This is a genomic window from Nonomuraea longicatena (genome assembly GCF_039525605.1).
In the GTDB taxonomy this organism is placed as follows: Bacteria; Actinomycetota; Actinomycetes; order Streptosporangiales; family Streptosporangiaceae; genus Nonomuraea; species Nonomuraea longicatena.
In genome coordinates this window covers 139,644-195,898 of sequence record NZ_BAAAHQ010000017.1, presented here as the reverse complement: position 1 = coordinate 195,898, position 56,255 = coordinate 139,644, and the positions used below count along the sequence as shown (strand labels likewise).

52 protein-coding genes and 1 riboswitch (2 of these 53 cut by a window edge) are annotated in these 56,255 nt (G+C 72.6%); of the genes, 28 read left to right on the top strand and 24 right to left on the bottom strand.

Annotated features, from left to right (window positions below; genetic code table 11):
- Positions 1 to 1,506: the 3' portion of an MFS transporter gene (locus tag ABD120_RS18660; RefSeq protein ID WP_343951188.1), read on the top strand. It extends 120 nt beyond the left edge of the window; only the last 1,506 of its 1,626 coding nucleotides appear in the window; the start codon falls outside the window, past its left edge; the stop codon is at positions 1,504 to 1,506.
- Positions 1,507 to 1,510: 4 nt separating this feature from the next.
- Here ABD120_RS18660 and trpD read toward each other — a convergent pair whose 3' ends face one another.
- A complete protein-coding gene (trpD, locus tag ABD120_RS18655) occupies positions 1,511 to 2,548 on the bottom strand; it encodes an anthranilate phosphoribosyltransferase (protein WP_343951187.1) in 1,038 nt (345 codons plus the stop codon).
- A 9-nt stretch (positions 2,549 to 2,557) separates the two neighbouring features.
- A complete protein-coding gene (locus ABD120_RS18650) occupies positions 2,558 to 2,956 on the bottom strand; it encodes a response regulator transcription factor (protein ID WP_343951232.1) in 399 nt (132 codons plus the stop codon).
- A gap of 208 nt (positions 2,957 to 3,164) precedes the next feature.
- Here ABD120_RS18650 and ctaE point away from each other — a divergent pair, with 208 nt between their 5' ends.
- From ctaE to qcrB, 4 genes are read left to right on the top strand one after another with little or no spacing between them, the layout of a single operon-like run.
- A complete protein-coding gene (ctaE, locus tag ABD120_RS18645; protein WP_343951186.1) occupies positions 3,165 to 3,812 on the top strand; it encodes an aa3-type cytochrome oxidase subunit III in 648 nt (215 codons plus the stop codon).
- A gap of 14 nt (positions 3,813 to 3,826) precedes the next feature.
- On the top strand, positions 3,827 to 4,636 hold the full coding sequence (gene qcrC, locus ABD120_RS18640) for a cytochrome bc1 complex diheme cytochrome c subunit (RefSeq protein WP_486348449.1): 810 nt from the start codon (positions 3,827 to 3,829) through the stop codon (positions 4,634 to 4,636).
- Positions 4,633 to 5,751 carry a cytochrome bc1 complex Rieske iron-sulfur subunit gene (gene qcrA, locus ABD120_RS18635; RefSeq protein WP_343951184.1) on the top strand — a complete coding sequence of 373 codons (1,119 nt, stop codon included), beginning with the start codon at positions 4,633 to 4,635 and terminating at the stop codon, positions 5,749 to 5,751. The genes qcrC and qcrA overlap by 4 nt, the downstream gene beginning before the upstream one ends.
- Positions 5,748 to 7,379 (top strand): cytochrome bc1 complex cytochrome b subunit, encoded by a 1,632-nt coding sequence (qcrB, locus tag ABD120_RS18630; protein WP_343951183.1) that lies wholly within the window; start codon positions 5,748 to 5,750, stop codon positions 7,377 to 7,379. Before qcrA ends, qcrB begins: the two co-directional genes overlap by 4 nt.
- 379 nt (positions 7,380 to 7,758) lie before the next feature.
- Here the strand turns inward: qcrB and ABD120_RS18625 are convergent, their stop codons facing one another.
- Both ABD120_RS18625 and ABD120_RS18620 read right to left on the bottom strand, forming a co-directional pair.
- The gene (locus ABD120_RS18625; RefSeq protein ID WP_343951182.1) at positions 7,759 to 8,046 is read right to left on the bottom strand and encodes an Lrp/AsnC family transcriptional regulator; all 288 of its coding nucleotides are present in this window, start codon (positions 8,044 to 8,046) and stop codon (positions 7,759 to 7,761) included.
- 18 nt (positions 8,047 to 8,064) lie between these two features.
- Positions 8,065 to 9,789 (bottom strand): DEDD exonuclease domain-containing protein, encoded by a 1,725-nt coding sequence (locus tag ABD120_RS18620; RefSeq protein WP_343951181.1) that lies wholly within the window; start codon positions 9,787 to 9,789, stop codon positions 8,065 to 8,067.
- Positions 9,790 to 9,870: 81 nt separating this feature from the next.
- Between ABD120_RS18620 and ABD120_RS18615 the strand changes: the two genes are divergently transcribed.
- The 3 genes from ABD120_RS18615 (at position 9,871) to ABD120_RS18605 (ending at position 14,408) form a co-directional block, all read left to right on the top strand.
- The gene (locus tag ABD120_RS18615) at positions 9,871 to 11,367 is read left to right on the top strand and encodes a serine/threonine-protein kinase (RefSeq protein WP_343951180.1); all 1,497 of its coding nucleotides are present in this window, start codon (positions 9,871 to 9,873) and stop codon (positions 11,365 to 11,367) included.
- Positions 11,357 to 12,850 (top strand): serine/threonine-protein kinase, encoded by a 1,494-nt coding sequence (locus tag ABD120_RS18610; protein WP_343951179.1) that lies wholly within the window; start codon positions 11,357 to 11,359, stop codon positions 12,848 to 12,850. The genes ABD120_RS18615 and ABD120_RS18610 overlap by 11 nt, the downstream gene beginning before the upstream one ends.
- A gap of 79 nt (positions 12,851 to 12,929) precedes the next feature.
- Positions 12,930 to 14,408 (top strand): hypothetical protein, encoded by a 1,479-nt coding sequence (locus ABD120_RS18605; RefSeq protein WP_343951178.1) that lies wholly within the window; start codon positions 12,930 to 12,932, stop codon positions 14,406 to 14,408.
- 120 nt (positions 14,409 to 14,528) lie between these two features.
- Here the strand turns inward: ABD120_RS18605 and ABD120_RS18600 are convergent, their stop codons facing one another.
- From ABD120_RS18600 to ABD120_RS18590, 3 genes are read right to left on the bottom strand one after another with little or no spacing between them, the layout of a single operon-like run.
- Positions 14,529 to 16,187, bottom strand: a complete 1,659-nt coding sequence (locus tag ABD120_RS18600) for a PH domain-containing protein (RefSeq protein WP_343951177.1) — start codon at positions 16,185 to 16,187, stop codon at positions 14,529 to 14,531.
- Positions 16,184 to 16,678 (bottom strand): PH domain-containing protein, encoded by a 495-nt coding sequence (locus ABD120_RS18595; protein WP_343951176.1) that lies wholly within the window; start codon positions 16,676 to 16,678, stop codon positions 16,184 to 16,186. Before ABD120_RS18595 ends, ABD120_RS18600 begins: the two co-directional genes overlap by 4 nt.
- Before the next feature lies 1 nt (position 16,679).
- Entirely contained in the window at positions 16,680 to 16,904 is a 225-nt protein-coding gene (locus tag ABD120_RS18590; protein ID WP_343951175.1) for a hypothetical protein, read from the bottom strand.
- Positions 16,905 to 17,014: 110 nt separating this feature from the next.
- On the opposite strand from ABD120_RS18590, the gene ABD120_RS18585 reads away from it, so the two are divergent.
- The 4 genes from ABD120_RS18585 (at position 17,015) to ABD120_RS18570 (ending at position 21,421) form a co-directional block, all read left to right on the top strand.
- A complete protein-coding gene (locus tag ABD120_RS18585; protein WP_343951174.1) occupies positions 17,015 to 18,232 on the top strand; it encodes a sensor histidine kinase in 1,218 nt (405 codons plus the stop codon).
- On the top strand, positions 18,229 to 18,888 hold the full coding sequence (locus ABD120_RS18580; RefSeq protein ID WP_343951173.1) for a response regulator: 660 nt from the start codon (positions 18,229 to 18,231) through the stop codon (positions 18,886 to 18,888). The genes ABD120_RS18585 and ABD120_RS18580 overlap by 4 nt, the downstream gene beginning before the upstream one ends.
- Positions 18,889 to 19,092: 204 nt before the next feature.
- Positions 19,093 to 20,355 carry an NYN domain-containing protein gene (locus ABD120_RS18575; RefSeq protein WP_343951172.1) on the top strand — a complete coding sequence of 421 codons (1,263 nt, stop codon included), beginning with the start codon at positions 19,093 to 19,095 and terminating at the stop codon, positions 20,353 to 20,355.
- Between the two features lie 91 nt (positions 20,356 to 20,446).
- Positions 20,447 to 21,421, top strand: coding sequence for a C40 family peptidase (locus ABD120_RS18570; RefSeq protein ID WP_343951171.1), 975 nt, complete (start codon positions 20,447 to 20,449; stop codon positions 21,419 to 21,421).
- Here the strand turns inward: ABD120_RS18570 and ABD120_RS18565 are convergent.
- Complete coding sequence (locus tag ABD120_RS18565) at positions 21,385 to 22,281, bottom strand: LysR family transcriptional regulator (protein ID WP_343951170.1); 897 nt, start codon at positions 22,279 to 22,281, stop codon at positions 21,385 to 21,387. The genes ABD120_RS18570 and ABD120_RS18565 overlap by 37 nt on opposite strands.
- 71 nt (positions 22,282 to 22,352) lie before the next feature.
- Between ABD120_RS18565 and ABD120_RS18560 the strand changes: the two genes are divergently transcribed.
- The 5 genes from ABD120_RS18560 to ABD120_RS18540 all read left to right on the top strand — a co-directional run bounded on the left by ABD120_RS18560 (position 22,353) and on the right by ABD120_RS18540 (position 27,299).
- Complete coding sequence (locus tag ABD120_RS18560) at positions 22,353 to 22,979, top strand: class I SAM-dependent methyltransferase (protein WP_343951169.1); 627 nt, start codon at positions 22,353 to 22,355, stop codon at positions 22,977 to 22,979.
- Between the two features lie 252 nt (positions 22,980 to 23,231).
- A riboswitch (cyclic di-AMP (ydaO/yuaA leader) is annotated at positions 23,232 to 23,391 on the top strand.
- Positions 23,392 to 23,443: 52 nt separating this feature from the next.
- Entirely contained in the window at positions 23,444 to 23,974 is a 531-nt protein-coding gene (locus ABD120_RS18555) for a C40 family peptidase (RefSeq protein ID WP_343951168.1), read from the top strand.
- Between the two features lie 285 nt (positions 23,975 to 24,259).
- On the top strand, positions 24,260 to 24,949 hold the full coding sequence (locus ABD120_RS18550) for an eCIS core domain-containing protein (protein WP_343951167.1): 690 nt from the start codon (positions 24,260 to 24,262) through the stop codon (positions 24,947 to 24,949).
- Complete coding sequence (locus tag ABD120_RS18545; protein ID WP_343951166.1) at positions 24,946 to 26,202, top strand: M48 family metallopeptidase; 1,257 nt, start codon at positions 24,946 to 24,948, stop codon at positions 26,200 to 26,202. Before ABD120_RS18550 ends, ABD120_RS18545 begins: the two co-directional genes overlap by 4 nt.
- Entirely contained in the window at positions 26,199 to 27,299 is a 1,101-nt protein-coding gene (locus ABD120_RS18540) for a glycosyltransferase family 4 protein (protein ID WP_343951165.1), read from the top strand. Before ABD120_RS18545 ends, ABD120_RS18540 begins: the two co-directional genes overlap by 4 nt.
- Before the next feature lie 242 nt (positions 27,300 to 27,541).
- Here ABD120_RS18540 and ABD120_RS39810 read toward each other — a convergent pair whose 3' ends face one another.
- From ABD120_RS39810 to ABD120_RS18505, 7 genes are all read right to left on the bottom strand, one after another.
- Positions 27,542 to 28,048: an ATP-binding cassette domain-containing protein gene (locus ABD120_RS39810; RefSeq protein ID WP_425563998.1), complete on the bottom strand. Its 507-nt coding sequence runs from the start codon at positions 28,046 to 28,048 to the stop codon at positions 27,542 to 27,544.
- An 89-nt stretch (positions 28,049 to 28,137) separates the two neighbouring features.
- Positions 28,138 to 29,253 (bottom strand): NPCBM/NEW2 domain-containing protein, encoded by a 1,116-nt coding sequence (locus ABD120_RS18530; protein WP_343951163.1) that lies wholly within the window; start codon positions 29,251 to 29,253, stop codon positions 28,138 to 28,140.
- Complete coding sequence (locus ABD120_RS18525; protein ID WP_343951162.1) at positions 29,241 to 29,750, bottom strand: type 1 periplasmic-binding domain-containing protein; 510 nt, start codon at positions 29,748 to 29,750, stop codon at positions 29,241 to 29,243. The genes ABD120_RS18530 and ABD120_RS18525 overlap by 13 nt, the downstream gene beginning before the upstream one ends.
- 63 nt (positions 29,751 to 29,813) lie before the next feature.
- A complete protein-coding gene (locus ABD120_RS18520) occupies positions 29,814 to 30,626 on the bottom strand; it encodes a carbohydrate ABC transporter permease (protein WP_343951161.1) in 813 nt (270 codons plus the stop codon).
- Positions 30,623 to 31,228 carry a carbohydrate ABC transporter permease gene (locus ABD120_RS18515; RefSeq protein ID WP_343951231.1) on the bottom strand — a complete coding sequence of 202 codons (606 nt, stop codon included), beginning with the start codon at positions 31,226 to 31,228 and terminating at the stop codon, positions 30,623 to 30,625. Before ABD120_RS18515 ends, ABD120_RS18520 begins: the two co-directional genes overlap by 4 nt.
- A gap of 269 nt (positions 31,229 to 31,497) precedes the next feature.
- Entirely contained in the window at positions 31,498 to 32,460 is a 963-nt protein-coding gene (locus tag ABD120_RS18510) for an ABC transporter substrate-binding protein (RefSeq protein WP_343951230.1), read from the bottom strand.
- Positions 32,461 to 32,935: 475 nt separating this feature from the next.
- Positions 32,936 to 34,729 carry an AMP-dependent synthetase/ligase gene (locus tag ABD120_RS18505; RefSeq protein WP_343951160.1) on the bottom strand — a complete coding sequence of 598 codons (1,794 nt, stop codon included), beginning with the start codon at positions 34,727 to 34,729 and terminating at the stop codon, positions 32,936 to 32,938.
- Positions 34,730 to 34,906: 177 nt separating this feature from the next.
- On the opposite strand from ABD120_RS18505, the gene ABD120_RS18500 reads away from it, so the two are divergent.
- The 6 genes from ABD120_RS18500 to ABD120_RS18475 are packed head-to-tail and all read left to right on the top strand — an operon-like array spanning position 34,907 to position 39,802.
- Positions 34,907 to 35,344, top strand: coding sequence for an SRPBCC family protein (locus ABD120_RS18500; protein ID WP_343951159.1), 438 nt, complete (start codon positions 34,907 to 34,909; stop codon positions 35,342 to 35,344).
- Complete coding sequence (locus tag ABD120_RS18495) at positions 35,344 to 36,504, top strand: ArsA family ATPase (RefSeq protein WP_343951158.1); 1,161 nt, start codon at positions 35,344 to 35,346, stop codon at positions 36,502 to 36,504. Before ABD120_RS18500 ends, ABD120_RS18495 begins: the two co-directional genes overlap by 1 nt.
- Entirely contained in the window at positions 36,497 to 36,964 is a 468-nt protein-coding gene (locus ABD120_RS18490) for a hypothetical protein (protein ID WP_343951157.1), read from the top strand. Before ABD120_RS18495 ends, ABD120_RS18490 begins: the two co-directional genes overlap by 8 nt.
- 2 nt (positions 36,965 to 36,966) lie before the next feature.
- On the top strand, positions 36,967 to 37,899 hold the full coding sequence (locus ABD120_RS18485; RefSeq protein ID WP_343951229.1) for an ROK family glucokinase: 933 nt from the start codon (positions 36,967 to 36,969) through the stop codon (positions 37,897 to 37,899).
- Between the two features lie 18 nt (positions 37,900 to 37,917).
- Positions 37,918 to 38,625 carry an endonuclease/exonuclease/phosphatase family protein gene (locus ABD120_RS18480; protein WP_343951156.1) on the top strand — a complete coding sequence of 236 codons (708 nt, stop codon included), beginning with the start codon at positions 37,918 to 37,920 and terminating at the stop codon, positions 38,623 to 38,625.
- Between the two features lie 58 nt (positions 38,626 to 38,683).
- Positions 38,684 to 39,802, top strand: a complete 1,119-nt coding sequence (locus tag ABD120_RS18475; protein WP_343951155.1) for a ligand-binding sensor domain-containing protein — start codon at positions 38,684 to 38,686, stop codon at positions 39,800 to 39,802.
- A 7-nt stretch (positions 39,803 to 39,809) separates the two neighbouring features.
- On the opposite strand, the gene ABD120_RS18470 is transcribed toward ABD120_RS18475, so the two are convergent.
- Both ABD120_RS18470 and ABD120_RS18465 read right to left on the bottom strand, forming a co-directional pair.
- Positions 39,810 to 40,277 carry a hypothetical protein gene (locus tag ABD120_RS18470; RefSeq protein WP_343951154.1) on the bottom strand — a complete coding sequence of 156 codons (468 nt, stop codon included), beginning with the start codon at positions 40,275 to 40,277 and terminating at the stop codon, positions 39,810 to 39,812.
- 25 nt (positions 40,278 to 40,302) lie between these two features.
- Positions 40,303 to 41,061: an alpha/beta hydrolase gene (locus tag ABD120_RS18465; protein ID WP_343951153.1), complete on the bottom strand. Its 759-nt coding sequence runs from the start codon at positions 41,059 to 41,061 to the stop codon at positions 40,303 to 40,305.
- 204 nt (positions 41,062 to 41,265) lie between these two features.
- On the opposite strand from ABD120_RS18465, the gene ABD120_RS18460 reads away from it, so the two are divergent.
- Both ABD120_RS18460 and ABD120_RS18455 read left to right on the top strand, forming a co-directional pair.
- Entirely contained in the window at positions 41,266 to 41,970 is a 705-nt protein-coding gene (locus ABD120_RS18460; protein ID WP_343951152.1) for a lysophospholipid acyltransferase family protein, read from the top strand.
- A gap of 118 nt (positions 41,971 to 42,088) precedes the next feature.
- The gene (locus tag ABD120_RS18455; protein WP_343951151.1) at positions 42,089 to 42,514 is read left to right on the top strand and encodes a DoxX family protein; all 426 of its coding nucleotides are present in this window, start codon (positions 42,089 to 42,091) and stop codon (positions 42,512 to 42,514) included.
- A 65-nt stretch (positions 42,515 to 42,579) separates the two neighbouring features.
- On the opposite strand, the gene mmuM is transcribed toward ABD120_RS18455, so the two are convergent.
- The 4 genes from mmuM to ABD120_RS18435 all read right to left on the bottom strand — a co-directional run bounded on the left by mmuM (position 42,580) and on the right by ABD120_RS18435 (position 48,982).
- Positions 42,580 to 43,443 carry a homocysteine S-methyltransferase gene (gene mmuM, locus ABD120_RS18450; RefSeq protein ID WP_343951150.1) on the bottom strand — a complete coding sequence of 288 codons (864 nt, stop codon included), beginning with the start codon at positions 43,441 to 43,443 and terminating at the stop codon, positions 42,580 to 42,582.
- Positions 43,444 to 43,461: 18 nt separating this feature from the next.
- The gene (locus tag ABD120_RS18445) at positions 43,462 to 45,672 is read right to left on the bottom strand and encodes an arylsulfatase (RefSeq protein WP_343951149.1); all 2,211 of its coding nucleotides are present in this window, start codon (positions 45,670 to 45,672) and stop codon (positions 43,462 to 43,464) included.
- Positions 45,673 to 45,866: 194 nt separating this feature from the next.
- Positions 45,867 to 48,197: a VIT domain-containing protein gene (locus ABD120_RS18440; RefSeq protein WP_343951148.1), complete on the bottom strand. Its 2,331-nt coding sequence runs from the start codon at positions 48,195 to 48,197 to the stop codon at positions 45,867 to 45,869.
- Positions 48,194 to 48,982: a helix-turn-helix domain-containing protein gene (locus tag ABD120_RS18435; protein WP_343951147.1), complete on the bottom strand. Its 789-nt coding sequence runs from the start codon at positions 48,980 to 48,982 to the stop codon at positions 48,194 to 48,196. The genes ABD120_RS18440 and ABD120_RS18435 overlap by 4 nt, the downstream gene beginning before the upstream one ends.
- Positions 48,983 to 49,095: 113 nt before the next feature.
- Here ABD120_RS18435 and ABD120_RS18430 point away from each other — a divergent pair, with 113 nt between their 5' ends.
- Positions 49,096 to 49,563: a Dps family protein gene (locus tag ABD120_RS18430; RefSeq protein WP_343951146.1), complete on the top strand. Its 468-nt coding sequence runs from the start codon at positions 49,096 to 49,098 to the stop codon at positions 49,561 to 49,563.
- Between the two features lie 195 nt (positions 49,564 to 49,758).
- The gene (locus ABD120_RS18425) at positions 49,759 to 50,805 is read left to right on the top strand and encodes an alkaline phosphatase PhoX (protein WP_343951145.1); all 1,047 of its coding nucleotides are present in this window, start codon (positions 49,759 to 49,761) and stop codon (positions 50,803 to 50,805) included.
- Here the strand turns inward: ABD120_RS18425 and ABD120_RS18420 are convergent.
- Both ABD120_RS18420 and ABD120_RS18415 read right to left on the bottom strand, forming a co-directional pair.
- A complete protein-coding gene (locus ABD120_RS18420) occupies positions 50,786 to 52,555 on the bottom strand; it encodes a serine/threonine-protein kinase (protein ID WP_343951144.1) in 1,770 nt (589 codons plus the stop codon). The two genes, ABD120_RS18425 and ABD120_RS18420, sit on opposite strands and share 20 nt — an antisense overlap.
- Before the next feature lie 32 nt (positions 52,556 to 52,587).
- Positions 52,588 to 53,181 (bottom strand): TetR/AcrR family transcriptional regulator, encoded by a 594-nt coding sequence (locus ABD120_RS18415; RefSeq protein WP_343951143.1) that lies wholly within the window; start codon positions 53,179 to 53,181, stop codon positions 52,588 to 52,590.
- Positions 53,182 to 53,270: 89 nt separating this feature from the next.
- On the opposite strand from ABD120_RS18415, the gene ABD120_RS18410 reads away from it, so the two are divergent.
- A complete protein-coding gene (locus ABD120_RS18410; RefSeq protein ID WP_343951142.1) occupies positions 53,271 to 55,457 on the top strand; it encodes an MMPL family transporter in 2,187 nt (728 codons plus the stop codon).
- Here ABD120_RS18410 and ABD120_RS18405 read toward each other — a convergent pair.
- Positions 55,357 to 56,255, bottom strand: partial view of a bifunctional helix-turn-helix transcriptional regulator/GNAT family N-acetyltransferase gene (locus ABD120_RS18405; protein WP_425563996.1) — the 3' portion only. Its footprint extends 82 nt past the window's final position; 899 of the gene's 981 nt are visible here — the last part of the coding sequence; its start codon lies off the right edge, out of view; its stop codon occupies positions 55,357 to 55,359. The two genes, ABD120_RS18410 and ABD120_RS18405, sit on opposite strands and share 101 nt — an antisense overlap.

Sequence of the window (56,255 nt, the reverse complement as noted above, 5' to 3'; positions counted from 1 at the left end):
CTGGGGGCCACTGGCACCGAGCAGCTGTGGATCACCGACATCTACGGCTTCGTCCTGGCCGGTTTCCTGGTGACGATGGGCACCTTGGGCGACCGCGTCGGCAGAAGAAGGCTGCTGCTCATCGGTGCGGCGGCGTTCGGCGCCGCCTCGGTCGTGGCCGCATACTCCACGAGCCCCGGCATGCTCATCGCCGCCAGAGCTCTGCTGGGGCTGGCGGGCGCGACGCTGGCGCCGTCCACGCTGGCGCTGATCAGCGGCATGTTCGCCGACGCCAGGCAGCGTGCGCTGGCGTTCGCGATCTGGCTGGCCGCCTTCATGGGCGGCGCCACGCTCGGGCCGATCGCGGGCGGGGCGATGCTGGAGCACTTCTGGTGGGGCTCGGCGTTCCTGCTGGGCGTGCCCGCCATGCTCCTGCTGCTGGTGCTCGGGCCGATGCTGCTGCCCGAGCAGAAGGCGGTCAGGGCCGCGCGGCTCGACCCGCTCAGCGTCGTACTGTCGCTGGCGGCGATCCTGCCGGTCGTGTACGGGCTGAAGGAGATCGCCAAGAGCGGCTGGCAGCCGGTGCCGCCGGCCGCGCTGGTGCTCGGCGCGGCGGTCGCGGTCGTGTTCGCCAGGCGGCAGCGGCGGCTCGCCGATCCGCTGCTCGATCTGCGGCTGTTCGCCCGCAGGAGTTTCAGCACGGCGGTCGGCGGGATGATGGCCGCCACCCTGCTCATGGGCGCCATGATGCTCTTCATCACCCAGCACCTCCAACTCGTCGAGGGACTCACCCCGCTGACCGCCGGGCTCTGGATGCTGCCCGCCGTGGCCGCCAACGGTGCCGGGTTCCTGGTGTCGCCGCTGCTGGCCAGGCGGATCCGGCCCGCGTACCTGATCGGCGGCGGGCTGCTGCTGTCGATCGCCGGGCTGCTGCTGCTGACCCGGGTGGACACCGTCTCGGGGCCGGTCACGCTGGTGGCCGGGTTCGCGCTCATGAACCTCGGCGCCGGGCCGCTCGTCACGCTCAGCACCGACCTGGTCGTGGGGGCCGCGCCGCCGGAGAAGGCCGGTTCCGCGGCGGCCATGAGCCAGACCGGCGGCGAGCTCGGGTTCGCGCTCGGCATCGCGGTGCTCGGGACCATCGGCACCGCGGTGTACCGGTCGGAACTGGTGCTGCCCGAAGGGCTGCCCGAGACCGCCGCGAACGCCGCCAGAGACGCGCTGGTGGGCGCGAGCGTGGCGGCGGGTCAGTTGGACGGTCCCCAGGCCCAGGCCCTCCTGGACGCCTCCAGGGCGGCGTTCACGACCGGTCTCCACACGGTCGCCCTCATCGCGGCGGCCACACTGACCGTCGTGGCGATCCTGATCGCCCGCCTGCTGAGAGACGTCCCGCCGAGTGGCTGCCAGGCCGGCTCCGAGCAGGTGACCGGGCGGCCGCAGGGTGCCGATGTGGCCGCGGAGCCGACCGGCCCGGCGGGCACGCCCGAGGCGGAGGCCGTGCTCACGGACCTGGGGCCGCGAGGGTAGTTCGCTACACGCGGGAGCTGGTGTCGATCCAGGCGGTCAGCGTGGCGGCGGCGTCACCGGAGTCGACGGCGTGGACGGCGCGGCCGTAGGCGGCGGTCATGGCCGAGTCGAGCGAGTCGCCGGCACCGTCGAGCGCCACCAGCGCGGCGGCCGCGTTGAGGAGCACCGCGTCGCGCACCGGCCCGGTCTTGCCGCCCAGCAGGTCGTGGACGGCCTGCGCGTTGAAGGCCACGTCACCGCCGCGCAGCGCCCCCACCTCGGCCCGCGCGATGCCCAGCACCGCCGGGTCGAACACCGTCCGGGTGGCCTCGCCGTCGCGCACCACCCACACGGTCGAGGTGGTGGCGATGGTCAGCTCGTCGAGCCCGTCGTCGCCTCGGAAGACCAGCGCCGAGACCCCGCGCTCGGCGAACACCCCGGCGAGCACCGGCAGCATGTCCGCGTCGTAGACGCCGATCGCCTGGGCGGAGGGGCGGGCCGGGTTGGTGAGCGGCCCGAGGAAGTTGAAGACCGTCGGCACGCCGAGTTCCTTGCGCGGCGGCCCGGCGAAGCGCAGCGCCGGATGGTAGACCGGCGCGAAGCAGAAGGCGATGCCCGCCTCGCGGGCGACCCTCGCGGTCTGCTCGGGCGTCAGGTCCAGCCGGATGCCGAGGTGCTCCAGGACGTCGGCGGCGCCGCACGAGGAGGAGGCGGCCCGGTTGCCGTGCTTGACCACGCGGGCGCCCGCGGCGGCCGCGACGATGGCGGCCATCGTGGAGACGTTGACCGTGTGGGCGCGGTCGCCGCCGGTGCCGACGACGTCCACCACGGGTCCGTCGACGCGCAGGGGCGTGGCCAGCTCCAGCATCGTGCGGGCCAGGCCGGCGACCTCGGCCACGGTCTCACCCTTGGCGCGCAGCGCGACGGCGAAGCCGGCGATCTGCGCGGGCGTCGCCGTACCCGACATGATCTCCCGCATGGCCCAGGCCGTCTCGTCCGAGGTGAGATGCTGCCCGGACAGGAGGGCGGACAGCAGAGCGGGCCACGAGGTGCGGGAGTCCATGGTGGGTACCTACTTCGCGTTGAGTCGGGTCGAGGAACGCCTGCGCATCAGATCGGCCACGGCGTCGGCCAGCACGATCGGCTCCAGCGGCTGGGCGACCACGGCGTCGGCCCTGGACCACGCGGCCAGCCACCGGTCGTCGCGCCTGGCGATCAGCAGGCAGATGGGCGGGCAGTCGTAGACCTCGTCCTTGGCCTGGCGGGCCACGCCCATGCCGCCGGCGGGCTGGGTCTCGCCGTCGAGGACGGCGACGTCGATCTCGCCGGAGCCGAGCCACTGGTGGACCTTGGGCTCGGTGGCGCACTCGACGATCTCCACGAACGGCACGTCGGCTGCGGGCCTGCGCCCGATCGCCTGGCGCACCTTCTCCCGGGTGCCCGCGTCGTCGCTGTAGACGAGGACGCGCATCGTGCTCTCGCTGCTCCCAGTGGTGCTCACTGCTGCGCTCGCTATCGGTCGGAGAGGTAGGGTCACCAGGGATCGTACCGGGGGTCCGGGACGGAATCCCAGGCCACCACCTCCAGCGGATGTTTTACCCCGATTATCCCAGGTTGGTCGCGCATATGTTCCTCCTAACGGGGGGTCGTGCGCCGGACCGACCACAGGAGCCGCAATAATGCTGCCCGTGGCGACAGCATCCGCAATAACTTCGACGACGACAGCCCATCCGGCGCGTAGACCCAATCTGGTCAGCGTCGGCACCATCGTGTGGCTGTCCTCTGAGCTCATGTTCTTCGCGGCGCTGTTCGCGATGTACTTCACCATCCGGTCGGTGAGCATCGGTGACGGCTTCGAATGGGGCCCCTCCCTCCAGCCTGCGGGCACCGAGGGCGCCGCTCACCTGAACATCCCGTTCGCGACGGTCAACACGATCATCCTGGTGCTGTCGTCCGTGACATGCCAGCTTGGCGTGTGGGCCGCTGAGAAGGGCCAGGTCGGCAAGCTCCGCTTCTGGTACATCGTCAGCTTCCTGATGGGCGCGGTCTTCATCGGCGGTCAGCTGTACGAGTACGCCGAACTGGCCGCCGACGGCGCGACGCTCTCGTCCAACGCCTACACCTCGGTGTTCTACCTGACGACAGGCTTCCACGGCCTGCACGTGACCGGTGGCCTGATCGCGTTCCTGTTCATGCTGGGACGTACGTACGCCGCGAAGCGCTTCACGCATGAGCAGGCCACCAGCGCGATCGTCGTGTCCTACTACTGGCACTTCGTCGACGTCGTCTGGATCGGTCTTTTCGCGACCATCTACATCATTCGTTAAGGAACGGGATCTCAGTGACTAGGACCACCGCTTGGCGGCGGCATCCCCTCGCGAGATATGCCGTCCTGGTTTTGGCCTTGGCCCTGGCCGGTGTGGCCTACGCCACCCTGGTCCAGGCGAGCAAGCCTGCCGACGCCGCGCTCGCGGCGGGCAAGGTCGACGACGTCGCAGAGGGCAAGAGCCTGTTCCAGGCACACTGCGCCAGCTGCCACGGACTCAGCGCCGAGGGCACCTCGACGGGTCCGACGCTCGTCGGTGTCGGCGCCGCCGCGGTCGACTTCCAGGTGAGCAGCGGCCGCATGCCTGCGGCCAACCCCGGCGCCCAGGCGCCGCGCAAGCCCCCGGCTCCGTGGGTCAACGACGACACGGTGCGCCAGCTCTCCGCTTACGTGCAGACGCTCGGTGGCGGCCCGACCATCCCCACCAAGGAGCAGCTCGACACCACGGGCGCCAACGCGGCCAAGGGCGGCGAGCTCTTCCGCGCCAACTGCATCCAGTGCCACAACTGGAGCGGCGCGGGCGGAGCGCTGACCAGGGGCAAGTACGCCCCGAGTCTCAACGCCTCCTCTCCCAAGCAGATCTACGAGGCGATGGTGACCGGCCCGCAGGCGATGCCGGTGTTCAACGACTCGACGATCACGCCGCAGGAGAAGCGCGACATGATCGCCTACATCACCGAGATCCGCTCGCAGAAGGACCCCGGCGGGTTCGGCCTCGGCCGCATCGGCCCGGTCACCGAGGGCCTCGTTGCGTGGGCCGTGGGCATCAGCCTGCTGGCGCTGGCCGCCATCTGGATCACAGCGAAGAAGCGACGGAAGTCATGACAGACAACGAGCACGACATCGAGCAGGCCGATGAACGCGTGCCAAAGCGCGTCATCGGCACTCCCGCGCCGGGCACCTCGATGCTCGGCACGGTGGAGGCATCTCCCAAGGAGGGCGGTGACGGCTCAGACGTCCCCGGCGTGACGCTGCCCGACGAGGCCAAGGCCCGCAAGGCCGAGAAGCTCGTCGCGCTCTGCTTCACGATCACCTTCGTGTCGGCCATCGCCTTCATCATCTTCTACGTCGTGTTCCAGGTGGGTTCGCCGGAGGCCACCGGCCAGTCCCACCTGGCGCTGGGCGCCACGCTGACGCTGGCGGTCCTCGGCCTCGCGGTCGGCATCGTGGTCTGGGTGCGGCACCTCATGCCGAAGTACAACCTGGTCCAGGAGCGCCACTCGCCGGCCGCCGACGAGGAGACCCGTGAGGAGATCACGGCGACGTTCCTGCAGGGCGCCAACGAGAGCGGCTTCGTCAAGCGGCCGCTGCTGCGCCGTACGCTGCTGCTGGCCTCCGCGCCGCTCGGCCTGCTGCCGCTGGTCCTGCTGCGCGACCTCGACAACACCCCGATGCCCGCGGCCGACTTCAACAAGCTCCTGCGCCACACCGTGTGGGCAGAGACGCTGAAGAAGCCGATGCGCCTGGTCGTCGAGGGCACCGGGCAGCCGATCCGGGCCGCCGACTTCAACTCGCCCGGCGGCATCCTGTCGGTGGTCCCCGAGGGCTACGAGACCGACCTCAACGCGCTGGCCAAGGCCACGCTGATCCTGATCAAGTTCAGGCCCGAGGAGCTCAAGTCCAAGACCAACCTGAACTGGACGCACGACGGGATCGTGGCGTACTCCAAGATCTGCACGCACGTCGGCTGCCCCGCGGCCCTGTACGAGCAGACCACGCACCACATCCTGTGCCCGTGCCACCAGTCGACCTTCGACGCCGCCAACGGCGCCGAGGTCATCTTCGGCCCGGCGGCCCGTCCGCTGCCGCAGCTGCCGATCGGCGTCGACGCCGAGGGCTACCTCATCGCCAAGGGTGACTTCGACGTCCCGGTCGGACCCAGCTACTGGGAACGCGGCGACGCCGAGGCCGAGGTCAGGGAGAAGGGAGGCCAGGCATGAGCGACCTGAAGACCGTGCCGAAGGCCATCGCCGGCCCGGCGGGCTACCTCGACGAGCGCGTCGGCGGAGGCCAGGCGCTGCGCCGCAACCTCCGCAAGATCTTCCCCGACCACTGGTCGTTCCTGCTGGGCGAGATCGCGCTGTACTCGTTCATCATCCTGCTGCTCACCGGTACGTTCCTGACGTTCTGGTACAAGCCGGGCATGGAGCACGTCGTCTACAACGGCCCGTACGAGCCGCTCAAGGGCGTGATCATCTCCCAGGCCTACGCCTCGTCGCTGGAGATCAGCTTCGAGGTCCGCGGTGGTCTGCTCATGCGGCAGATGCACCACTGGGCCGCGCTGCTGTTCGTCGCGGGCATGATGGTCCACATGCTGCGCGTCTTCTTCACCGGCGCGTACCGCAAGCCGCGCGAGCTCAACTGGCTCATCGGCGTGCTGCTGCTGATGCTGGCGCTGGCCGAGGGCCTGACCGGCTACTCGCTGCCCGACGACCTGCTGTCCGGCGCCGGTCTGCGGATCACCCAGGGCGTGATGGTCTCGCTGCCGCTGGTCGGCACATACATCCAGTTCTTCCTGTTCGGCGGGGAGTATCCGGGCTATGACGTCATGGGCCGGTTCTACTCGCTGCACATCCTGATCATCCCCGGCATCCTGCTGGCGCTCATCGGTGCCCACCTGGTGCTCATGTGGGTGCAGAAGCACACCCAGATGCCCGGCAAGGGCCGTACCAACAAGAACGTGGTCGGTTCGCCCTTCTACCCGGCGTTCATGCTCAAGGGCGGCGCGTACTTCCTGTTCACCCTCGCGGTGATCGCGGGTCTGGGCACCTTCGCCCAGATCAACCCCATCTGGATCTTCGGACCATATAATCCGGCCGATATCTCGGCGGGTTCGCAACCCGACTTCTACATGGGCTTCCTGGAAGGCTCGCTGCGGCTGATGCCGCCATGGGAGATCAACCTCTTCGGCACGGCCCATGCGGGGACACTGCCGATGAGCGTGATCATCCCGGCGCTGTTGCCCATGGGCATCATCTTCACCGGGTTGGGGCTCTATCCGTTCCTCGAACGGTGGATCACCGGCGACAACCGCGACCACCACGTCACGGACCGCCCGCGCAACAACCCGCACCGCACCGCGATCGGCATGTCCGCCATCACGTTCTACGGTGTGCTCTGGCTGCTGGGTGCCAACGACGAACTCGCGGCCAACTTCCAGATCAGCCTGAACGCGACCACGATCGTCGGTCGCGTCCTGGTCCTGGTCGGCCCGGTGATCGCCTACATCATCACCTACCGCATCTGCCTCGGTCTGCAGCGCTCCGACGCCGCGATCATCGGGCACGGTGTGGAGTCCGGTGTGATCAAGAGGCTGCCGCACGGTGAGTTCATCGAGGTCCACACGGCGCCGCTGGAGGACATCGAGGCCCACATGCGGGCGAAGGAGCCGGTCCCCACCCTTCCGGTCGACGAGGACACCTCCGGCATCCCGCCGAAGGGCGTACGCGGCCCGCTCGGCAAGCTGCGCGGCAAGATGTCCCAGTCGTACGGCGGGGAGAAGATCCCGCTCGACGAGGGTCACGGTCACGACGACCACGCCCTCCCGCCGGGTGACGACAAGCACTAGGCGAGAAGTCGAAGGCCCGGACGAGTCTGTCCGGGCCTTCTTCTTTTCAGGACGGCTTCTCGGTACGGCCCGCCCGTCCACCCGCCACCCGCCGTCGTGGGCCGGCGGCCTCCAGGAACACGCCTCTCATCCCTGCGGCGAACCCGCCGACACGCCGTCCGGTCGAGGGGCCCAAGGGGGTGGCGTGTCGGCGGGGAGGAACGCGGGCAGGGGCGTGCCCCTGGAGGCCGTCGGCCGGAGCGCGGCGGGTGGCGTTCGGCGGGGGCCGGGCCGTGACGAGGTGGTGGGGCCAGCGGGAGTGATGCGGCCGGGCCGTGATGAGGTTGCCGGGGTGGAGAAGGCGGGCGAGAGGGCGGCCCTCAACGGCGGGAGGGGGCGCTCAGTCGGTTTCGGGCAGGCCGATGGAGAAGGTGCTCTCCAGGTCGTGTCGCGAGTAGGCGCGGAAGGCGATGTGGGTCTCGGTGTGGAGCACGCCGGGCACCTTGTTGAGGCGGCCGGGGATGACCTCCGCGACCTGCTCGTAGGCCGCCACCCGGACCATGGCCAGCAGGTCGTATTCGCCGGTGATGGAGTAGACCTCGCTGACCCCGTCGATCGCGGCGATCGTCTGCGCGACCTCCGGGATGCGGTCCACCTCGGCGTTGATGTGAACGATTGCCGTGACCATGTCCGCCACTCTAGCGGGTCATCGCATCGGCCTGCCCTCTCGGGACGGGCGCGGGTCGAGCCGCTGGTAGGCGCGTTCGATGCGGGCCCGGTGGCGGGCGGCGCCCTGGGCCGGCAGGCTCCACTCGCCGTCGACCTCGACCAGGCGCACGCCGGGCGATTCGAGCCATCGCAGGATGCACTCGGTCTCCTCGGCGGTCGCGGCGTGGGTGGGGCCGGGGCCGGGCAGTACGGTCTCGGCGGTGGAGACGAGCGAGTCGACGAACGGAACCGGGTGGGCGCCGCGCGGCATGACCCCGGCCGCGCTGAGCCGGCCGTACCTGATGACGTGGATGTCCCAGCCGCCGTCGAAGGCGGGGCTGGCCGCGACCATCTGGGGGATGCGGGTGAGCGCCGCGAGCCGCTGCATGCGGGCGGCGGCGCGCACGTAGGAGGCCAGCCGGTCGCGGTCGACGCTCGCCTCCTCGTAGCGCTGCTCGACCGCCAGGCGTTCCATGCGGGCGGACACGGCCGCGTAGACGAGGCCGACGTCGTGCTCGATGGCCCGGCGGGCGGCCTCGGCGTGCACGGCGTACTCGGCGGGCGTCTCGTGGCCCGCGCACGGGGCCCCGCAGCGGCCCATCTCGTGCAGGACGCAGGCGGTGGTGCGGGTGGACGGGGTGAGCCGCTGGGTGCACTGGCGCAGCGGGAGCGCCTCGTGCAGGGCGGCGCGGGCGTCGTCGGCGGCGCGGCTGCTGCCGAACGGGCCGAGGTAGGCGGCGCCGTCGTCCCTGACCTCGCGCACGATCGACAGGCGGGGGAACGCCTCGTCGGTGAGCTTGAGCCAGACGACCTTCTCCGGGAAGCGGGAGCGCCGGTTGTAGCGCGGCTTGGCGCCGCCGATCAGGCGTAGCTCGCGCACCTCCGCCTCCAGGGCGGTCGCGCAGACGATGTGCCCGACCCGCTCGGCGATGCCGATCATCTCGCGCACGCGCGGCCGGGTCTCGCTCGCGGTGAAGTAGGAGCGGACGCGGTTGCGCAGGTTGGTGGACTTGCCGATGTAGAGGACCTCGCCGCGCGCATCCTCGAACAGGTAGACGCCGGGCGCGTGGGGCACGGACTCGGCCAGGTGGCGTTTGCGCCGCTGCTCGGGCGTCGGCGCGCGGACGAAGGACTTGAGCTCCTCCAGCGTGTGCACCTGGTAGGAGCCCGCACGGCCGATGAGGCCGTGCAGGACGTCGACGGTGGCCCGCGCGTCCTGCAGCGCGCGGTGACACGGCTCGACGGGGCTGCGGAAGAACCGGGCGAGCGTGGCGAGCTTGGCGTTGGGGACCTCGTCGCGGGTCAGCACGCGGCGGGCGAGGTCGACGGTGTCGACGACGGGGTTGGCCGGGGGCGGGTAGCCGAGTTCGGCGCAGGCGGCCTTGACGAAGCGGGTGTCGAAACCGGCGTTGTGGGCGACGAGCACCGTGCCCCTGATGAACTCCAGGAAGCTCGGAAGCACGGCGGGCAGGCGCGGCGCGGCCGTCACCATGGCGTCGGTGATGCCGGTCAGCACCGAGATGAAGGGCGGGATCGGCCCGCCGGGGTCGACCAGCGTCGAGAACTCGCCGAGGATCTCGCCCGCCCGCACCTTGACCGCGCCGATCTCCGTGATCGCGTGCTCGGCGGGGGAGCCGCCCGTGGTCTCGAGGTCGAAGACGACGAACGTCACCTCCCGCAGGGGGGTGCCGAGCTCGTCGAGAGTGCCTTGAACCGCGTCCACGATCAAAGACCATAGAAGGACCGACTGACAGTTATCCCGGCGCCTGCCGGGACAACTGGATCTTTCGTTAGTCTCCTGTTTATGTCAGGGGGACGACTCGCCCACAGATATGCCCTGCTCCGCCCGCTCGGCAGCGGCGGCATGGGCCGTGTCTGGCTGGCCAGGGACGAACTGCTCGACCGCGAGGTCGCCGTCAAGGAGCTCACACTCGCCGACCATCTCGGCCCGGCCGAGCGTGCCGAGGCCGTGACCCGCGCGGTGCGCGAGGCGCAGGCCACGGCGCAGCTCCGCCATCCCGGCATCGTCGCGCTGCACGACGTCGTCGTCGAGTACGGCCGGCCGTGGCTGGTCATGGAGCTGCTGCGCGGCCGGACGCTGGCCCAGGTCGCCGCCGAGGACGGTCCCATGGACCAGCGGCGGGCCTCGGCGATCGGCGCCGACGTCCTGGCCGCGCTCATGGTCGCCCACGCTCAGGGGTTGCAGCACCGCGACGTCAAGCCGGGCAACGTCTTCCTCACCGACAGCGGCCGGGTGGTGCTGACCGACTTCGGCATCGCCAGGCAGGAGGGCCAGGCCACGCTCACCCAGCGGGGCCTGACGATCGGTTCGCCCGGCTTCATCGCCCCCGAGCGGCTCGAAGGCTCGCCCGGCGGGCCCGCCAGCGACCTGTGGTCGCTCGGCGCGACCGTCTACCACGCCGTGCTGGGCAGGGCGCTGTACTCCGGCTCGGCGGCCGAGCGCATCAAGGCCACGCTGACCACGGCGCCGCCGCCGATCCAGGGGCCACTCGGCGCGGTGCTCCCCGCGATGCTCGCCCGCGACCCGGCGGGCCGTCCGCACCCGGCGGCGGTGCTGGACGCGCTCCAGCGGGTCGCCGCCGGGCAGCCCGCAGGTCTGCGACCCGCGGGCGACGACACAGCGCCGGTGCGCGGACGGCGGCGCGGCCGGGCCCTCGGGCTGGCGGCCGGATCCACCGCCGTGCTCGTGGCGGCGGGGGCGAGCGCGTTCCTCCTGCTCGGCGGCGAGGACGCGGCGCCGAGCTCCTTCGGCACCCCCATCGATGTCTGCACCCTGCTGACCTCCGAGAACGTGAGCTCGCTCCTCAACACCGGCAAGACACCCAAAGCGCTCCGCTCGACCGACGAGATCGGTCCCACCTGCTCGTGGACCCTCCAGGGCACGGGCATCGACGTCCAGGTGCAGAAGGACTCCGACACCGCGAACCCGTGGGCGATGACCCCCACCACCGCCCGCAACCTCCTGCTCGGCCAGCACCGGCAGTGGAACGAGCTGGAGCAGGTCGGCTGGACCTGGCCGGAGATCGGCGCCAAGACCGAACTCACGGCCCGGCGCGGCCCGATCAGGAAGACCTCGGGGCTCGGCGAGGAGGGCTTCGCCTTCGAGCTCGGCGGGAAGGACGGCCGGATCCACAGCGCCGTCGTGCTGTTCCGGGTGGCCAACCTCGTGGTGCAGGTCGAGTACTCCACGCTGGCCAACCGGCCCACCGACGCCCAGATCAGGGACACGGCGGCCAAGGCGGCCGGGCTCGTCGCCGAGGGGCTGCGCCGTGCCGGATGACCCCCTGCTCGCCGGCCGCTACCGGCTGGTGGCCCGCCTCGGTGAAGGCGGCGCCGGCACGGTCTGGCGGGCCGTCGACCAGACCCTCATGCGAGATGTCGCGATCAAGCAGGTACGGGTGCCGGACGGCCTGGACCCGGCGGGACGGGCGGACTTCGCCGAACGCGCGATGCACGAGGCCAGGGCGGCAGGAAGGCTGCGCGATCCGGCCATCGTCCTGGTGCACGACGTGGTGCTCGACCGGGGCGTGCCGTGGATCGTCATGGATCTGTCCACCGGCCGCTCGCTCGACAAGGTGGTCAGGGAGCACGGCCCGCTGCCGCCCGACCTCGTGGCCAGGATCGGCCTGCGCGTGCTGTCGGCGCTGGAGGTCGCCCACGCGCACGCCATCCTGCACCGGGACGTGAAGCCCGCCAACATCCTCCTCGACGCCGACGGCACCGCCTTCCTCACCGACTTCGGCATCGCAGCACCCATGAGAGCGGCACCCATGAGAGCGGCACCCATGGGAGCAGCGCCTATGGGAGCAGGGCCTACGGGATCAGACTCGGACGACCGGCTCGCCGGCGCCGGCTCGCCCGGGTACATGGCGCCGGAGCGGCTCAACGGGCTGCCCGCCGGGCCCGCCTCCGACCTGTGGTCGCTGGGCGCGAGCCTGTACACGATCGTGCAGGGGCGGCCGCCGTACGAGCGGCCCTCGACGGCGGCGGTGGTCGCCGCCGTACTGCTGCACGAGCCGCCCTTCCCCGACCGGGCCGGCCGCGAACTCGGCACGCTGCTCATGGCCTTGCTCGCCAAGGATCCCGCCGCCCGGCCCGGGGCCGAGCGGATCCGCGCCGTTCTCGGCGCCGCCGCCGACCCCACCGGCCGCCCCCGCCGCCGCCGTCTGCTGCCGCCCGCCGTCGCGCTCGCGGCCGTGCTGGCGCTGGGAGGGGGCATCTGGTACGGCACCGGCCTGCTGACCCGCCCGCCGGACGGCCGCTACGCCGCCGCGCCCGACCCGTGCACGCTGGTCCCGCCCGACCGGGTCAGGCAGATCGTCGGCGCCGCCGCGCCACCGGAGCGCACCCGGCAGGGGGAGTGCCGCTGGCAGCACAGGACCGGCTCGCGAGTGCCGCGTTCGCTGCTCGTGCGCACCTGGACCGAGGCGCCGCGCGGCTCCCTCGACGGCGCCGGGGTCGCCCGCACCCTCGTCGCCGACGAGCGGACGGGCCGCAGCGGGGCCGCGGGCACCTCCTTCAGGACCACGACCAGCGGAGTCCGCGACGTGACCGGGATCGGCGAGAGCGCCTTCGCCTACGACGTTCTGGCGAAGTACATCAACGCGGATACGGGCAAGGGGACGAGCCTGGTCATGTTCCACGACAGCAACCTGGTCGGCGAGGTCGAGCTGAGAGTGGAGGACGTGCGCCGGGTCGGCGCCGCCGACCGGAAGGCCGTCGAAGAGGCGGCGCGGACGGTGTCCGCGTCGCTGCGGCGGTGAACCGGGACCGAAAGCGTCCCGCAAGTCTGGTTCACTAGCCTCTTCTGCGCACGCAACCGGCAAGGTCAGGAGTCTCCCCGTGAACCCCGGTAACCGGCACGAGCCGCCGAGCCCCCACCCCGGACCGCCGTACGGGCCGATCGGCCACCAGGGGCCGGGCGGGTCGTACGAGCCGCCGACGGTGCCGAGGAAGCAGGCGCGGCGGCCGGGACGGCTGGTGCCTGCGGTGGTCGCCGTCACGGTCGTGCTGGCCGGGGGCGTCACCGGCGGGTACGTGCTGCTGTCGCGCGAGGAGCCCGCGCCCGCCCCGGCGCCGCCCGCCAAGGCCGAGGCCCAGGCCCTCGACGTGTGCACGATGATCCCCAAGGAGGAGACCGAGCGCCTGGTGCCCGACGCCGTGGTCACCTCGGCGTCGCGGGAGCTGACCGGCGGCGGTGCCCGTACGTTCACCTGCGGCTGGAAGAACGACCGCATCTCCCACAACGAGTACTGGCGCAGCCGCGAGATCGAGGTGAACGTCCAGCAGCACCCGGGGAAGGGCGCCAAGACCGGGCGGGCGGTCGCGCAGCAGATGTACGAGAGCGGCCAGATGAGCGCACGCTACGCCGAGAGCGCCAAACCGAGCGTGAAAAAGGGCGAGAAGTCGTACCATTCGCCGGTCAAGCAGCTCCCGGGGGTCGGCGACGGCGCCTACGCCCAGTACACCTTCCGGCGCGACGACGTGCTCTGGTACTCCTTCGGCGAGGCCAAGGCCCGGATCGGCGACATGACCGTCGAGATCAGGTTCCAGGCCGGCCAGCAGCCCAAGGAGGCGACGATGCTGACCAACAAGGGCATGGCCTCGATCACGGAGGAGAACGCCATCCGCGAGGTGAGCGGGCTGGCCACGCACGTGGCCAAGGGCGTGACGGCCTGGCAGGCGGGCAACCCCCACCTGCTCGCCGGGCTGCGGCCGTCCACCACGCTCTCGCCGAGCAAACCGGCGGAGGCGAGCCCGACGCCGCTGGCCGCGTTCCCGCCGCTCTGCCAGGGCGTGCAGCCGCTCGCGCTGCGGCTGGTGCCGGGCGGCGAGCCGAGGGCGCGCGGCCTGCGTGTCGGCGGTGACGAGCAGACCGAGTGCCGGTGGATGAGCAAGGAGATTCCGGCCCCCGGCGGCGGCACCAAGGTGCGCAGCGCGTTCGTCGTCGTGCACCGCTTCACCAACCGGGCGGGCGCGGGCGACACCGGGGCGGCCAAAGGCTTCTACTCCGGGCAGCGCGGCGCCCCCGAACTGGAGGTGAACGGCATGTCCCTCGGCGAGAAACGCGACCTCGGCGGGCTGGGCGAGGCCGCCTACCGGCAGTACCGGACGGTACGCTCCGGGCTCCTGCGCACCGGCACCGGCATCGTGACCTTCCGCAAGGGCGCGGTGGTCGTGGAGGCCGAGTTCGTCGGCGCGGACATCCCCAAGGGGGAGGCGCTCACCACCCCCAAGGCCGTGCTCCTGCGCGAGGACGAGGCGCACGCCGGGGCGCTCGCCCTCGCGAAGGCGTTCCTGGACGGGCTCGGCGCAGGTTAGGCCGCAAAACCCTTGCAACCCGGTTGCAAGCGGGAAGCCTACGGTTGGGGAGTGGGGAGCCCCGTTCGGCCCCGCTTGCCCAGTACAGGGGCATGGGCAAGCAGCCGGGGCTCCCCGAGGTCAGCCGGAGGCGTCCGCCCTGCGCGTGACGAACGGCTCCAGCAGACCCGGCACGGCCTGCGCCGCCAGGGTGAGGCCCGCGTCCTGCCCGATGTCGTGCACGCGGAGGTGTCCCCTGCCGGCCGCCGTCGTCGCCGTCAGCGTCAGCAGTCCCGCCCTGCGCTGGAAGTACGACCCGCGTACGGTCCACCCCACGACTCCCGCCCGCTCCAGGGCGAGCGTGCTGCGCACCGCCGACCCCGACCGCGCCACCAGGTGCCCGGCGGTCAGCGTGTGGCCGAGGCCCCGGTAGGCGTCCAGCGCGAGGAGCAGCGCCACGGGCAGCAGCGCGGCGGGCGCCGCCCAGGCCCACGCGGGCATCCAGGCGTACATGAGGTCGAGCGCCGCGACGGCGGCCGCGACGAGCGCCACCCAGCTCAGCGCCCATCGGATCCGCCGCCCTCTGGCGGCGCGCGGGTGCGGTGTCAGCCTCGGCCCCGCAGGCGCGGCGCCGTCCGCGAGCGGCCGGGCGAAGGCATCGTCCGCGCCCGGCCGAGGGGAGGCTCCGCCCGCGTCCGGCCGGGCCACGGTGACGCCCGCCTCCGGCCGGGCGAAGGCGACGGCGGAGGCGACGCGCCAGGCGTGCTCGCGCGGCATCGGCGGTGACAGCGCCGCCACGTCCTCGTTCTCCTCGTCGTCCGTCTTGCCCAGGCCGGTCGCGACCGCCTTCACCCGGGCCCCGCCGCCGAGCCGCAGCAGCAGCGGCTCGGCCACCTCGACGCCGCGCAGCCGCCGCTCTTCAAGCGTCAGCGAACGCGTGGTCAGCAGCCCCCGGCGCAGGCGCAGTCGTCCCGGCTCGCGTTCGAGGCGGTAGCCGCCCCAGGCGGCCGCGAAGTGGATCACCGCTCCCAGCAGCCCCACCAGTACGTTGACCAGGAGCACGGCGGGCACGGCCGTCCACGGGTGCTCGATCGCCCAGTCCCAGGCGGGGCCGAGCCGTTCCTCGACCGTCTCGTCGAGGCCGAACAGGCCGAGCGCCTTGTACCCGGCGCCGAGCAGGATCGCGCCGCCGACGAACGACCACACCGTGAGCGGCGCGAACCTCGCCCACGACCAGTCGAGCCGCGCCACGGCCGGGTCCTGGGCGCCCAGCGAGGCGCCCGGCGAGGTGTCCGGTGAGACGCCCGCCGAGAGCTCGCCGTCGAGCAGGAGGCGGCGCAGCGCCTCGGCGTCCGTGCGCAGCAGCGGGTCGAGGCTGAGCTCGGACTGCCCGCCCGCCTGCTCACCCGTGCCCACCTTGACCACGGCCAGCCCGAACACCCGGCGTACCGGGTCGGCGGTGATGTCGACGCTGCGCACCCGCTCGCGCGGCACCGACCGGTGGTGGCGCTCGACGAAGCCGCTGCGGACCTCAAGGCGCTCGCCGGTCAGCCGCCAGCGCGTGGTGCGCAGGCGCACGTAGTCGAAGGCGCTCACGCCGCACACGACCAGCACGGCCAGCCCCGCCACCAGGGCCGCCACCGACAGCGGCGACCACCCCCGCTCGACCAGCGCCCGGCCGAGGAAGAAGGCGGCGGGGACGGCGAGCCCGAGCGACATCACGGCCGAGGCGGCGAGACTTCTCCGGCACAGCGTGCGCCACCCGTCGTCCTCGCGGACCTCCTCGACGGCCGGGTTCACGTCGCGTCACCCGGAGTCGCCTGGGTGATCGTGGTCAGCCGCTCGGCCAGTCGCGCGGCCAGCTCGTGGTCGAGCGCCTCGATCTTGATGTGTCCGGCCGCGCTGGCGGTCGTGACGGTCACGTTCGCCAGTCCGAACAGTCGCTGCACCGGCCCCCGCTCGGTGTCGACCGTCTGGATGCGCGACATCGGCGCCACCCGCCAGGTGTGGGTCAGCCAGCCGTGGAGGGTGTAGACGGCGTCGTCGGTGACCTCCCACCGTTGCACGCGGTAGTAGAGGCGCGGGGTGAGCGACGCGAGCGCGACGCACGCGACGGCGAAGGCCGCCACCAGGGCCCCCAGCCAGACCTGGCGTTCGGTGAGGAACCAGTACGCCGCTCCGGCCGTCAGCGCCAGCGGCACGGCGACGAGCAGACCCTGGACGGTCCACCACCTCACGGCACGCGGGTCGGCCCGGTGGCGCGGCGGGCGCAGGGCGAGGGCCGGCTCCATCTCAGCCCGCCCGCTTGCGGTCGATGGAGCCGGAGATACCGAGCACGGCGAGGCCCAGCACCCCGATCAGTATCGAGGCGAACACCTCGTACCCCGCCAGCAGCGGCACCCGGTTGACCACGAGCAGATCCTCGGCCCAGTGCCACCATCCGAGCAGTGTGTTGACGACGCCGACGCCCCCTTGGGCGGCGAGGACCCAGCCGAGCACGTCCAGAACGACTTTCATGCGATCAAGGCTGCCGCCGGGCCGCGTCACCCGCGTCGGCCACAGGTCTGGCACGGTATCGACTTTGGTCGCTGGGTTTCACCCGCCGAAAGGCCGTAACCTCGGTGAACGTGAGCAGGGACGGTGGAGAGTACCGGTGGGCGCTGCCCTCGGTGCTGCTCGGCGACGGTGAGGGGCGGCCGGTCAAGCGTTCGACGCGCGACTGGGTCGTCGACACCGCCATGTTCCTGGTGGCCGCCGCCCTGACCGTGCTGACCGTCCCCGACCTGGAGAAGTTCCCGCAACCGGTGCAGGTCACCGAGCAGGTGGTGGGCGCGCTCGCGTGCGTCGCCGTGTGGCTGCGCCGCAGGTATCCGGTCGTGCTGTCGCTGGCGTTGACGTTGCTGTCGAGCGGCTTGCTCCTGGTCGGCGGCGCGGCGATGGTGGCGCTGTTCACGGTGGCCGTCCACCGCCCGTTCAAGATCTCTGGCTTCGCCCTGCTCGCCAACCTGATCACGGCGCTGCCCTACTCCTACTTCCGGCCCGACGCGGTCATGGGGCCGACCCTGACGTCCGTCACCGCCATCGGCCTGGGGCTGATGGTCTGGACGTGGGGCATGCTGGTGCGGGCCCGCCGCCAGCTCGTGTGGTCGCTGCGCAAGCAGGCCGACGGCGCCGCCGACGAGGCCAGGCGCCTGGAGCGCGAGCGCATCGCCAGGGAGATGCACGACGTGCTCGCCCACCGGCTGTCGATCCTGAGCCTGCACGCGGGTGCGCTGGAGTTCCGCAAGGACGCGCCCCCCGACGAGGTCGCCAAGGCCGCCGCCGCCATCAGGGACAGCGCCCACCAGGCCCTTGAGGACCTTCGCGGGGTGATCGGGGTGCTGCGGCACGGGCAGGGCGCGGCTCCGTCCGACACCGCCGTGCCGGAGCGGCCCCAGCCGACGCTGGCCGATCTCGCCGACCTGGTCGCCGAGTGCCGCCGTGCGGGCATGGACGTCACGCTGCGGCTGCCCGAACTCGACGAGACGCCGCAGTCCCTCGGGCGCAACGCCTACCGGATCGTCCAGGAGGCGCTGACCAACGCCCGCAAGCACGCGGACGGCGCCCCGGTCACCGTGGCGGTCGGCGGCCGCCCGGGGGACGGGCTGAGCGTCGAGGTGCGCAACCCCGCGCTGGCGCGGCCGGGCCCGCGCATCCCCGGCCAGGTGCTCACCGGCATCCCCGGGGCGGGCGCGGGGCTGATCGGGCTGACCGAGCGCGCCGAGTTGTCGGGCGGGCGGCTTGAGCACGGCAGGAGGGCCGACGGCGATTTCGTGGTGAGGGCGTGGCTACCGTGGACCCCATGACAGACTCGAAGATCCGCGTGCTCATCGTCGACGACGACGCTCTGGTCAGGGCCGGGCTCTCGATGATCTTGGCGGGCGCGGGCGACATCGAGATCGTCGGCGAGGCGGCCGACGGTGCGCAGGTGCCGTCGAGCGTGGCCGCTCTCCGTCCGGACGTGGTGCTCATGGACATCCGCATGCCGGTCGTCGACGGTCTGACGGCCACCGAGGCGCTGCTGGCCACCCCGGCGCCGCCCGAGGTGGTGGTGCTGACGACCTTCCACGCCGACGCCCAGGTGCTGCGGGCGCTGCGCGCGGGCGCGGCCGGGTTCCTGCTGAAGGACATCCCGCCCGGCGACCTCGTGGCGGCGATCCGGCGGGTGGCCGCGGGCGAGCCGATCCTGTCGCCCGCGGTGACCAGGCAGCTGATCACGCATGTGGCCGACGGCGGCGCCGGCGAGCGCACCGACCGGGCCAGGACACTGCTGGCCCGGTTGAGCGAGCGCGAGCGCGAGGTGGCCCTGGCGGTGGGTCAGGGCCGCTCCAACGCGGAGATCGGGTCCGCGCTCTACATGAGCGTGGCCACGGTGAAGGCGCACGTCTCGCGCATCCTGACCAAGCTGGAGCTGAGCAACCGGGTGCAGATCGCGCTCACGGTCTACGACGCGAGCCCCTGAGCCCGCCCCGGTCCGTCCTGCCCGGTACGGCGTGTCGTCCCGCCCGCCCGGAGGCGGCGGGGCTGTACAACGCACAGTTACGGATAGGCACGGGAGCGCCGTACCCTTGGACTCAAACGCCAAGGTGCGAAGGGAAGCGACAGGATGAGCTCAGCCGGTGAAGGCCTGTCTCGTCCGCTTCCTGAGCAGGTCAGAGTCAACGTGGTGGATCTGGCCTCCCAGGTGCTCGGAGGCATGCCGGCCAAGGCGGTGCCGCCGCCGTTGCGCGGCATAGCCAGGTTCGACCCGCGCAAGCGCGCCAAGCTCGGCAGCGCGCCCATCGCCGCCCAGCTGGAGAACGACAAGGACTTCCGCGAGACGGTCGCGGAGTCCGTCGCCGAGGGCTGGCCCGAACTGGTCGCCTCGCTGGCCGAGGGCGTCGTGCCGCCCGCCGCCGACCCGGTGCTCGTGGCCGCGGCCGCCTACCTCACCCGTCCGCCGGGCTGGGCGGACATGGTCGAGGCCGCCCGCGCCGACCTTGAGCAGACCGCCGCCGCGGCGGAGGGTTCCGCGCAGGAGCAGCAGGTGGTCCGGCTGCGTGAGCAGCTCGCCGCGCAGAAGAGCGCGGCCAAGGAGGAGACGGAGCGGCTGCGCGAGCAGCTCAAGGGTGCCCGCGCCGAGAACTCCGACCTGCGGCGCAAGCTCCACGAGGCCCGCGAGCGGGTCAAGGCGGCCGACCGGCGGGCCGTGGTCGTCGAGCAGGAGGCCGAGGAGGTCAAGACCGCCGCGACGGCCGCGGGCAGCGCGGGGGAGTCCGAGCTGCGGCGGCTGCGTGAGCGGCTGAGCGACGTCGAGAAGCAGCTCGAAACCTCCCGGCGGGCCGCCCGTGAGGGCAGGAGCCTTGAGGACGCGCGGATCCGGGTGCTGCTCGACGCCCTCCAGGACGCTTCCTCGGGTTTGCGGCGCGAGCTGGCCCTGCCCTCGACGATCAGCAGGCCCGCCGACTCCGTCGCCGCCGTGGCCGCGAGCGCGCCGGGGGTGCGCGGCGTGCCCGCCCGCGCGCTGGCCGAGGACGATCCGCAACTGCTCGATCAGCTGCTGGCGGTGCCGCAGGTGCACATGGTCATCGACGGTTACAACGTGACCAAGACCGGTTACGGTTCGCTCACCCTGGCCGACCAGCGCAACCGGCTGATGACCGGGCTCGGCGGGCTGGTGGCCCAGACCAGGGTCGAGGTGACCGTGGTCTTCGACGGCGCCGAGCTCAACTCCCCGGTGCAGGTGGTGGCGCCGCGCGGGGTGCGGGTGTTGTTCAGCGCGCCGGGGGAGATCGCCGACGACCTGATCAGGCAGCTGGTCAGGGCGGAGCCGCCCGGCCGTGCGGTCGCGGTCGTCTCCTCCGACCGCGAGGTCGCCGAGTCCGTACGCCGGATGGGCGCCCGGCCGGTGCCGTCCGGTCTGCTGTTGCGCCGACTGGGACGCGCGTAGGTTTCACATCACGAATCCGACTTTTTCCTGAGATCTCACCCGACACTTCTGTACCATCTCCCCCCAGGTGTGCCCACTGGGAGGAGATTTCGTGAGGCTGGGCCGGACGCCCCTGGCGGCAGGGCTCCTGATCGGGTTGGTGCTGACCGCGCCGGGCGTGGCCACGGCCGACCCCAGACCCACGGTCAAACAGGCCAAGGCCAAGCTTGAGCGCCTCAACAACCGGGCGGACAAGGTCGTCGACCGCTTCAACACCCTCAACGAGGAGTACAAGAAGGCCAGGACGCGCCACACGCGGCTCGACGCCTCCTACAAGCGCAAGCTCAAGACCGTCGAGGACCTGCGCGCCGACGTCGTCGGCATGGCCGTGAGCGACTACAAGCTGGGCGGCGACGTGTCGTCGTGGCCCGGGATGTTCGGCAACCCCGACCCGGGCAGGACCCTCGGCGCCCTGGCGCTGGCCGGTCAGATGCAGGCCGAGCGCGCCGAGAAGCTGGCCGCCTTCGACCGGGAGAACAAGGGCCTGAAGGTCGAACGCGACCGCGCCCAGGAGGCGCTCGTGGTCGCCGACGGCGAGCGCGACAAGGTCGAGAAGGAGCGCGCCGAGATCCTCGACCTGGTCAAGGACCAGAAGAAGCTGCTGGAGCGGCTCGGCGCCTACAACGCCGGCAATCCCAACAGCACCGGCACGAAGTACACCGGGCCCGCCTCCGGCAACGCCCGCTCGGCGCTGCAGTTCGCCTTCGCCCAGACCGGCAAGCCGTACATCTACGGCGGCACCGGGCCGCGCGGCTACGACTGCTCGGGCTTCACCCAGGCGTCCTGGCGGGCGGCAGGGGTCTCGCTGCCGCGCACCACCTGGCAGCAGTGGGCCTGGGGCGCCAACCGCAAGGTGCCGCTCGACCAGCTCCAGCCCGGCGACCTGATCTTCTCCCAGGGGCTCGGCCACGTCACCATGTACGCGGGCAACGGCAACATCGTGCACGCGCCGCAGACCGGCGACGTGATCAAGGTGGTCAAGCTGTCCGCCTACGGCAAGTCCATCGCCGGAGCCATCCGCCCGTAGCGGGTCATCAGCTCCAGGAAGGCCCGTACGGCCGGGCTCGGCTCCGGCAGCGCGACCGCGTGCACCGCCCGGACGGGCAGCGCGGGCACGGGACGCAGCAGCCGGATGTCCTGCCGTACGGCCCGGCCCGCCATCGCCGGGTACACCATGACGCCGACGCCCGCCGCCACCAGGCCTTGCCTGCCGTTCCAGTCGTCGCACACGTGGCTGACCCTCGGCGGGCCGCCCAGGGCGGCGGCCAGCTCCGACAGCGGGCCCAGACAGTCGGGGTGGGTGCCGTCGATCCACGCCTCGCCGGACAGGTCGGCGAGCCGTACCCGCCGCCCTGCGGCCAGCGGGTGGCTCGCGGGCAGCGCCACGAGGAGTTCGTCGTCCAGGAGCGGCACCGACTCCAGCCCGGCGGGGGGCGCCGGGTCGCGCGAGGTGAGCAGCGCCAGGTCGGCGTCGCCGTCCAGGACGGCGGCGGCGTCGGCGCGGCCTACGATCAGCGACAACTCCACGCCGGGGTGCTCGGCCGCGAACGCGCCGAAGCAGCCGGGCACGAACGCGGTCGCCGCGCTCGGGAACGCCTGCACGCGCACCCGCCCCGCCTCGGCCAGCGCGTGCGCGCGGAGCCGGGCCTCCAGCAGGGTCATCCCGTCGAGCACCCGGGCCGCGTCCTCCAGGGCCGCGCGGCCCGCGTCCGTCGCGCGCACGCCCCTCGGCAGCCGCTCGAACAGCCGCACGCCGGTGCGCCGCTCCAGGGCGGCGATCTGACGGGAGACCGCGGGCTGCGTCATCGACAGCGCGCCGGCCGCGGCGGAGAACGAGCCGAGGCGGCCCACGGTGAGGAGAACCTTCAGCGACCAGGTGTCAAGCATGCGCCGAGCTTATGGCGGGCATGCCGTACCCGCAGTGGTGCGCATGCCTTCGGCCGCAGCATGCTCGGCTCATGAACTCCTGGATCACCTCCGTCCTGCCCGCCGCGCCCGCCCGCGTGCTGGACGCCGGATGCGGCGCGGGCACGCTCGCGGCCCAGCTCATCGCGGGCGGGTACGACGTCACGGCCATCGACCTCGACCCGTCGGCCGCGCTCGCCGCCGGGGTGCCCGCCGTCCGGGCGGACCTGGCCGGTTTCGAGGCGGCGCCCTTCGAGGCCATCGTGATGAGGATGTCGCTGCACCACATGGAGCCGATGGAGATGGCGCTGAACGCGGCCGCGCGGCTGCTGGCCCCCGGCGGCAGCCTCGTGGTGGACGACTTCGCCTGGGAGCGGGCCGACCCCGCCGCCGCCACCTGGTTCTACGACGCCGGGGCCGTCATCGGCGGGCGCGACCTGGTCGCCGACCCGGCGAACGAGTGGGAACGGGAGCACGGCGACCTCGCGACGGGCGAGGAGATGCTCGCGGCGATCAGCGCCCGCTTCGACGTGAAGACGCTGCGGCGGGTGCCGTTCCTGCACCGGTACCTCAAGTGCGAGGGGGAGCGCGCGGAGCGGCTGCGGACGATCGAGGAACTGCGCCACCCGCTCATCGGGCTGCGCGTCCTCGCCGTGTCCCGTGGGACGGACGGGACCTGACTCACGGGCCGCCGGACAAGTGTGAGGGAGGTCACATTTCGATAACGACGCAGGGGTGCCGAGCAGCGCGATCCCTTCTGACAGGAACCCCTGCCGGATCTTGACAGGTTCACCCGGCTTTTGCCGCCGATCGGCGGCGCCGGGTACTTTCTGGCGTCGCGGCGGCACGCCATGGCGCCGCGACGCCGACACCGGGCCTCACGAGGCCCGGTGGGGACGTATAGAGATCCGCGGTCGGCCCGTTTCCACGAGGGCGACGACCAGCCGAGTCCGTGCAGTCAGGAGGCACGGAGCCGGGGACCCGCCGATCCCGATCACCGGGATCACGGGGTGAGTCGGCGCAGCCGCGCCGTAGGGCGACTTCCAGGCCCGAACCCGTCAGCTAACCCGGTAGGCGTTCGTGGAAGATCCGAGGAGAAATCCTGTCTATCCCCCTGAGTAACCCCCGCCTTGTCGTGTCCGGGGTGCTGGTCACCATGTCCATGACAGCAGGAGGGCTCGCCCTCCATGCCCCGGCGGCCGGGGCCGCAACGGCCCCCGCCGAGACCGAGGCGGCCGCCGCTGAACCGGGCACCACAGCCCGGAGCAGGACGGCCACCGCAGGGAAGACCCTTTCCAAGTCCACACGGCAGCGGGTGAAGGCCGGAAAGGCCGTCTCCGTCGCCAAGGCGCAGGTCGGGGACCCGTACAGGTACGGTGCCACGGGTCCAGGTGCCTTCGACTGCTCCGGACTGGTCCAGTACGCCTGGAAGAAGGCCGGAGTGAAGATCCCCCGCGTGACGTACAGCCAGTACGCGCGCATCGACAAGAAGGTCACCTGGAAGCGGCTGCGGCCCGGTGACCTGATGTTCTTCCGGGGCCGAGGCCATGTCGGCATGTACGTCGGCGACGGCAGGATGGTCCACTCGCCCAGCTCGGGCAAGCGGGTCCGGGTCGACCGCATCAGCGAATGGCGCAGGGCGTCGTTCGTCGGCGCGGTGCGTCCCGGCCTGTAAGGCGCGACATCCCCGTCCCAGGCCGTCGTGCCGGGGACGGGGGTCCGCACAGGGGCGGCTACCATCGGGGCCGTGAGCCGTCGCGCCGCAGTGGCGGCCCCCGCACTGGTCGCGTGTCTGATCGCGACCACCCCGAGCTGCGCCCCCGCACCCGGCTCTTCCGCGCCCGGCTCGTCCGCTGTCGCGCCTGGCGCTTCCGCCCCTGCGTCCGGCTCTCCCACCCCCGCACCCCGTTCTTCCGCCTCCGCGTCCGGTCCTTCGGCGCCCGGGTCCGGTTCGTCCGCCGTGCCCCAGGGTTCGGCACCCGCTACCCGGCCCGCCCTCTCCGGGCGGCCCGCCCACGGCGGGGAGCTCAGACGGCCCGGCCACGACCTCCGCCGGCGTGCCGAACGGGCCGCCCGCCGGGTCGAGGCCGTCCTGGGCACACCCGTACGGCCGGACGTCCGCGTCGCCGCCTCTGCCGCCGACGCCGCCCGCGCGATCGGCGCCGCCTCCGTCGACGGGCTCGCCGCCGTCGCCCACGACGGCCGCGTGATCGTCGTGCCCGAGACCTACGGAAGACTCACCCCCACCGGCCGCGACGTCGTGCTCGCCCACGAGCTCACCCACGTCGCCGCGGGCACCGACGGCCTGCCGCCCTGGCTGTACGAGGGCTTCGCCGACTACGTCGCCTACCGCGACGCGGGCCTTGCCGTACCTGAGGCCGCCGCGGAACTCGCCGAAGAGGTCAGAGCGGGACGCCTGCCCGAGAACCTCCCGGAACCCGCTGACTTCGCCCCCGGCGCGCCCCGGCTCGCGCAGAGCTACCAGGAGGCGTGGCTGGCGTGCCGCCTCATCGCGCACGCGTACGGAGAGGCGACACTGGTGAGGCTCTACCGTGATGCCCAGCGGGTCGGAGCCGGCCGCGCACTACCCGTGCCCGTGGCCGAGCTGACCCGTGACTGGCGCGCGTACCTGGGGGAGGAACTGGCGTGACACGACAGCCCGACGACGACGACGGGCGGCTGCGGCGGCAGGCGGGGATCGCCGCCGCGATCCTCGGCCTCCTGGTGATCGCCGTGGCCGCGATCACCACACCGTGGCGGCCGCTGCCCTCCGGAGATCCGGCCCAGGACTTCACCCCGGCCGAGATCGCCCGTTCGCAGGCGTTCGACGCGGCCACGAGCCTGCCGTCCTACCTGTCGCTCGGACTCACGATCGTCTTCGCCGGGCTGCTGGCCGCCACACCGCTCGGCGCCCGCGTCCTGGGACGGCTGAAAGGCCCGTGGTGGCTGCGGGTGGTCCTCGGCGTGCTCGTGCTCACGGCGCTCGTCGAGGCCGTGCGGTGGCCGCTCGGCGTCTGGTTCGAGACCCGGCTGCGCGAGTACGGCCTGTCCACGCAGGACTGGCTGGCGTGGAGCCTCGACCGGCTGAAGTCCGTCGGGGTCCGCGTCGTCCTGCTGTCCATCATGATCGTGGCCCTGGTGGCGCTGGCCCGCCGCTTCCGCCGCTGGTGGATACCGGCCGCAGCCGGTGCGGCCGGGCTGACCGTCGCCGCCTCCTTCGTCTACCCGCTGGTGTTCGAGCCGCTGTTCAACGACTTCAGCCCGATGCCGCCCGGCCCGCTGCGCACCGACCTGCTGGCGATGGCCGAACGCGACGGTGTGCCGGTCGAGGACGTCCTCGTCGCCGACGCCTCCCGCCGCACCACCGCGCTCAACGCCTACGTGTCCGGCTTCGGCGCCACCCGCCGCATCGTCGTGTACGACACGCTCCTCAAGGCCCCGCAGGCCGAGGTCGAGCTCGTCGTCGCCCACGAACTCGGCCACGCGAAGGCCGACGACGTCCTCGACGGCACCCTGCTCGGCGCGCTCGGCGCGGCCTTCGGCGCCTGCCTGCTGTACGTGGTCTTCGCCTCCGTTCGGCGCCGCACCGGCGTCACCGCCGTGTCCGAGCCGCTGGCCGTCGGCGCCGTCATGGGCCTGATGAGCCTCGCCACCGTGCTGTCCGGGCCCGCCCAGAACCTCGTCAGCCGCCACGTCGAGGCCCGCGCCGACATCCACGCGCTCGACCTCACCCGCGACCCCGCCGCGTTCGCCGCCATGCAGCGCCGCCTGGCCGTCACCAACATCTCCGACCTGTCCCCGGACGCGCTGGAGTACTTCCTGTACTCCTCCCACCCCACCGCGCCGCAGCGCATCACCCTCGCCCGCACCTGGGCGCGGTCGAACGGCACCACCGAACCGTGACCCGGGTCCTCATCGTCACCAACGACTATCCGCCGCGTCAGGGAGGCATCCAGTCGTTCGTCCACGGGCTCGCGCTGCGCACACCCGGCGTCGTCGTGTACGCGCCCGCCTGGCCCGGTTGCGGTGACTTCGACCGCCGCCAGCCGTACCCCGTCGTCCGCCACCCCACCAGCCTCATGCTGCCCACCCCGGCCGTCGCCCGGCGCGCGGCCCGGCTCGTCCCGGCGTACGGGGTCGAGACCGTCGTGTTCGGCGCCGCCGCGCCGCTCGGCCTCCTCGCCCCGCACGTACGCCGGGCCGGGGCGCGCCGCGTCGTCATGCTCACCCACGGGCACGAGGCCGGGTGGGCGGGCACCCCCGTCCTGCGGCCGGTGCTACGGCGCATCGGCGCGCACGCCGACGTCGTCACCTACCTCGGCGAGTACACCCGCTCACGCCTGGCGGAGGTCATACCCGACGGCAAACTGGTACCGCTGACGCCCGGCGTCGACCCCGCGCGGTTCCGCCCGGACGTGGCGCCCGCCGCGCTGGGGCTGGACGGGCGGCCCGTGGTGCTGTGCGTGTCGCGGCTGGTGCCGCGCAAGGGTCAGGACCAGCTCATCCGCGCCTGGCCCCGGGTACTGCGGGCCGTCCCGGACGCCGTGCTCCTGCTCGTCGGCGGCGGGCCCCGGCTGCGGGCGCTGCGGCGGCTGGCCGGCGGCGCCGAGTCGATCCGCTTCACGGGGGCGGTACCCGCCGCGAGCCTGCCGGGGTTCTACGCGGCGGCCGACGTGTTCGCGATGCCGTGCCGTACGCGGTTGCGGGGGGCCGAGGTCGAGGGCCTGGGCATCGTGTTCCTGGAAGCCTCGGCGAGCGGGCTGCCGGTGGTGGCGGGGGCGTCCGGGGGCGCTCCGGACGCGGTCAGGCACGGGGAGACCGGGCTGCTCGTGGACGGCGGGTCGGCGCGGGCGGTGGCGCAGGCGCTCGTCGAACTGCTGGCGGACCGGGATCGGGCCCGCAAGATGGGGGATCTGGGGCGGGCCTGGATGACGGCCGAGTGGTCGTGGGACCGGGTCGCGGCCCGCTTCCACGCCCTGCTCGCTCCGCCGCCGGCATAACCCTGTGAACCGGCAGAGTTCCGAGCGCCCGGCACCGACGAGCCCGGCAAGGGCGACGACCTCGCCGGCCCGCACCTGGAAGGTGACCTCGCGCACCTCGTCGGTGGTGACGGCGACCACGTCGAGCATGACGGGGGCGGGGCCGGGCGCGTGGGTGGAGGTGTCCGGTGCGGGACAGAGACCGCCGGGCGAGGGCGGGACGGCGGAGCGGTCGAACAGCGACGACAGGTCGCGGCCGACCATCAGGCGGACGACCTGCCTCTCCGTGGTGTCCTCGACGGCCCGTACGTCCACGAGGCCCCCGTCCCGCAGGACGGCGATGCGGTCGGCGAGCCGGAAGATCTCCTTGAGCCGATGCGAGACGTAGACCACCGCCGGCCCCTGCGCGCGCATGATCTCGACGAGCTGCCGCTGCGCGGGCGTGAGGGCGGAGCCGAGGGCGGCGGGGTCGAGGAAGTGGTCGAAGCCGAGCCGCAGGAGGTCGTCACGGACCCGGGCGTGGAGGGCGGGCCGGTCGAGGAGGCGCCCCCGGCGCCGGGAAAGCGAGCCGGCGTAGACGTTCTCGGCGACGGACACGTGGGGGATGATCTCGGGCTCCTGGCCGATGACGCGGATGCCGTGGCGGCGCGCGTCGGCGGGGAGCGCAGGTCGAGGGGCTGGTCGTCGAGGAGGACGCGGCCCCGGTCGGGCCGGTGGTCCCCGTTCAGGATCTTGATGAGGGTGGATTTCCCGGCGCCGTTCTCGCCCATGAGCGCGCTCACCCGACCTGGGGGGAAGTCGAGGGTGACCTCGCGCAGGGCCTGGACGCCGGAGAACCGTTTGGACAGTGACCGCACGCTCAGCACGTGACCACCGCGTCTCCCCACGCTGCCCGGTCGTCGGCTGCTCCGTCACCACCTTCGGTCACGACGAGCCTGACCAGGCGGGCGCCGGTGAGGTCCGCGCTGATCTGCTGCGCGGGCATGGCTCCGGTGAGCACGCCGGTCTCGGCGACCTTCTTGCTGTCGGCCCACACCTCGAAGGTGACGCTGCCGCCCGCCCCGCTGGCGTCGTCGACGCCGACGTGGGCGGTGAAGCGGGTGCAGCGCCCGGCGAGGTAGTACTCGGTGGCGCCGGGTGGCACGCCGCCGAGGCTGCGGGCGAAGGTGGTGCCGTTCAAGGTGACCTTGCCGCGCTGGAGGATGCCGTTGGCCAGCCATTTCAGGTCGGTGAGGTGGGCGGTCGCGGTGGGGGCGGGCGGCGGGACGACCAGCATGGCTCCGGCGGTGAGCCGCTGGAACGCGGCGTCGATCCGGTAGGCGTCGCGCGGGAGGTCTTCGGGCGCGGTCACCTTCCAGAGGGTGACGTGCTGGCGGCCGGGTTCGAGCGGGGCGGTGGCGGGCGGCGAGACGGCGGCGGACGTCCAGTCCTGGGGGACGCGCAGGGTGGGGACCGGGTTGGCGGCAGGGGTGCGGCCGTGGTTGACGACGACGGTGCCGACCTGGGAGGTGGCGCCGGGCTCGATGAGCGCGGCGCCGCCGGGGTAGACGCCGGGTGCCTGGAGGTCGAGTTCGACGAAGGGCGGGTAGGTGGCCCACGCGGTGTCGTGGGCGACGCGCAGGACGAGCGCGCGGCCTGGAGGAACGTTGCCGGCGAGTACTCCGGCGGTGTGGGTGTCGGCGCCGGTGGCCTGGTCGCGGACCCGGTAGGCGGGGGCGACGGCCGGCATGCCGATCTCGGCGACGGAGGTGGCGATGCGCTGGGGGCGGGTGCTGCCGTTGTAGAGGGTCACGCTGGTCTCGCCACCCGGGTGGCGTTCGGCCAGCACCCAGCGGCCTTCTTCCGAGCTGATGACCGTACCTCGCTCGCCGAGGAGCCCGCCGGGGATCTCGTCGGCGTGTGCCGGCGTCCCGGTGAGCGCCACGGCTGCGGCGGCTGCCAGGGCGCACACTCCTAATCGCGTCAGGCGCTGCACGTGACTCCTTCCGCCTGCCAGTTCTGGGGATCGACCATCTTGGTGGGCGCGAACGCCTCCTGGGGCATGGGGGTGCCGTTCGCGATGGTGTCGTACAAGGTCTGGACGGCCAGCTTGCCCACCTCGTAGCCGTTGATGAACAATGCTGCCTTCATACCGGACGGCCGCCCGCTGTTCCAGTCCTTGCACGCGAGGTAGGCGCCGAGTCCGACGCCGATGATGTTCTCCGGCTTGATCCCGGCGTTCTGCATGGCGGTGACGCCGCCGCTGACGTTCTCGTCGTTGCAGCCGATCATCACCCAGTTCTTGACGCCCCGGTTGCCGCCGACGGTGGCGGCGACCTTGTCCTGGGCGCCGGTGGGGGTGTTGTCGGTGCCGACCTCGACGACCTTCGTCCCGGTGACGCCGGCGGCGGCCACGTTGCCGGAGGAGCACGCGGTCAGGACCAGCACCGCGCCCAGGAGCGGGGCGGCGGCTCTGGTGGACTGCAGGATCATGGGGGTTTACCTGCTTCCTGTGCGCTAGCTGAGATCTTTTTCCTTCAGGGCTCGCGGTTAAACTCACCCCTTCGTCGCGCCGCCGGTCAGGCCCTTGACGAACTGCTTCTGCAGGGCCAGATAGAAGATCAGCACGGGCAGCGTCGAGAGGAACATGAGCGCGAAGACGCCGCCGTAGTCGAAGGAGTACTGCCCGAGCGAACGGTAGACGCCGGTGGTGACGGTGGTGCCCTGCCCCGGGCCGAGAATGATCAGCGGGCTGAGGAAGTCGTTCCAGATCCAGACCGACAGGAAGATCAGCACGCTGGCGGTGGCCGGGCGCAGCAGCGGGAAGACGATGCGCCAGAACGTCCGCCCCCGCCCGGCGCCGTCGATGGCGGCGGCCTCCTCCAGATCGGCGGGGACGCCCTTGAGGAAGCCGGTGAAGACGAACACTCCGAAGGGGACGTAGTAGCCGACGTTGAACAGCACCAGCCCCTGCACCGTGGTCATGAGGCCGAGGGCGCGCAGCACCTGGGTGATCGGGACCAGGATGACCTGGGGCGGGATCATCAGGCCGCACAGCAGCAGGAGGGTCAGCAGGCGGCCCCAGCGCCCCGCCGTACGGGCGAGGTAGTGGGCGAGGGTCGCCGACAGGACGACCAGCGCGATCACCGACAGGGTGGTCACGAGCACGCTGTTGGCCAGACTGGCCCAGAACAGGTTCGCGGGGTCGGTGGGGACGGCCGACAGGTTGTCGAGCGTCGGCGGGATCGGCGGCGCGATGGCCCCGGCGCCCGGGATGAGCGCGCTGGGCTTGACCACGTTGACCAGGGCGACGTACAGCGGGACGAAGAAGACGGCGGTGATCGCGAGGGCGACCAGGGCCCTTCTCACAGCTGCACCTCCCGGCGCTGGAGCAGCCGCAGCGCGACGGCGGAGGCCAGTGCGACGATCACCAGCATGACGATCGCCATCGCGGAGGCGTAGCCCTGCCGGTTCTCGACGAAGCCCTCCTGCATGATCGTGAAGGCCACGGTGGCGGTGGTGCCGGTGCCGGGCCCGCCGTTGGTGATCACCTTGACGTGGTCGAAGATCTTGAAGGTGGTGATGAGCAGCACCACGGTGTTGACGGTCAGCGCGGGCGCGAGCAGCGGCCAGGTGAGGCGGCGGAAGCGGGTCCACGGCCCGGCGCCGTCGATCGCGGCCGCCTCGGCGAGCTCCCGGGGGACGCCCTGCAGCCCGGCCAGGTAGACGACGACGCAGAAGCCGAGCAGCTGCCACGACACGTTCGAGCCGAGCGAGAAGAGCGCGTAGGCGGGGTCGGACAGCCAGCCGGGCGGGTCGGCCACGCCGAGCAGGCGCAGCGCCTGGTTCAGCGGCCCCTCGTCGTCCAGGACGCGGGTCCAGACGACGCTGACGCCGACCGAGCTGAGCACCATCGGGGTGAAGTAGACGCTGCGCATCGCGTTGTAGAACCAGCCCCGGTGATCCAGCAGTACGGCGATGCCCCAGGCCCAAGGCGTTCGGCACGATCAGCACCATGAGCGTGAGCACCGAGGTGACCCGCAGCGAGGACAGGAACGCCTGGTCCTCCAGCAGCAGCGCGTAGTTGCGCAGCCCCACCCACGACCAGCCGGCCGCAGCAGGCTGTGGTTCGTCAGGCTGTAGCCGACGCTCAGCAGGATCGGCACCAGCACGAAGCAGACGTAGACGAGCAAGCCCGGCGCCCCGAAGCCCAGGAAGTGCCAGAGCCTGCGGCGGAGGGTCAAGACGACCGGTCCCACTCGGCGTCGAGGTGGGCCAGCACCTCGACGACGGTCTGCGCGCCGCTGATGAGGTCCTGGGCCGCCGCCCACCACTTCTCCTTCATACCGGGCGGCATGGCGTCGTCCCCGGCCTCCCACCCGAAGGACGGTACGGTCGCGCCCGCCCTCTTGGCGGTGTCCCACGCCCGGTACGACTCGGTGAACACCGGTCCCATCGGCGGCGGCGCGTAGCCCTTGACGGCGGGGAACAGCGCGTCGGCTTTGACGGAGGCGTCCATGTTGGCCTTGTCGAGCTGGAAGGCGAGGGCGAACCTCTTGGCCGCGTCCAGGTTCGCGGTGGTGGCGCTCACGGTGAGCCCGCCGCCGATGAAGGTGGCGAGCCTGCTGTCGTCGCTGTCGCCCGGCCAGTTGAACCGGCCGATCTCGATCTTGTTGGCGGGGTTGTCGCCGCCGGAGGGGGAGGCGAACCAGCTGCCCATCGGGTACATCGCGCCCTTTCCTTCGAGGAAGGCGGTCTGGGTCGCGCCGTAGTCGCGGGAGATGTCCCTGTTGTCGAGGTAGCCCTTGGCAGCGAGGTCGGCGAACTTCCGGGTGGCGGCCTTGAAGGCGGGATCGGTGAACCGGACCTTGCCCTCGCGGCGTTTTCGCATCCACCGGGGGTCGGCCGCGTACACGTCCGTGGCGAGGACGGCCGTCCAGGCGAGGGTGGAGGCGAAGGCGTCGGGGCCGCCGCCGATCACGAACGGGGTGACGCCCTTGGCCTTGAGCTTGGCGGCGGCCTCCAGCAACCGCGCGTACGTGGTGGGCGGGGCGGTGATGCCCGCCTGCTTGAACAGGGCCTTGTTGTAGTAGACGTTCGAGTGGGTCTGGGTGTTGGCCGGCAGTTGCACCACCTTGCCGCCGATGGCGCCGCACCCGGTGCACTCGAAGTCCTTGAGGTCCTCGGGCGTCCAGGCGTACAGGTTGGGGCGAAGCCGAGAATGTCCTGGAGGCCGACGTGGACGTCGGGGAACTGTCCCGAGGCGATGAGCTGCTTGGCGAACTCGTCACGGCCGCCGGCGGCGGGGGCGACGACCTTCTTGATCTTGACGCCGGGCACCGAGGCGGCGGCGCGGGCGATCTGCGCGTCCCAGTAGGCCGCGTTCAGGTTCGGTGACTCGAACAACAGGAACGTGACCTCGCCGGCGGCGGCGCCGCTGCCCGGGGGCTCGTTCACGGAGCATGCGGTGAGCGCGAGCAGAGCCGCCGCGAGGGTCGTTCTCACCTTGCCGCCTTCCTCGCCGGACTGACCTTCCGGCAGGTTGACTCGCGGCCCATTCATCGGAGCACTGCTGGATGAGGCCGCCGACTGGTACGCCCTCAAGCTAGACGTGCTGGGGAACCGCTTGTCAATACGGCCACTGCAACCGTTCTCAAAGCGAAAAGTGATCGGAGGGGTCAGCTTGTGTAGAGGCCCTCAATGGCGTCGGCGAAGTCGCGCGTCACCAGCGCGCGCTTGATCTTGAGCGTCGGTGTCAGATGCCCGCTGTCCTCCGTGAGGTCCGCGTCCAGGATCGTGAACCTCTTGATCTGCTCGGCGCGCGAGACCGCCCGGTTGGCGTTGTCGACCGCGCTCTGCACCTCGGCCAGGATCCGCGCGTCGGTGCTCAGCTCCGCCGGGCTCGCGTCCTGCGCGCCGTGCCGCGCCCCCCAGTGTTCGAGCGCCTCCGGGTCGAGTGTCACCAGCGCCGCCACGTACGGCCGGTCGTCGCCGACGACCAGCGCCTGGGAGACCAGCGGGTGGGCGCGCAGCGCGTCCTCCAGCGGCGCCGGGGCGACGTTCTTGCCCGCCGCCGTGACCAGGAGTTCCTTCTTGCGGCCGGTGATGCGCAGGTAGCCGTCGGCGTCGAGGTCGCCGACGTCGCCGGTGTGGAACCAGCCGTCCGCGTCGATCACCTCGGCCGTGGCCCGATCGTCGTTCCAGTAGCCGGCGAAGACGTGGCGGCCCTTCACCAGGATCTCGCCGTCGTCGCCGACGCGGATCGAGACGCCGGGCAGCGGACGGCCCACCGTGCCGATCCTGCCCGCGCCGGGCGGGTTGACCGAGCAGGGGGCGGAGGTCTCGGTCAGGCCGTACCCCTCGAGGACCTCGATGCCGACGCCGCGGAAGAAGTGCCCGAGACGTTCGCCCAGCGCCGAGCCGCCGCAGATCGCGGCGGTCAGCCGCCCGCCGGTGGCGGCGCGCAGCCTGCGGTAGACGAGCCGGTCGAACAGCGCGTGCCGCAGCCGCAGCCCCAGCCCGGGACGGCCGTCCGCCCTGCTGTGGGCGACGGCCGTGGCGCCCGCCCGCGCGAAGATCGCGCCCTTGCCGCTCTGGGCGGCCTTCTGCTCGGCGGCGTTGTAGACCTTCTCGAACACCCGGGGCACGCCGAGCAGCAGCGTCGGCGCGGCCGAGACCAGGTCGGGTGCGACGTTCCTCATGTTGGGCGTGTGCGACAGGATCGTGCCGGTCTCGATCGCCACCACCTGGATCAGCCGCGCGAAGACGTGGGCCAGCGGCAGGAACAGCAGCACCCCCGGCTCCTGCTCCTCGAACACCGGCGCGAGCGGCCCGGCGGCCACGTTGCGGGCGGTGAACAGCAGGTTGTCGTGCGTCAGGCGGCAGCCCTTCGGGGTGCCCGTGGTGCCCGAGGTGTAGATGACGGTGGCCAGGTCGGCGCCGCCCACGGCGGCGCGGCGCCGCTCGATCTCGGCGTCCTCGACGCCGCTGCCGCTGTCCAGGGCGCCGGGGGCGCTGGGGGCGCTCACCGTGCTGTCCATGCGCCACAGGTGCTTGAGGTCCGGCGCGGCCGCCCGTACGGTCTCCTCGTGCGCGTCGAGTTCGACGAAGGCCGCCCTGGCCCCGCTGTCGGACAGGATCCACCGCACCTGCTCGACCGCCGAGGTCTCGTAGACCGGCACCGACACCGCGCCCGCCGTCCACACGGCGTAGTCGACGAGTGTCCACTCGTAGCGGGTGCGCGACATGATCGCGACCCGGTCGCCGGGCTCGATCCCCTCGGCGACCAGCCTCTTGGCCAGCGCGAGCACCTGGTCCCTGAAGTCGGCGGCGCTCACGTCCGGCCAGTTCGAGCCCGCCTGGCGCCGCAGCATCACGGCGGTGGGCTCCTGCTCGCCGCGCCTGAACACCGTGTCGGCCAGGTGGGCGGAGGCGGGCACATCCACCAGGGTGGGCACGCTGTACTCGCGCAAGGACGTCAACTCCTCGTCAGGGATCGGGCGCCCCTCATGCTAGCTCCCACAGCCCGTAGGAGCTCCGCGCCGCCCCGAACCCGTACGGGCCTGCCCCAATGCGCGGACACCGGTCATTTCCGAGGAAAGGATGTCCTGTTCGCGCTGGATCGATGATGCGGCGGTTACTGTATCCGCATGGCTGATCGCACCAGTTCGAGCATCACCGTCGCCGCCGGTCGCGCACGCGTGATGGCGGTGATCTCCGACTTCCCCGCGTACCCGGAGTGGGCAGGACAGGTCAAGAGCGCCGAGGTCGTGGACCCGGGCGACGACGGCCGCGCGAGCCGGGTGCGCTTCGTCCTCGACGCCGGGGTGATCAGCGACTCCTACACCCTCGGCTACACCTGGGACGACGACAGTAGCGTGCGCTGGACGGTGGTCGAGCAGGGCAAGATGATCGCCGAACTGGCCGGGAGCTACGTGCTCGCCGAACGGGACGGGAGCACCGAGGTCACCTACGAACTGGCCGTCGACCTGAAGGTGCCGATGATCGGCATGATCCGGCGCAAGGCGGAGAAGGTCATCGTCGACACGGCCCTCAAGGGCCTGAAGAAGCGGGTCGAGGGCAGGTAGTGAGCCCGCGCGTCCTGCTGTTCACCGGAAAGGGCGGCGTCGGCAAGACCACCGTCGCGGCCGCCACCGCCGCCCACGCCGCCAGGCGCGGGCTGAAGACCCTCGCCGTCTCCATCGGCACCGCCCACTCGCTGTCCGACGCGCTCGGCGGCCCCGGTGAGATCGCCCCCGGCCTGCGGCTGCACCAGGTCGACACCCAGCGCTCCCTGGAGGAGCACTGGGACGAGCTGAGCGGCCACACGAGCGGCCTGCTCGGCGAACTCGGCCTCGACGAGATCACCGCCGAGGAGGTCACCGTCCTGCCCGGCGCCGAGGAGGTCATCGCGCTGCTGGAACTGCAGGCCCACGTGCGCTCCGGCGACTGGGACGTCGTCGTCGTCGACTGCGCCCCCACGGCCGCGACGCTGCGGCTGCTCGCCCTGCCCGAGGCCCTCGACCGGCACGCCGGCCGCCTGCTGCCCGTCGGCCGCAGGCTCCTGAAGACGGTCGCGCCGTTCGTGCGCGGCATCGCGCCGGACGACGGCCTCCTCCAGGCCGCCGAGCGCCTGCACCAGGGGATACGCGACGTCCGCGAACTGCTCACCGGCCCCGACGCCTCCGTCCGGCTGGTGCTGACGCCGGAGGCGGTGGTGCTCGCCGAGACCGGGCGCGCCCTCACCTCCCTCAACCTGTACGGCTACCGCGTCGACGCCGTCGTCGCCAACCGCGTCTTCCCCGCCGGGAGCACGGACCCCTGGTCGACCGGCTGGGCGCGGGCCCAGGCGGGGCTGCTGGCCGAGGCCGGGCAGTCGTTCGCCCCGCTGCCCGTCCACGTGCTGCCCTACCTGCCCGCCGAGCCGATCGGCGCGGACACGCTGGCCGAGGCGGGCGCCGCCCTCTACGGCGACGGTGACCCGTTCGCGCCGCCGTCCGTCCCGCCGCCGCTGCGCCTGAGCGCCGACGAACTCCGGCTGGCGCTGCCGGGAGCCGAGCGCGGCGAGGTCGATCTGGCCCGCAAGGGCGAGGAACTGATCGTGACGGCCGGGCCGTACCGGAGGATCATCGCCCTGCCCGCCTCGCTGACGCGGCGGAAGGTGGCGAGCGCGGTGCTTCAGGATGGTTTCCTCCAGGTACGGTTCGTCTCAGACAGACCCCCTGCCCCGGGAGGGCCAGATGACTGAGAACGGCAACGACAGGGATCCGATCGGCACCGTCGCCGACGAGGCCCGCAAGCTGATCGGCGCGATCCAGGACCGCGCCGCCCGCGAGGTCGGCAAGCACGTCGGCAAGCAGGTGGGCAAAAGTGTGTTCGACACCTTCACCGGCGGCTCCGGCGCGCGCAAGGAGCAGGACGTGTGGGGCGAGGCCGTGTCCGAGCCGCACGAGGAGTACATCTGCCGCGCCTGCCCGGTCTGCCGGGCGATCGCGGCGCAGCGCGAGGCCGGCGGCGACGTGACCGGCCATCTCGCGGCCGCGAGCGGTGAACTGTTCGCCGCGGTCAGGGGCGCGCTGGATCTGCTGGGCCGTCCCGCTCCCCGAGGGCCGCGCGACCGGCCCGCCGGCGGGTGGGAGGCAGGCCAGGACGGTGGCCGTGGCGAGCACCGTCATGGCGACGACGTGGAACACATCGATCTGGGGTGACAATGCTGACTATCGGGGTGGACATCGGCGGCACGAAAGTGGCCGCCGGCGTGGTCGACGAGCAGGGGCGCGTCGTCGAGCAGGCGCTCCGGCCGACCCCCGCCGACCAGCCCGACCTGGTCGCCGAGACCGTCGCCGACGTCGTCGCGGAACTGGCGCGGGGCCGCCGCGTCGAAGCCGTCGGCGTGGGCGCGGCGGGCTTCGTCGACGAGAGCCGGTCGATGGTGCGCTTCGCCCCCAACCTCGCCTGGCGCGAGGAGCCGCTGCAGAAGAAGATCAACGGCCTGATCGGGCTGCCGGTGATCGTGGAGAACGACGCCAACGCGATGGCCTGGGGCGAGACCAGGTTCGGCGCCGGGCGCGGGCAGACGCACGTCGTGTGCGTCACGATCGGCACCGGCATCGGCGGCGGGCTGGTCTTCGACGGCAAGCTGTTCCGGGGCCGCTGGGGCATGGGCGCCGAACTCGGCCACATGCAGGTGGTACCGGGCGGACGGCCGTGCGGGTGCGGCAACAGCGGCTGCTGGGAACAGTACGCCTCGGGCAACGCGCTGGTCATCGAGGCCGGCGAGATCGCCGAGCGGCAGCCGGAGCGTGCCCCGGTCCTGCGGGAGATGACGGGGGAGCGGATCAGGGGCGAGGAGGTGACCGCCGCCGCCCGCAAGGGCGACGAGGCCGCGCTCGCCGCCTTCGACGCGCTCGCCGACTGGCTCGGGCAGGGACTGGCCGACCTGGCCGCGATACTCGACCCCGGCTGCTTCATCGTCGGCGGCGGCGTCTCCCGGGCCGCAGACCTGTTCCTCGACCGGGCCAGGGCCGCCTACGCCGACCGGATCACCGGCAGGGGCCACCGCCCGCTCGCCGACATCCGGCTGGCCGAACTGGGCGCCTCGGCGGGCCTGGTCGGGGCCGCGGACCTGGCCAGACAGCGCTGACGGGGTTACAGTCCGTCAGTGGGCGTCAGGGTGGGGACGTACAACGTGCGCGGCATGAAGGACGATGTGCCGGCACTGGTCAGGGTCATCACGGCGATGCGGGCGGACGTGCTGTGCGTCCAGGAGGCGCCGCGCCTGCTCTTCTGGCGCGGCAGACGCAGGGAACTCGCCGAGGCGGCGGGCATGCGGGTGGCGGCCGGGCGCAGGCTGGGCGGCGTCGCCGTCTACGTCTCCGCCAGGGCCAGGATCCTGCACGCGGAGAGTCACGTGCTGAAGATCTTCATCGGATTGGAGATCAGAGGGATGGCGCTCGCGGTCGTCGAGGTGGACGGCCTGCGCCTCGCGGTCGGCTCCATCCACCTCGACCTCGACGCGGCGGCCCGCATGCAGCACGCGGTCGAGGCGATCGCGCTGGTGCGCGCGGCGGCCACGCGCTTCGGCGCGGTCCCGGTGATCGCGGGCGACCTCAACGAGCAGAGCGCCGAGCCGACCTGGCGGTACGTCGCCGGCCAACTCGCCGACTGCTACCCGAGGGCGCCGAGGGGCGACGGCATGACGTTCACCGCCAGACAGCCGCGCAAACGCATCGACGCGATCTTCGCCGGGCCCGGTCTGGACGTGGTGTCGTGCGGAGGGGCCGAGGCCGTAGCCGGTGATCTGGCCGCCGCGACCGACCATCTGCCGGTCGTCGCCGACGTCAGGGTGACCCAGGTCACAGGCGGTTGATCGGCCGGATCGCGGGGTCGTCGGGTGATCGAGTGCGGCCAGCCCGTAATATTTCCTCATGACCCGTCGCCATCGGCGGCGCGTACTCTCCCTGACCTTGGCGACGTGCCTCGCGTATCCGCTCGTCGCGCCGGTCGAGGGGGCTGCGCGCGCCGAACCACGTCCCGTCACGGCAGAGTCGTGGCAGCGCTCCTCCAGCGCGCGCCTCGACGTCGACGGGTCCCTGTCCGATGTGCTGGCCCTGTCGGCCGGCAACGTGTGGGCGGTGGGCCAGCAGGAGATCTGGGACGTCTGGAAGAACCGGGGCACCATCCGCCACTGGAACGGCACCGCCTGGGCCGAGGTCGCCATCCGCGACGCCACCGGCGCGGGCAACCTGCGCACGATCGCCGCGGGCACCCCGACGCAGGTGTGGGCGGTGGGCGACGGCCACGACGGCCTGCCCTACCTCGCGGGCGGCGACGTGACGGGCTTCGACCGCGTCCAGGTGCCCGGCCTGTGGGCGGGCGACTGGCTCGGCGGGCTCGACGCCAAGGGCGGCAAGGTCGTCGCCGTCGGCAGCAGGGGCGACAAGGCCCTGATCGTCTCCGGGCAGAACGGTTCCTGGACGGTGACGCCCACGACCTCCGACGGCGCCCTCTACGCCGTCTCCGGCGGCTTCGCGGTCGGCGACACCGGCGACGGGCCGCTGGTCATGCGGCAGTCGGGCGGCTCCTGGAAGCCGATGCGGCTGCCCCGCATCCCGGGCGGCTATCTGCGCGACATCCAGGTCGACAGCGCCAAGCGGGCGCTCGCGGTCGGCGGCGTCTACCACGGCGCCGGCCGGATCGACCCGCTCGTGCTGTCCTGGAACGGCAAGCGCTGGACACGCGAGAAGCTCCCGCCGATCACCGCCCGGCTCTACGGCGTGACCGGCGACGGCAAGGGCCGCTACTGGATCTCCGGCTACGACCGCGAACGCCCGGCCGAGGGCTTCCTGCTGCGCCAGGAGAAGGGCCGCTTCGAGGTGATCAGGGGCGGCGGCGACGCCAAGAGCCGCAACTCCGTACGCCTGCAGGCGGTGACCTACCTGCCGGGCAAGGGCACGGTGTGGGCGGTCGGTCACGTGGTCGACGCCACCGACCGCTACACCGACGTCGTGGAGACCTTCGGCCCGAAGCCCCCCACGACCTCCTGAGCGGCGCTCAGAGCACAGCCCCGTCGTCCCAGCCGGAGTCGTTGGGCGGACCGTCTCCCATGCGCACCACCAGCGCCACGAAGCCGCCGATGAACGCGGCCACCGCCGTGAACAGCGCCCAGCCCTCCATCTGCCACTCGGCCATCGCCGCCAGCAGCAGGTAGGCGGGGCCGCCGAACAGCGCGAGCCAGGCCAGCTTGGTGGTCAGGTCGAGCTTGGGCAGCGGCGGCGGAGGCGGCGGCTCGTAATGGCCCTCGTCCTCGTCGTCGGCACGCTCGTCGAGCGCGCCGTCCGCGTCGCCGTCGTCGCGCAGGTCGAGGTCGGCCTCGGCGGGCCGCGCCACCCGGCGGGCCGGCTCCTCTGGCACGTTCTCGCTGTCGGGCCACGGCTGATCGGCCGAGTCGCGCTCGGCCGTGTCGTTGAATGAGGCGACGATCTGACGCCAGACCTCGTCCTCGTCACTCTGGGGCGTCACCTACGCGCCTTCCCCCTGCGTGCGTTCAGTCCCTCTGCAAGGGTACCGAGGCATGTGTCCGGATGAAGTCGAGGCTCCCGGCAAAGATCCTGTCGGCATCATTATCCAGCGTCGCAACATGGTAGCTATCGGAGAGTTCCTCGATCGTGGCGTGTTTGAGGGTCCTGCGGAGCAAGCCGACGCTCGCCGGCTTGACCACGTGGTCGTCCGTGCTGTGGTAGACGAGCAACGGCTGGGCGACCTTGGGCAGGTCGGCCCGCACCAGGTGCCACAGCTGGGGCAGCGAGGACGCCGCCCGCACCGGGGTGCGCGAGTAGGCCGTCTCGGTGATCCCCTGCTTCTTGATGTCCCCGGCGATGGCGGGCACCGACGCCATGAACCACTTCAGCAGCGGGGCCAGCCGCAGCAGCGGCACGTCCAGGGTGATCGACGGGTTGACCAGCACCAGCCCTCTGACGGCCGGGCCGTGCACCTCCGCCAGTCGCAGCGCCAGGCAGCCGCCCAGGGACAGGCCGCAGACGAACACCTCGGCGCAGCGGCCCTGAAGGTCCTCGAACGCCTTCTCGACCTCGGCGTACCAGTCCTCCCACCGGGTGCGGTTCATCTCCTGCCAGGTCGTGCCGTGGCCGGGCTGGCGCGGCAGCGACACGGTGAGGCCGTGCGCGGCCAGGAACTCGGCCCATGGCCGCATCGACTGCGGCGTGCCCGTGAACCCGTGGCACAGCAGTACCCCGGCCTCGCCGCCGTCGTGGTGGTAGGGCTCGGCGCCCGGCATGAGCGGCATAGCTGCTCCCAACGTCGGCACAGCCAGTTTTCATCCCTGAATTGCCCGATAGTCGCATGATTTAAGCCGGTTGTGCGAGAGCTGGGTAGGAGCATCGCCTCCGAGATGCGAAGATGACTCTGCTCACGCGGCGCTACTAGAGTTGTCGGTAGGAGCGTCCACGCGGCAGGCTGGGCAAGCAGGTTCCTCGAAAGGGTGGCCCGGGTGTTCTATTGGGTGGTCAAGGCCATCTTGGCGCCGATCCTCCATCTCGTGTTCCGGCCGTGGACCGAGGGGGCGGACAACGTGCCCAGGCACGGCCCCGCCATCCTGGCGGGCAACCACCTGTCCTTCGCCGACCACTTCTTCGGTCCGCTGCAGTTGCGCCGCAAGGTCATCTCCCTGGGCAAATCCGACTACTTCACCGGCCGGGGCGTCAAGGGCTTCTTCACCCGGCTGTTCTTCAGCGGTGTGGGCACCGTCCCGATCGACCGCTCCGGCGGCAAGGCCAGCGAGGCCGCGCTGCGCACCGGACTGCGCGTGCTGGGCGAGGGCAACGTGCTCGGCATCTACCCCGAGGGCACCCGTTCGCCGGACGGGCGCCTCTACAAGGGCAAGACCGGGGTGGCGCGGCTGGCGCTGGAGTCGCGGGCGCCGGTGATCCCGTGGGCCATGGTCAACACCTTCGAGATGATGCCGCCCGGACGGCCACTGCCGAAGCTGGGGATCCGGCCCGGCGTGCGATTCGGCAAGCCGCTCGATTTTTCACGCTATTACGGCATGGAGGATGACCGTCTGGTCCTCCGCGCGGTCACCGACGAGATCATGTACGCCCTGATGGAGCTGTCGGGTCAGGAGTACGTCGACAAGTACGCCGCCAGCGCCAAGGTCGAGATGGAGCGCGCCCGCCGCGCCACCGCCCACCACTGACGGCTCACGGACGCGGCGCCGTCTCATCGCTTTCCCATTCCGGTCTCAGATTTCGTTTAGATTTGTACGACATCCTGGCGTTGCTCGATTCCGGACGACGACGCAAGGGAGAACCGACATGCTCGACCAAGTCCGTCCCGTGGCCCTGCTGCTCGCACGGGTGGCCGTCGGAGTGGTCTTCATCGTGCACGGTTACCAGAAGTTCGCCGTGATGGGCCTGGACGGCGCCACCGCCTTCTTCGACAAGGTCGGCGTCCCGCTGCCGGGCATCGCCGCCCCGGCCGTCGCCGTCCTGGAGGTCGCCGGCGGACTCGCGTTCATCGTCGGCGCCGCCCTGCCGATCGCCGGCGTCCTGCTGGCCGCCGACATGGTCGGCGCCATCCTGTTCGTCCACCTCCCCAACGGCTTCATGGTCGGCGACGGAGGCTACGAGTTCGTGCTCAGCCTGGCCGCCGCGGCGCTCGCGATCGGCTTCAGCGGCGGCGGCCTGCTGTCGGTGGACGCGCTGCGCAGGCAGCGCCGTGGTGCCCCCGCCCCGGCCTGAGTGCCCGGTCCGAGTATGCGCGCCGCTCCCCGCCGGTGCTCGGGACCCGGTGGGGAGCGGTCCATTCAGGAAACGTGCGCCCGCACCTGCCTGATGTGCTCCGGCGTCGTACGGCAGCAGCCGCCGATCATCGAGGCGCCCCGGTCCTGCCATTCTTTGGCCGTCTGACCGTACTCAGCCGGGTCGGCGAGGCCGTGCCAGCGCCGCTCGCCGGCGTCCCAGACCTCTCCCGAGTTCGGGTAGACGACCACGGGCAGCACCGTCAGCCGCGAGATCAGCCCCGGGACGTGCCGGGGCGCCGTGCAGTTCACACCCACGGCCACGATCTGTGGATTGCCCGCGAACAGCGCCGCCGCCTCCTCGATCGGGGTGCCGTCGTTGATGCGGGCCTCGTCGCGGCAGGAGAAGCTCACCCACGCCTTGACCCCGGGGGTCTCCGTCACCAGCCGGGCCAGCGCGCGGGCCTCGGCCATGGACGGGATCGTCTCGCAGGCCAGCAGGTCCGCACCGGCGCCCGCGAGGATCTCCCAGCGCGGCCGGTGCCAGGCCAGCAGGCCCTCCTCGTCCAGGTCGTAGTCGCCCGTGTACTCGGCGCCGTTGGCCAGATAGGCGCCGTACGGCCCGACGGAGGCGGCCACCAGCCCGTGCCCGGCCTCGTCGCGCGCCTGCCCGGCCAGCTCGACCGACAGCCGCAGCAGCCGCTCCGCCTCGGCGGCCCCGATCCCGCGCCCCGCGAAGCCGGGCAGCGTGGCCTGGTAGCTGGCCGTGGTCGCCACGTCGGCGCCCGCCGCGAAGTAGTCGGCGTGCACCCGCCTGACCAGGCCGGGGTCCTCCAGCAGCAGCCGCGCGGACCACAGGTCGTCGCGCAGGTCGGCGCCGAGGGCTTCGAGATGGGTGGCCAGGCCACCGTCCAGGACGAGGGTATTCACCTCAACAGCCTATTCGCCCTACTCATACCTGAGTCCGAGCTGTCTGACCAGATCCACGAAGTTCGCGCCCGCGTCCGGGGCGAACGGACCCGGCGTGTACACGACCTCCAGCAGCCGCCCGCCGAACGGGAAGGGGCCGTGCCGCCGGAACACCTCCCACGAGACCGGCGAGCGCCGGTCGATCCCGGCGTCGATGCCCTCCAGCGGGCAGAACGCCGCCAGCATCGGCAACCCGGTCAGCTCGCCGCGTAACCGGCCGTCCACGCGTACCCGCACGTCCCACACCCAGCCGCCGGGCGCGCTCACCTCCACCTCGATCATGCGGCCGAGCGGCCCCGCGCGCAGCTCGCGCACGACGCCGAAGCCGTTGTGGGCGAAGACCAGCTCGTCCTCGGCGTACAGCAGGTAGCCGCCGCCCTGGCCGCCGTGCGCCACCAGCACCCCCGTGCCCGGCTCCGCCACCGTCGCGGTGATCGTGAACGACCGCCACTGGACGAGCTGCAGCGCCTGCCAGCGTTCGAGCGTCGGCACGGGCGGGCGCAGCCGTACCGGGGCGGGGTCCCGCTGCCACGGCGGACGCAGCAGGTAGCGCAGCCGCGAGCCCTCGTCCAGCGGGTAGACGCGATTGGCCCGCGCGGCCCGTTCCCACTCCCCGGCCAGCTCGCGCACCAGCGCCGGGTGCTCGGCGGCGAGGTCGCTCGCCTGGGCGCGGTCGGAGGGACGGTGGTAGAGCTCCCACTCGTGCTCGCCGAACGGCGTCAGCGGCGCGTGCCTGGTCACGATCTCCCACGTGCCCCGCACGTACCCGCGATGCCCCTGCAACTCGAAATACTGCCCGCGTTCCGGGCCGTCGCGCAGCAGCGAGCGGCCCGTGCGCGGCAGTCCCTCCGCCGCCTGCACCCCGGTCAGTTCGATCAGCGTGGGCAGCACGTCCGTGACGTAGGCCCAGTGGCCGAGCCGCTCGCCCCGCTGCGGCAGCCCGGCGGGCCACGACATCAGCAGGGGTACGGCGTGGCCGCCCGCGTGCGTGTTGCGCTTGTACAGGCGAAAGGGCGTGTTTCCCGCCATCGCCCAGCCGCGCGGGTAGTGCGCCAGCGTGCGCGGCCCGCCGACCAGGTCGAGACGGTCGAGGTCGGCGTCCGGGTCCTCGCGGTCGTGGCGGCTGCCCGCCGACAGCAGCGTGCGCAGGTACTGGGTGGTGCCGTGCGCCTCGCCCTCACGGGAGGCGCCGTTGTCGGAGGTGAAGACGAAGACGGTGTCGTCCAGCCTGCCCAGTTCCGTGAGGGTGCGCCGGATCTCGCCCACGCTGCGGTCGACGGCGGCGATCATCGCCGCGTACACCTCCATGTAGCGTGCGAACAGCCGCCGGGTCGCGGGGGCGAGGTCGTCCCACGCGGGCACGTCGTCGCCCGGCGCGCTCTCGCGCGGCGGGAGTACGGTGCCTTCCGGCAGCAGGCCGAGTTCGCACTGCCTGCGGAAGCGGCGTTCGCGTACCGCGTCCCAGCCGTCGCGGTAGTCGAAGCGGGCGATGTCCTCCGCCGGGGCCTGGAGGGGCGCGTGGGCCGCGCCGTGCGCCAGGTACAGCAGGAACGGGCGCTCGCCCGCCTGTCTGATCATCTCGACGGCCTCGCGGGTGAGGTCGTCGGCCAGGTAGTAGCCGTCGGGGTAGCGGTCGGTCTTGACGGCGGAGTTGTCGCGGATCAGCCGGTGCGGGTGATGGTGGTTCGTGAATGCCTCCAGGAAGCCGTAGAAGCGGTCGAAACCCCGCTGCAGCGGCCAGGCGTGCCGGGGACCCGCATCCGACATGTCGGAGTCTTTGGTGAGATGCCATTTGCCGACGGCCAGAGTGAGCCAGCCCGCGTCCCTGAAGATCTCGGCCATCGTGACGGCCTCCGGGGAGATCTCGCCCGCGTAGCCGGGGAAGCCCGGGTCGGAGTTGGACACGTGGCCCACCCCGGCCAGGTGCGGGTTGACGCCGGTGAGCAGGGCCGCCCGGGTGGGGGAGCACATCGGGGTGACGTGGAAGTCGGTCCACTGGATACCGTCGGCGGCCAGCGCGTCCAGGTGCGGGGTCGGGATCTCAGAGCCGTAGCAGCCGAGGTCGGCGAACCCGACGTCGTCCACCAGGACCAGCACGATGCTGGGGGCGCCGGGTCCCGGTGACCGCCGTGGCGGCCACCAGGAGCGCGAGCCTGCGAACGTCCGTCCGATCCGGCCGTGGAAGTCCATGGAACGGTTCTAACCCGAACCCCCGCCCTTCCCGAAGGGCCGCCCCTTTCCGAAGGACGCGGGTCCGTCCGTTTCAGTGACGAGCGAGGGCCGGGTGGTCTGTGTGAGCATTCGGCACCCGCAGCGGCAGCCTCAGCGCGTGCGGATCAGCGTCGCGGTCGAGAGCGCCGGTCGGCTCCTACCGCACCCCTCCGCTACTCCGGTCGGCCGCGCTTCCAGAACGGGTGTGTCGAGGTCAGGGCCGTGAGGACCTCCACCGTACGGCGGTGCAGCGCGGCCAGGTCGGTGCCCGGCTGACCGGCCGCCTCCAGCTCGCGGGCCACGGCGGCCAGCTCCGCGTGCCCGCCGAGGAAGTGCGCCAGCACCGCCAGTCGTGAGCCCAGGTCGACCAGGTACAGCGGATCGGGCATGCCGCGCATCGCCGTCAGCCGTTCCAGCTCGGCCGTCAGCTGCGGGCGGACCGAGTCGAGCGAGTGGCCCGCCCGCACGACCTGCGGCCCGGCCGGTACGGCACGGGCGAACCCCCGGCCCCGCCGTCCCTTCATGGCCTGTCCGGACCCCGCGCCGTAGGCGAGGCCCTGACCGGGAGCAGGGCCGGACGGGAGGGGCTGACCGGAGTCCGGGGCCGGGCCGCCGAGGGCCGGGCCGAAGGCGGCCGGGGCGGCGGGGGCCGGGCCCCGGCTCACGCTCATCGGCATCGCGGTCGCGAACAGGGCGCCGCCCGCCGGGGGCTCCCAGCCGCTGACCGGCTCGACGGGCTGGATCACCCGGTGCTCCGGGCCGCCTTCGGCGGCCGGCCGGGTGTCCGCGGCCACGTAGGCGGTGAAGCGGCACAGGACGCCGTACTCCAGCGAGGTCCGCACGATCTGGGGCTCCAGTTCGTGCTCGCCCATGGCGTACCTGTCCTCCAGTTCGCGCAGGTGGGCCCGCGCCCACACCGCCCTGAGCGCCGGGGTGGCCACCACTGTGCCCGGCACCCGCTCCTCCCACGGCGCCCCACCGGCCAGTCCGCGCACGGTGAGCGTGTCGCCCGCGCGGTGGCGGCCGTACACGCGCAGCGGCACCCCGGGGAAGATCGCGCCCAGGTGGGTGACCGTACCGGGCTCGACGTCCAGGCCCTTGAGCGACAGGTCGGTCACCGACGGCGCGCCGATCCGGGCGTGGACGCGCTCCATGGCCGCATCCAGCCGGTCCTCGGACTCCACCAGTTCGCACCGCCCGGCGCCGAGCCCGGCCAGCCTGCTGAGGAAGCCGGCGTTGACCGCCCGGTCGATGCCCACCGTGTGCACGCGCATCGCCGACAGGGCGCCGCCGGTGCGCTCCAGGATGCGGTCCTCGTCGGCCACCTGGCCGTCCGTGACCAGCACGATCACCCGCTCGCGGCCCTCGTCGCCGCCGCCCAGCAGGGCGACCGCCTGAAGCAGCGGGTCGAGGAGTTCGGTGCCGCCCCTCGCGTCCATGCGCGACAGGTGCTCGACGGCCCGGTAACGGTTGCGGTCGGTGCCCTCGCGCAGGCCGTCGAAGGCGGGCTCCACGAACGAGTCGAAGGCCAGTACGGCGAAGCGGTCCCGCGCCGTCAGCGTGTCGACGATACGGGCCGCCGCACGCCGCGCCGCGACCATCTTCCAGCCGCCCATGCTGCCCGAACGGTCGAGCAGGAGCACCAGGTCGCGCGGGGTGCGGGCGCCCTCCACCGGCGGCGGCACCACGGTCAGCGCGAACGTGCCCGCGCCGTCCAGCAGCAGCGACGTGGAGGTGTCGAACGTCAGGCGCAGGATGAAGTCGCGGTCCAGCCGCTCGTCCGGGCGCAGGGTGAGCCGGTCGCCGTCGCGCTGGACCACGTGCAGGCTGGAGGCCGCCTCGCGCAGGTTCAGGCCGGCGGTGTCGAGGGTGACCGACAGCCGCAGCCGTACCGGGCGGGGGAAGCCGGGCAGCAGCACGGGCGGGGAGATCCGGGAGGCGTCCGGGGCGGCGTCGGTGTCCGGCCGGGTGCCGTCGCCGACGGGCGGGCCGTCGAGCGGCTCACCGGGTACGTACCTCGGCGCCACCACCAGCGGGAAGCGGAAGATCGCCGCGCCGTCCTCGTACGGCAGCGGCTGGCTCAGCGACAGCCGGACCGTCACGCGTTCGCCCGGCAGGATGTTGCCGACGCGGATCGTGAACACCTCCGGCCGCTCCTCCTCGGCGATGGCGGCGCGTCTGCCCTCGCGCAGGGCGCGGTCGTAATCGGCTCTGGCCTCGCCGCGCTCCTTCAGCACGCCCTCGATCACCCGGTCGTCGGCCTCCATGCGGAAGGCGGTGACGGCGGCGCGGGCGGGCAGCGGGAAGACGTACACGGCCTCCAGGGAGACCTCGAACGGGTTGGTGAACTCCTGCGCGACCTCCACTCCGGCGACGAGGCCCGACAGGTGCGCCGAGACGTCCACGCTCTCCAGGGGCAGGTTGCCGCGCTCGGTCTCCAGCGCGCCCATGCCCGCGTCGGGCAGCGGGAGGCAGTGGGCCGGATCCAGGGAAGTGATCTTCATGTGAGGTTCCTCTCCTCAAGCACCTGAAGAAGCGGTCCGGCCGCGGCGAGGACTGCCTCGATGTCGTCGTCGGTGGGTGCGCCCCTCAGCACCAGCACCACGCCGTCGGCCAGCAGGATCCCGCCGACCCTGGCGCTCACGCCCGCGCCCTGCCCGGTCCCGGCACCTGGTGCGGGCACGTCCTGGGCGTATGCGACCTGCACGGGCGTGCCCGGCGCGGCGCCGGGGGCGCCGGTATCGGTGGCGGCGGTGACCGTGGCGGCGTTGACGGGGGGCGCGGCGGGGGCGTCAGTGGCGGAGCTCGCGGTGTCGGCAGGCGCGGTGGCGGGCGGGTCGGTAGGGGGGATGTGGGGCGCGGTGGGGGCGGGCGCGGGGGTGGTCGTCGTGCCGTCCGTCCAGAAGCGCTCCCGTACGGTGGCCGGTTCCGGGCGGGTGGTGGACTGCAGGAGGTCGGTCGGCTCCGGGCGGGCGGCGGACTCCAGGCGGGCGGTGGTCTCCAGGTGGGAGTCGGCGGCGCCCGCGAGGCGGGACTGGATCTCGGCGATCGAGTGGCCCTCGGCCTGCAGGCGTTTGACGGACACGAGCTGAAGCAGGTGGCGGCGGCCGTACCTGGCGATCCGCCCGCGCCGGGTCAGCGGCGGGTCGACGAGGCCGATCGTCGTGTACCACCGGATGAGCCGTTCGCCCGGCACCTCGCGCACCCGGCCGTTGCCGCGCGGGGACTGCGGCCCCAGCGCGTCGGCGGCGCGCTCGGCCAGTTCGCCGATCGTCCAGGTCTCGCTCATACCACCACAATGACACTGCAATAATGACAGTGTCAATGTCGTGGAAGAATCGCGCGATCACTTCTGTTCTCCACGGTGAACGTGAAAAACGACGATCGGGGAGGAACATCACCATGGCTGCGATCACCGGACCGCTTTCCAACCACGCCAAGAAGGTCGTCGCCGAGGCTCTGCAGGGCGCGCTGGTCGACCTTCTCGACCTGTCCCTGGTCGCCAAGCAGGCACACTGGAACGTGGTGGGCCCGCACTTCCGCCCGCTCCATCTCCAGCTCGACGAACTCGTGGACCTCGCCCGCGAGCACGCGGACACGATCGCCGAGCGCGCCGTGGCCGTCGGCGTCAACCCGGACGGCCGCGCCGCGACGATCGGCAAGAGCACCAAGCTGACCCAGCCGGAAGTCGCCTGGATCGAAGACGGCAAGGTCGTCGCGATGTTCACCGACATCCTGGAGAACGTCTCCAAGCGGATGCGCCGGCGCATCGAGGCCACCGACGAGCCGGACCCGGTGACCCAGGACCTGCTCATCGCCGTCGCGCAGGACATCGACAAGCAGCACTGGATGTTCCAGGCGCAGCGCTGACCACCCGCTCCGCGCGAACGGCTCCCGCCGCTCCGCCCGCTTCGCGAGAACAGCCCTCGCCGTCCCGTCTGATCGGGGGAAATATGGGGGTTCCCAGGCTGACGTCGTTCTGGGTTCGTCCGTGTTCCAGCGTGCGGTCATCTCCCATTCACCTGACTCGGGTCGACTACCGAGGCAGACACAGGGAGGCCCCAGATGACGCGCAGAACTCTCCTTCGCGCGGGTGCGGTCACCGTGGCCGGTCCACCGTGGCACTCCCGGTCCGGAGCCGGTCCCTACGGCCCGCTGCGCCCGCCGGAGGCCAGCGGGCTGGCGCTGCCCGACGGCTTCACGGGCCGCCTCGTCGCCCGCACCGGGCGCAAGGTGGCCGGGCTCACCTGGCATCCGACCCCGGCCGCCGGAGCCTGCTTCCCCGACGGTGACGGCTGGATCCACGTGTCCAACTCGGCGGTGCCGTTCGTCGGTGGCGCGTCGGCGCTGCGGTTCGACGCGCGGGGGACCGTACAGGACGCATATCGGGTGCTGTCGGGCACGGGACCGAACCACGCGGGCGCCGCCACGCCGTGGCAGACCTGGCTGTCGTGCGAGCGCGGCCCGCGCGGGCTGGTCCACGAGTGCGACCCGTACGGCGCCCGCGCGGCCCGCCCCCGCCTCGCCCTCGGCCGGTTCTCCCACGGGAGCGTCGCCTGCGACCCCGTCCACCAGGTCGTCTACCTGACCGAGGACGAGCCGGACGGATGCCTGTACCGGTTTCGCCCGCGCGACTGGGGCGACCTCACCGAAGGCGTCCTGGAGGTACTCACCGTCGCGGACGGCTGGCGCGAGGTCCCCTGCCCGGCCGCGACCGCGACCGCCGCCCGCCACCAGGTGCCGGGGGCGCTGCGCCTCGACCGGGCCGAGGGCTGTCACACCCGCGACGGGCTGCTGGTGTTCGCGACGGCCGGCCAGGTCTGGGCCTACGACGGCGGGTCCGGCGCCCCGGCGCGCGACGTGCTGCCGCCCGAGGACCTGTTCATGGCGGCCGGTACGGAGATCGACGTGGTCAGCGGCGGGGCGGTGGTGCCGTTCCTGCGGCTGACCGGCCACGACGAGAGCACGCTGACCGGCCCCGCCTTCTCGCCCGACGGCTCGCGCCTCTACTTCTCCTCGCAGCGCGGCCGCTCCGGCACGGGCACCGACGGCCACACCTTCGAGGTGACGGGGCCGTTCCGGGTCCAGCGCGTCATGAGGGGTAGCGCTTGAGGATGCGGCCGGAGCGGTCGGCGGACAGGTAGCCGCCGCCGCTGTAGGCGTTGGAGATGTAGACGCGCATCAGCGGCTGGTTGAAGTTGAACATCGACGCCGACTCGGCGATCACGTAGTACGAGGTCGGCTTCCTGACCTTGAGCGTCTTGCGCGCGTCCGCGAGCAGCCTCGGCAGCGCGTCCCAGTTGAAGCGCGTCGGATCGCTGTCGGCGCCCTTCCCTATCACTGGGCCGCCGATCGTCTTGGTGACGACGCCATCGCGGTAGGTGAAGCGGTCGTAGGCCTTCGGGTCGTCGCGCAGCCGGACCTCGGCGATGGCGTACTCGCCGTAGATCACGAGTTGGACGAACTTCTTGGTCTTGGCGGCCTTCTGCAGCGCGGCGATCGACTGGCGGGCGCCCTCCGGCGTCAGCAGGTCGACCTTCGCGGGCGGGTCCGTCTTCTGCTGCCGGGACGACAGGTCCTCCGGTTGGGACGGGGTGACCAGCTTGGGCATGGTCCGCAGGATGGACGCGCGCGGGGTATCGACCTGGGCCCGGCCCTCCCAGGGGCGGAGGGTCAGCAGCACGCCGCCGGCGGCGCCCAGGGCCACCGTGACGGCGATGGCCCCACCGGCCACCCGGCCCCTGCCGGACCGCCGCCTGGCGGAGGAGCCGGGATCGGTCGTGGACGCCCGGCCCACGGGCCCGGTCTGGTACGGCGGCCCGCCGTACCCCTGAGCCCCCGGAAGCGGACCTTGGGGCCCGCCGGGAGCACCGGGGCCAGAGGGAGGTCCGGGGTGGCGGCCCGCGTGCGAGCCGATCTGGGGCCCTGGGTGACGGCCAGGGCCCGCGAGGGAGCCGGGCTGAGGCCCTGAGTGAGGACCGGGACGGTGACCCGCGTGGGGCCGGCCGTGCTGAGGCCCCGCACCGGACGGGGAAGGGCTCTGGGAGACGGCGGCCTGGGCGAGCATGGCGTCGAGGTGGGGGATCGGCGGGCGAGCGGAGGGGTCGGAGACCAGCAGCGCGCCGAGGACGGGGGTCAGCGGGCCCGCGCGCACCGGCGGCGGCACCCGCCCGTCCAGCACCGCCGCCAGCGTCGCCAGCGGGGTGTCGCGGCGCATCGGATGGGTGCCCTCGACCGCGACGTACAGCATCATCCCGAGCGACCACAGGTCGGAGGCGGGATCGCCCTCGTGCCCGCGCAGCCGCTCCGGCGCGATGTACTCGGGCGAGCCCACCAGTTCGCCGGTCGCGGTGAGCCCGGCGGTGTCGAACAGCGCGGCGATGCCGAAGTCCGTGAGGACGGGCCTGCCGTCGTCGCGCAGCAGCACGTTCGCGGGCTTGACGTCGCGGTGGCAGATGCCCGCCGCGTGCGCGGCCGCCAGCGCGGCGAGGACGCCCCTGCCGATCCCGGCCGCCTCGGCGGGCGACAGGGGCCCGTCGGCCAGCCGCCCGTGCAGGGACGGGCCGCGCACCAGCTCCATGACGATCCAGGGGTGCTCGCCGCGCGCGTCGTCGACGATGTGGTGCACGGTCACCACGTTCGGATGGTGGAGCCTGGCCAGGGCGCGGGCCTCCACCAGGACCCGTTCGCGCAGCATCGCGGCCCGGTCGGGGTCGGGCGAGTGGGAGGGGCGGACCTCCTTGAGCGCGACCTCGCGGTGCAGGGCCAGGTCGTAGGCGCGCCACACCGTGCCCATGCCGCCGCTGCCGAGCCGTTCGAGGAGCTCGAAGCGGCCGTCTACGACAACGCGTTCGGAGGTCACGGCGGACAGCATATGGCGCGTAGCCGGACTTCTCAGCCGAGATACCCCACCAGCAGCCGCTTGAGCTCGGCGACCAGGACCTCGGCGCGTTCCGGGCCGGCGGCGCCGACCATGGGCATGACCGCCTTCACCGCCGCCACCGCCATCGTGCCCATCGTGCGGGCGCGCTCCTCGTCCAGGCCGGGGGAGCGCCGCAGGAGCATCGCGGCCACGTTCCGGGCGACGTCCTCGTGCAGTCGCGCGGCGGCCCTGGCCAGGCGGTCGCCGGTGGCCGAGCCGTACATCAGGGCCCAGTAGGCGGGGGCCCGGGCCTTGAAGGCGACGCTCGCGTCCACCAGCCCGCCGACCAGGGTTTCGAGCGGCAGGTCCGGCGTGACCGAGGCCAGGCGCTCGCGCCAGAACTCCTGCCGGTCCTCGGTGTAGCGGGCCACGAGGCCGTCGAGGATCTCCTCCTTGTTGCGGAAGAACTGATACAGCGAGCCCGGCGACAGCCCGGCCCGCGCCGCGACCTGGTTGGTCGTCAGGTCGGGGTAGCCGACCTCGGCGATGACGAGTTCGGCGGCGTCGAGGATCTCGGCCATGCGCTTGAGGCCGCGCGCCTGCCTGCGTACCGGTCGCTCGGTCATGGGCACCCCACGTTGACAAATGCGAGCATTTACTTGTATTTCTGGTCGAAGATGAAACACGAGTATTTTACCGAGTTTTCGGAGCCACGATGAGTACCACCCTGACCCGGGCGCGCCCGGGAACCCCCTCGCCCCCGCTGCGCCGCCTGGGCCACCTCCTGGTACGGCGCCGCCGCCTCGTCCTCGCCCTCGCCGCGCTCGGCCTGGTCGTGGCCGGGGTCCTCGCGGCCGGTACGGTTCCCCGCCTCTCGCTGGCCCGCTTCGAGGCCCCCGGCTCCGAGTCGGACCGTGCCCGCGCCGAACTGGCCGCGCGCTTCGGCACCGGAACCCCCGACCTGATCTTCCTGGTGACCGCGAAGAACGGCACGGTGGACGACCCCGCCGTCGCCGCCAGGGGCCGCGAACTGACTGCCCGGGTCGCCGCCTTCGGCGGCGTCGCCGAGGCCGCCTCCTACTGGACCAGGGGCGCCTCGCCCACCCTGCGCAGCGAGGACGGCCGCCACGCGCTGATCCTGGTACGGGTCCCGGGCGACGCCGACCACGTGCGCGGCACCGTGCTGCCCGCGCTGGTGCCCCGCGTGGTCGGGGACGACGCGCTGGTCGGCGTGCGGGCGGGCGGCGGGGAGGAGGTCTTCCGGCAGACGGTGCCCATCGCCAGGCAGGACTTCGTTCGCGCCGAACTGCTGATCTTCCCGCTGGTGTTCGTCCTGCTCTGGCTGTACCTGCGCCGGGTCGTGGCGGCGCTGGTGCCGATCCTCGCCGGGATCTTCGCCATGGCCGTCGGGCTGGCCCTGCTGCGCGGCGTGCTGCCCTTCGCCGACATCTCCACCTTCGCGCTCAACCTCACCCTCGCGATGGGGCTCGGCCTCGGCGTCGACTACTGCCTGTTCGTCATCGCCCGCTTCCGCGAGGAGACCCGCCTCGGCCGCGACCGCCCGGAGGCCGTGGCGCGGGCCGTCGAGCACGCGGGCCGCACGGTGCTGTTCAGCGGCCTGGTGGTGGCCGCGTCGCTCGCGGTCCTGTTCGTGCTGCCGTTCGACTTCCTGCGCTCGTTCGCCTACTCGGGCATCGCCGTCGTCGTGGGCGGCCTGGTCGCCGCCGTCCTCGTGCTGCCCGCGCTGCTGGCCTCGGCGGGTGGAACGTTCCTGCTCAAGAGGGAGCGGCCCGCCTCCGACACCGGGTTCTGGCACGCGCTCGCCACCCGGGTCATGCGCAGGCCGCTGCTGACGGGAGGGGCGGCCGTGCTCGTGCTGCTCGTGCTGGCCTCGCCGTTCCTGGGGCTGGAGTTCGGCGTCGCGGACGACCGCATCCTGCCCGCGTCGGCGCCCGCCAGGCAGACGCAGGAGGTCGTGCGCGGCGCGTTCGCGGCGGAGGAGACCGACGCCGTCCAGGTCGTGAGCTCGGCCGGGGTGCCGCAGGGGTACCCGGCGGCCCTGTCCCGCCTGCCCGGCGTCGCTCAGGTCGACTCGGCCGAGGGTGTCTTCGCGAACGGGAACCGGATCGGCGCCGGCGTCCCGGCCAGGTTCGCGCCCCTGCCGGGGAAGGACGGCGGCTGGGTGTCGGTCGTGCCGTCCGCGGAGACTATGGCGGGGGACCCGGCGGACCTGGTCCAGGCCGTCCGGGACGTGCCGGGGCCCGACGGGCGGCTGGTCGGCGGATACCCGGCCCAGCTCGCCGACTACCGCGCCACGTTGGTCGACCGGCTGCCGCTCGCGCTCGTCCTCATGCTGGTGGTCACCTTCGCGCTGCTGTTCGCGATGACCCGCAGCCTGCTCATCCCGCTCAAGGCCACCCTCCTCAACCTGCTCAGCCTCGGCGTCATGTTCGGCGCCGTCGTCTGGGTCTTCCAGGAGGGCAACCTGTCCGGCCTGCTCGGCTTCACCCCGACCGGCACGCTCGACGCGAGCATCCCGATCCTCATGCTCTGCATCGCCTACGGCCTGTCGATGGACTACGAGGTTTTCCTGCTGTTGCGGATCAAGGAGGAGTACGAGAAGAACGGCGGAGACACGACGGCGGCCGTCGCCGCCGGGCTGCAGCGCGGCGCCCCGCTGATCGGTGCGGCGGGTGGCATCCTGGCCCTGTCGTTCGCCGCCTACGCCACCGCGCAGGTGACGTTCGTGCAGATGCTGGGCGTGGGCATGGCCGTCGCCGTCCTCGTCGACGCCACCGTGATCAGAGCCGTCCTTGTGCCCGCGCTGATGCGCCTCGCGGGACCGCTGAACTGGTGGCCGAGCCGGCCGCCGCGAGCGGCAGCGACCACACCTCCTCGGTGACCGGGACGCCGTTCTCCTCGCCCTCCCGCGCGGACTCCAGGGCGAAGCCCGCCTCCCGGTAGATCCGGCGCGCGCCCACCAGGCAGGCGCGGGTCCACAGGGTGATCCGCTCGTAGCCCGAGGCGCGGGCGTGGGCGACGACCTCGCCGACCAGCCGCCGCCCGAGGCCGAGCCCCCGGGCGGACGGCTCGACCAGCAGCATCCGCAACTGCGCCGTCGTGTCGTCCTTGCCCGTGCAGAACACGCAGCCGACCGGCCTGCCGTCCGCCTCGGCGATCCAGCCGGCGTCGCGGCCGGGGGTGTAGTCGGCGCAGATGCGCGCCACCGTCTGCTCGAAGGCCAGGCCCCAGCCGTACTCCTGGGCGTACAGGGCGGCGTGCCTGCTGACGACCCAGCCGAGGTCGCCGGAGCGCGGCGCCCTGATGAGCAGGGGGCCGGGCGCCGGCCGGTCGCCGAGCAGGGCGCGCACCCCGGCCATGCCGGAGACCAGGTCGGCCTGCTCGGCCTCGCTCAGGTGCGACAGCAGGGCGGCCGTCCGCTCGGACTGGCGGCGGTCGAGTTCGGCGAAGGCGGCGGCGCCGTCGGAGGTGAGCCGGACGAGCAGCCTGCGGGCGTCGCTGTCGGAGCGGCGGCGCACCAGCAGGCCCGCGCCCTCCAGGCGGGCCAGCACGCGGCTCAGGTAGCCCGCGTCGATGCCGAGCAGGTCGCGCAGGGTGCGGGCCTCCGGCTCGCCCGCCTGCGCGACCTCGAACAGCACCCGTACCTCCACCAGCGTGTACGGAGAGTCCAGCATCCCCG

What these genes read in the sequence shown, in the direction of transcription:
- trpD (WP_343951187.1), bottom strand. Translation starts at nt 2,548, where the DNA reads ATGGACTCCCGCACCTCGTGGCCCGCTCTGCTGTCCGCCCTCCTGTCC.
- ABD120_RS18650 (WP_343951232.1), bottom strand. Translation starts at nt 2,956, where the DNA reads ATGCGCGTCCTCGTCTACAGCGACGACGCGGGCACCCGGGAGAAGGTG.
- ctaE (WP_343951186.1), top strand. Translation starts at nt 3,165, where the DNA reads ATGCTGCCCGTGGCGACAGCATCCGCAATAACTTCGACGACGACAGCC.
- qcrA (WP_343951184.1), top strand. Translation starts at nt 4,633, where the DNA reads ATGACAGACAACGAGCACGACATCGAGCAGGCCGATGAACGCGTGCCA.
- qcrB (WP_343951183.1), top strand. Translation starts at nt 5,748, where the DNA reads ATGAGCGACCTGAAGACCGTGCCGAAGGCCATCGCCGGCCCGGCGGGC.
- ABD120_RS18625 (WP_343951182.1), bottom strand. Translation starts at nt 8,046, where the DNA reads ATGGTCACGGCAATCGTTCACATCAACGCCGAGGTGGACCGCATCCCG.
- ABD120_RS18615 (WP_343951180.1), top strand. Translation starts at nt 9,871, where the DNA reads ATGTCAGGGGGACGACTCGCCCACAGATATGCCCTGCTCCGCCCGCTC.
- ABD120_RS18595 (WP_343951176.1), bottom strand. Translation starts at nt 16,678, where the DNA reads ATGGAGCCGGCCCTCGCCCTGCGCCCGCCGCGCCACCGGGCCGACCCG.
- ABD120_RS18590 (WP_343951175.1), bottom strand. Translation starts at nt 16,904, where the DNA reads ATGAAAGTCGTTCTGGACGTGCTCGGCTGGGTCCTCGCCGCCCAAGGG.
- ABD120_RS18580 (WP_343951173.1), top strand. Translation starts at nt 18,229, where the DNA reads ATGACAGACTCGAAGATCCGCGTGCTCATCGTCGACGACGACGCTCTG.
- ABD120_RS18565 (WP_343951170.1), bottom strand. Translation starts at nt 22,281, where the DNA reads ATGCTTGACACCTGGTCGCTGAAGGTTCTCCTCACCGTGGGCCGCCTC.
- ABD120_RS18560 (WP_343951169.1), top strand. Translation starts at nt 22,353, where the DNA reads ATGAACTCCTGGATCACCTCCGTCCTGCCCGCCGCGCCCGCCCGCGTG.
- ABD120_RS39810 (WP_425563998.1), bottom strand. Translation starts at nt 28,048, where the DNA reads ATGGGCGAGAACGGCGCCGGGAAATCCACCCTCATCAAGATCCTGAAC.
- ABD120_RS18525 (WP_343951162.1), bottom strand. Translation starts at nt 29,750, where the DNA reads ATGATCCTGCAGTCCACCAGAGCCGCCGCCCCGCTCCTGGGCGCGGTG.
- ABD120_RS18500 (WP_343951159.1), top strand. Translation starts at nt 34,907, where the DNA reads ATGGCTGATCGCACCAGTTCGAGCATCACCGTCGCCGCCGGTCGCGCA.
- ABD120_RS18490 (WP_343951157.1), top strand. Translation starts at nt 36,497, where the DNA reads ATGACTGAGAACGGCAACGACAGGGATCCGATCGGCACCGTCGCCGAC.
- ABD120_RS18485 (WP_343951229.1), top strand. Translation starts at nt 36,967, where the DNA reads ATGCTGACTATCGGGGTGGACATCGGCGGCACGAAAGTGGCCGCCGGC.
- ABD120_RS18475 (WP_343951155.1), top strand. Translation starts at nt 38,684, where the DNA reads ATGACCCGTCGCCATCGGCGGCGCGTACTCTCCCTGACCTTGGCGACG.
- ABD120_RS18465 (WP_343951153.1), bottom strand. Translation starts at nt 41,061, where the DNA reads ATGCCGCTCATGCCGGGCGCCGAGCCCTACCACCACGACGGCGGCGAG.
- ABD120_RS18455 (WP_343951151.1), top strand. Translation starts at nt 42,089, where the DNA reads ATGCTCGACCAAGTCCGTCCCGTGGCCCTGCTGCTCGCACGGGTGGCC.
- ABD120_RS18445 (WP_343951149.1), bottom strand. Translation starts at nt 45,672, where the DNA reads ATGGACTTCCACGGCCGGATCGGACGGACGTTCGCAGGCTCGCGCTCC.
- ABD120_RS18440 (WP_343951148.1), bottom strand. Translation starts at nt 48,197, where the DNA reads ATGAAGATCACTTCCCTGGATCCGGCCCACTGCCTCCCGCTGCCCGAC.
- ABD120_RS18435 (WP_343951147.1), bottom strand. Translation starts at nt 48,982, where the DNA reads ATGAGCGAGACCTGGACGATCGGCGAACTGGCCGAGCGCGCCGCCGAC.
- ABD120_RS18430 (WP_343951146.1), top strand. Translation starts at nt 49,096, where the DNA reads ATGGCTGCGATCACCGGACCGCTTTCCAACCACGCCAAGAAGGTCGTC.
- ABD120_RS18425 (WP_343951145.1), top strand. Translation starts at nt 49,759, where the DNA reads ATGACGCGCAGAACTCTCCTTCGCGCGGGTGCGGTCACCGTGGCCGGT.
- ABD120_RS18415 (WP_343951143.1), bottom strand. Translation starts at nt 53,181, where the DNA reads ATGACCGAGCGACCGGTACGCAGGCAGGCGCGCGGCCTCAAGCGCATG.
- ABD120_RS18410 (WP_343951142.1), top strand. Translation starts at nt 53,271, where the DNA reads ATGAGTACCACCCTGACCCGGGCGCGCCCGGGAACCCCCTCGCCCCCG.